Below are 55,609 nucleotides of genomic sequence, written 5' to 3'. Positions count from 1 at the left end.
ATCATCCCTTGCAACCTGTGCGGTTCCCAGGAAAACCTGCAACGCCAGGTGGTCAAGGAGATGCTGCAGGAGTGGGAGCGCAAGACCCCGGGCCGCACCGAGAGCATTTTCCGCGGTTTGCAGAACGTTGTTCCGTCGCAACTGGCGGACCGCAACCTGTTCGACTTCACCAACCTGCGCATCGACGAAAGCGCCACGCCGCGATTCGTCAACGTGGTGAACCTCTGACGAGTTCAGCGGCTCCTATTCACGGCGCTCGTGGCCAGGCCTGGAGCGCCGTTTTTATTTCCGACCCCAGGAGAGGGCATGCGCGATTACAAGTGGCTGCACGAGTATTGTCTGAACCGCTTCGGTTCGGCGGCTGAACTGGAAGCCCACCTGCCTGTTCCCAAGACCCCGGCCCAACTGCGCAAGATCAGTGACGACCGCTACCTCTCGACCATTGCGTTGCGAGTATTTCGCGCCGGGCTCAAGCACAGCCTGGTGGACGCCAAGTGGCCGGCGTTCGAGGAAGTGTTTTTCAAGTTCGATCCGGAAAAAGTCGTGCTGATGAGCGCCGAGCACCTGGAGCGGCTCATGCAGGACGCGCGGATCATTCGCCACTTGGGCAAGCTCAAAAGCGTGCCGCGCAACGCGCAACTGATACTGGACGTGGCCCATGAAAAAGGCAGCTTCGGCGCGCTGATCGCCGACTGGCCGGTGACCGACATCGTCGGCCTGTGGACCTACCTGAAAAAACACGGTCATCAACTGGGCGGTCTGTCGGCCCCGCGTTTCCTGCGGATGATGGGCAAGGACACCTTCGTGCCCGGTTATGACGTGGTGGCCGCGCTCAATGCGCAGGACATCATCGACAAAGTCCCCACCAGCCTGCGGGATCTGGCGACGGTGCAAAAGGCCTTCAATCAGTGGCATGAAGAGAGTGGTGGACGGCCGATGAGCCAGATTTCGATGATGCTGGCGTATACCGTCAATCATTGAGACCGCATCGCGAGCAGGCTCGCTCCCACATGAGATTTGTGGCGTTCACAGATCCAGTGTGGGAGCGAGCCTGCTCGCGATAGCCCTCTATCAGGCGACGGAAATCTCGCCTTCTCCCGCCAACCGCCGGTTCAACTGAAACCGCCAGCGCACATACAGCAGGGCTGAGCAGAACACCGCCACGCTCGCCGTCATTTCCAGCAAACCGAACATCTGTCGGTTCGGGTCATAGGCTGCCAGTGCGCCCTTGATGAAGTACAGGTTCACCACAAAGCACATCCACGAATGCCCGCGGGGGCTGCCGCTGATCATGCCTGGCGCCAGTATCAGCAGCGGCACCAGCTCGATCAGCAGAATCACCCAGGGGCGCGCGCCGTGCAGGTCGGCGATCAGCAGGTAATACACACAGAGCAACCCCACCAGGCCGAAAAAGCACAGCAGGCTCAAGACCCGGGCGATGCGTACCCGCGGTTCCAGCCACTGGATGGGCGGCAGGATTTTTGGCTTCTTAGCCACGGCCGTTCTCCAGCAGTAGTGCGGTTTTCGCCAGGCGTAAACCCAGTGCCCGGCACAGCGCGACTTCATGTTCGTTCAAGCCGCTTTTACCGTCTGCCCCGGCGTGATGGCTCGGGCCGTAAGGCGTGCCTCCGCCCTCGGTTTCGATCAAGGCCGACTCACTGTAGGGCAGGCCGGTGATCAGCATGCCGTGGTGCAACAGCGGCAGCATCATCGACAGCAAGGTGGTTTCCTGGCCGCCATGCAGGCTCGCGGTGGACGTGAACACACCCGCCGGTTTGCCCACCAGGGCGCCGGTCAGCCACAGGTTGCTGGTGCCATCGAGAAAGTATTTCAGCGGCGCGGCCATGTTGCCGAAACGGGTCGGGCTGCCCAGGGCCAGGCCGGCGCAGTTCTTCAGGTCATCAAGGCTGGCGTACAGCGGGCCTTGCTCGGGAATGTCTGGCGATACCGCTTCGCACTCGGCGGAAATCGCCGGCACCGTGCGCAACCGGGCTTCCAGCCCGGCCTGCTCGATACCGCGGGCGATCTGCCGGGCCATTTCGTTGGTGGAGCCACTGCGGCTGTAATACAACACCAGAATGTACGGCGTGCTCACGGCAGGATCTCCAGGATCTTCTCCGGCGGGCGCCCGATCACGGCCTTGTCAGCGGTTTCCAGAATCGGTCGTTCCATGAGTTTGGGGTGGGCGGCGATGGCCGCGATCAATTGGGACTGGCTCAGGTTTTCATCAGCCAGGCTCAGGGTCTTGTATTCGTCTTCGCCAGTGCGCAGCAGTTGCCGGGCGGTGATGCCGAGCTTGCCCAGCAAACGCTCCAACTGCGCTGCGTCGAGCGGGGTTTCCAGGTAGCGGACCACGACGGGCGTCAGGCCACGGGCCTCCAACAGTTCCAGCGCGCCGCGGGATTTGGAGCAGCGCGGGTTGTGATAAAGCGTCAGATCGGTCATGAGTGGGTCGCATCTTGCGTAAGGTGGCGGCTATTCTACTGTGTCGCGAGGTACCAGGCACCTCAGACAGGCGCGTTTGAAAACGGCGGGCCGCGCCGACGTTCACATTCAATACAAGGATTGGCACATGGCAAGGCGATTGACGACGGCACTGACATTCATGGGTATTTTGTTGCTCGCCGGCTGCGGGAATGACTACGGAGTTGACCAGAACGGTCAAGCCATCGCCGCGCAACGTCTGGACAAACAGTGGGTGGTGCTCAATTACTGGGCCGAGTGGTGCGCGCCGTGCCGCACCGAAATTCCAGAGTTCAATGCCCTGGCCGAACAACTCAAGGGACGCAATATCGGTGTATTCGGCGTCAATTTCGACCAGGTTCAGGGCGAGGAACTCAAGAGCGCCAGCGAGAAGATGGGCATCCGTTTCACCGTGCTGGCCCGTGACCCGGCCGACTTTTTTGATATCCCGCGCAGCGAAGGGTTGCCGGTGACTTACATCATCGACAACCAGGGCAAGGTGCGCGAGCAGATGCTGGGGGAACAGACGGCGGCGGGGGTGATGGCCAAGCTTGAGGCGTTGCAGGCGTTCAAATAACACCGCTTTGTGGCAAGGAGCAAGGAGCAAGGTGGCTTTTGTGGCGAGGGAGCTTGCTCCCGCTGGGCTGCGAAGCAGCCCCAAAAGTCACCTGCCACCCGCGCAATGTCAGATAGAACAGAGGGGGCCGCTGCGCAGCCCAGCGGGAGCAAGCTCCCTCGCCACGGGAGCAATCTATGTCCGTGTTTTAACGGGTCTCAACCTTCCTCCAACCACCACCGCAGCGGTTTGCCCTGGGCCGGCCAGAAGCGCATCTGTTCGGTGGGCGACACGTCCCAGCGTTCAACCTTTTCCAGCGCCTGCAAGAAGCGCACTTCCTGCTCCATCAGCGCCGGGGCGCAGAGTTTGCGGGTGCTGCCGATCTTGCCGAAGCTCAAACGGTGGCCTTCCAGGGTATAGGGCGCGAACCAGTGGTTACAGCCGCCGTTGCCGTAGGCCCGACCGTCGTCCCCGAGGGTGATGGTCAGGTTGCTGTAGTCCATCAATGGCCGTTCGCCAATCCATTCCAGGATGTAGCTGCGGTCCTGCTGCAGTTGCACGGGCTCGGCGGCGCAACCCATCAGGCCGGCGCCGATCAGCGCGGCCAGGGCCAAACGTTTCATCAGGCGGCTTCCTGGCATGTCGGGCACAGGTGTTTTTCACCAACCGTGGTCCAGCCCAGCTCGGCAATGCGCGCGGTAGCGGCCGGTTTCTGCGCCTTGACGCCGAGTTTGGCGTCGACGGCAAACTCAAAGCTCAGTTGCTTGGCGCAGCGGTCGCAGTTGACCTGCCAGGTGTGGATCGCCAGCTCGCCGAACACCGGGCCGGTGGTCATGGCGGTCCATTGACCCATGGGCTTGAGCAAGTGCCGAACGGTGTCCACGGTCAGGCGCATGGACAAGTCCTTGCTGCCTTTGAGGGTGACGAGCAGCACGTCGTTGGCCTGGATCGAACCGCCGTTGCCGGTGACCTGATAGCGGCCCGGCGCCAGGGCGCGGACTTCGGTCAGGGTGTGTTGCGGGTTCATCAGGGTGTAGCGGAAATCGTGTTCGGCCATGGGTCCTCCAGATAGGCGCGATATGCTAGCACGGGCTATGGGGTGGGATGATCCTGATACCGGTCAGGCGACGAAATCCCCCTGTGGGAGCGAGCCTGCTCGCGATAGCGGGGCATCAGTCGACGCCATGCTGACGGGTCCACCGCTATCGCGAGCAGGCTCGCTCCCACAAGGGTGTATGTGTTGACTGAGTGCTCAGCTGTCTATCAGGTTTTGTGCAGTGCCTGCGGCCCAGGCGCCGATGTTGTCCAGGGTTGTCGCGGCGATGGCGGCCAACGCTTCATGGGTCAGAAAGGCCTGATGCGCGGTGACCACCACGTTGGGGAAAGTCAGCAACCGGGCCAGCACATCATCCTGCAGGGGCAGGTCGGAGCGGTCCTCGAAGAACAGTTGCGCTTCTTCCTCATAGACATCCAGCCCCAAATAGCCCAACTGACCGCTTTTCAACGCCTCGATCAAGGCGGGTGTGTCCACCAGGCCGCCGCGTCCGGTGTTGATCAGCATCGCGCCGCGTTGCATGGCGGCCAACGAGTCGGCGTTGATCAAGTGTCGGCTCTGGTCGTTGAGCGGGCAATGCAGGCTGATGATCTGCGCTTGCGCCAGCAGATCGTCCAGGGGCAGGTAATGGGCGCCCAGGGCTTGGACCTGCGGGTTGGGGGCCGGATCGTAGGCCAATAACCGGCAGCCGAAGCCGGCCATGATCTGCGCGAACGTCGCGCCGATCTGCCCGGTGCCGATCACGCCGACCGTCTTGCCCACCAGGTCGAAACCGGTCAGTCCATGGAGGCTGAAATTGCCGTCCCGGGTGCGGTTGTAAGCGCGATGCAAGCAGCGATTGAGGGCCATGATCAGCGCCACGGCATGTTCGGCCACGGCATGGGGCGAATAAGCCGGCACCCGGACGATACTCAACCCCAGCCGTTTGGCGGCGGCCAGGTCGACATGGTTGTAGCCGGCCGAGCGCAGGGCGATCAGCCGGGTGCCACCATTCGCCAGTCGCTCCAGCACCGGGGCGCTCAGGTCATCGTTGATGAAGGCGCACACCACTTCATGGTGTTCGGCCAAGGCCACGGTGTCGAGGTTCAGGCGTGCTGGCTGAAACTGCAGTTCAAGGCCAGCGGGTGCCGGGGCTTTACTGAAACTGTCGCGGTCGTAGGTCTGGCTGCTGAAAAGAATTGCGCGCATGGCGGCCTCCTGGCGCTGAGTAGGTGAACGCGGTACGCGCTGCCGAGGACAACGATCTTTTGATCTTGATCTTGATCTTTCGCTCGCGACTCAATTGTCTGGGACAAGATCGCAGCCTCGTTGCACTCGACAGCTCCTACGGTCGGGGTAGGAGCATGGATTTTCCTTGATCCTGGGTTTTGGGCTATTGCCCTGGATCAAGCGCTGATGCGTGCCTCGTTGGCCAAGCGGTCAATGGCGTGCTCCAGTTCCTGCAGGGCGGCCTCGGCCTTGGGGTCCTGTTGCTTGAGCAGGGTCTCGCTGCGCTGGCAGGCGGCGCGCAATTGCGGCACGCCGCAGTAGCGAGTGGCGCCATGCAGACGGTGGACACGTTCGATCAAGGCATTGTGATCATTGGCCTCGCTTGCCTGGCGAATCGCTTCGCGGTCGGCTTCCAGGGAAGCCAGCAGCATCGCCAGCATGTCCGCCGCCAGATCGGCTTTACCAGCGGCCAGGCGCAGGCCTTCTTCGTGATCGAGCACCAACAGTTCGCTGCCGCCCTGAGCGTCGGCGCTCCGGTCCGGCGCCTGGTTGCGCAGGGCCAGGCCGGTCCACTTGAGCACCACCTGGGCCAGTTGTCGTTCGCTGATGGGCTTGGTCAGGTAGTCATCCATACCGCTTTGCAACAAGGCACGTTTTTCGTTGGCCATGGCGTGGGCCGTGAGGGCGACGATCGGCAGCGGCGTACAATGACGCTCGCTTTCCCATTGGCGGATCGCCTCGGTGCTCTGGCGACCGTCCATGCCGGGCATCTGGACGTCCATCAGTACCAGGTCGAAGGTTTCCTTTTGCACGGCCTTGATCGCCGCATAACCGCTTTCCACCGCCAGCACCTTGGCGCCCATGTCTTCGAGCAGTGTTTGCACCAGCAGCAGATTGGCCGGGTTATCGTCCACGCAAAGCACTTTGGGTGCGCGGCTGCTCACCGGTTCGTTGGGTTCGCTGCGGGGCGGGCGCGGGTTGACCAGGTCGGAAAGCGCGCGGCGCAATTTGCGGGTGCAGGCCGGCTTGGCCTGCAACTGGCTGTGAGGGTTGGGCACCGAGAGGTGGTACAGCGTCTGTTCAGTGGTGGGGCACAGCACAAGTACCTTGCAGCCCAGGTGCTCAAGATCCCATATGTGCTGGTTGAGGCGCTCCGGCGGCATGTCGTTGCTGGTGATGCCCAGCACGGCCAGGTCAATTGCCTGATCGGTCTGGTGGGCGACGGTCACGCCGTTGGTCAGATTCTCCAGGGTGTTGAATGGCGTCACTTGCAGGCCGCAGTCTTCGAGCTGGTGTTGCAGGGCCTGCCGGGCCAGCTCATGGTTTTCCAGTACCGCTACGCGCCGGCCCAGTAGCGGTGGGCCGGGCAGATCCTCGGCGTCGTCGCGGGTCTTGGGCAGGCGCAGGCTGATCCAGAACTCCGAGCCTTCGCCCGGCGTGCTGTCCACGCCGATCTCACCGCCCATCTGTTCCACCAGGCGCTTGGAAATCACCAGGCCCAACCCGGTGCCGCCCGGTTGCCGGGACAAAGAGTTATCGGCCTGGCTGAATGCCTGGAACAGGGCCCTCACGTCCTGGTTCGACAGACCGATGCCGGTGTCCTGAATGCTGATGCGCAGTTGCACGCTGTCCTCGTGCTCATCCTCCAGCATGGCGCGGGCGACGATGGTGCCTTCGCGGGTGAACTTGATGGCGTTGCTCACCAGGTTGGTCAGGATCTGCTTGAGGCGCAGCGGATCGCCCACCAGCGACAGGGGGGTATCCCTGTAGACCAGGCTCACCAGCTCCAGCTGTTTGGCGTGGGCCGCGGGGGCGAGGATGGTCAGGGTGTCCTGCAACAAGTCCCGCAGGTTGAACGGAATGTTATCGAGCACCAGCTTGCCGGCCTCGATCTTCGAGAAGTCGAGGATCTCGTTGATGATGCCCAGCAGGCTGTCGGCGGACTTTTCAATGGTGCCCAGGTAATCGAGCTGACGCGGGGTCAACTCGCTTTTTTGCAGCAGATGGGTGAAGCCGAGAATGCCGTTGAGCGGCGTACGGATTTCATGGCTCATGTTCGCCAGGAATTCGGACTTGATCCGGCTTGCTTCCAGGGCTTCCTTGCGGGCCAGGTCCAGTTCGATGTTCTGGATCTCGATGGTTTCCAGATTCTGGCGCACGTCTTCGGTGGCCTGGTCGATGCTGTGCTGCAATTCTTCCTGGGCGTTCTGCAAGGTGCTGGCCATGCGATTGATGCCCGACGCCAGCTCATCCAGTTCCTGGCTGCCCAGAGGTGGCAGACGGGTTTCCAGATGACCATCCTTGAGTTGCGCCACGGCGTGCTTGATCTGGCTCAGTGGCCGGTTGATCGTGCGACCCATGCGCAACGCCAGTAGTGCGGTCAGGCACAGGCCGGCGGCGATCAACAGCAGGCTGGCGAACAGGCTGCGATAACCGCGCAGCAACATACCGCTGTGGGACAACTCCAGCTCGACCCAACCCAACAGCCGATCGGCTTCTTCGGGGATCAGCTCGCCGGCCAGGTTGCGGTGCTTACCGAATACTGGCAGCAAGTAACGCGTGGCATCGTTGCCGGTGCGTTGCAACAACTGGGTGCTGTCGCCCTCCGGGGCGCGGTTGAGCATGGTCGGGCCGGCGTGGGCCAGCGATGTGCGATCAGGGGCCAGGAAGGTCACGGCGCGCACGTCCGTTTGCTCGAGGGACTGAGTAGCGATGCGTTCCAGCAGATCGCTGTCCTGATGGCTCATGGCCGGGGCGACCAGCGGCGCCAGCTGTTCGGCGATCATTTCGCCACGCTGCAGCAACTGGGCGTGCAAGTCCGATTGCTGCATCCAGGTGAAGTAACCGCCCAGGACCAGCGCCATCAGGCTGGTCGGCAACAGGGTCAGCAACAGCACGCGGCCTTTGATTCCCAGTTTCTTGAGCACACTTTTCTCCTGCATCCAGCGGTCTGTTTGAGCTTTGCGCGCATCCGGCACGCAATACCTGCGCAGTGTAGCGATTTGCGGGCGGGCGATCTTTGTAAATTTATGTCCCGCCGTGCATCGGTCCTGCCGGGGCTTTGCCACAGCGAGATCTGCAATCGCTTAATGGATATCCGCCGATAGCCCAGTGTCAGGGGAGGACGGCTGTGGATGCTTCGGCGCCTCCGCAGGAGAGTTGCTCATTGCTTTATTGAAAGTGATCAGGCGATCTGTGGTTGCTTTCCAGTCAGCGAGCCTGCTGTAGGCGTTGATGAACCAGCTTAGGTTTTCACTTAGGTTTCCAAAAGCCGAATTAATCTGCATCAAGTCGCCAAAGGTTATCTGGCCGGCAAAGAAACGTGGGGCGGCCAATAAACTGCTAAGAATCAAGGCCAGTTGGCCATACGTCTGTGTGAACAATGATAGGCGCATTTTTATTTTTATTATCTTGCGAAAGTTCGCCAAGCTACCTGCGAGTTTTTGACTGACGCTGTTTTTCCCAGGTTCGTGCTTCAGAAGGGAATGAGGTTTCTGAATTTCTCCCGAAGTCTAATTAAGAAGTAGCGTAGATCGGCTTCCAATCGTTGTTGGTTGTTGCTTAAGGAAATAAGTTTTAAGCCGATTTTTTGACTGATGAGAGTCCCGATAAAAGCATAAATAATAGCGGCTAGGAACATCTTGGCTGTGATCAGCCGGTTCGCGTTTTTCAATCAGACGAGGAAAGTTGAGGAGGGTGATTTCGTCGGGGCGGAGGGCGCTCCAGTCTCAACCCTTGGAACCTGTTTGATCCTCTTCTACTCCCGATGTAGGCCACGTGTCCGCTCGCCCACCCCAGTCGCCAGCCACACTTCGCTGACACTCAGCAAACGTGCTAAATGCTCCACCCGCAGCCGAGGTACACCCCGCACTCTCCAATTAGTCAGGCATTGAGGGCTGATACCTAGCACCTCGGCAAAAGTCGAGTGAGAGATGCCGTACTCTTCCAATAAGTTGCGTAAGCGTTGCCCGCAAGTCCGCCGCGTGCTGGGCTGTGGATTTTTTTGTTTCGCGTCGACCATCGTTATTGCTCAACACCTACTAATACGTTTAGCGGGGCGACTGTAAAGAACACGTAGCAAAGCCAGATAGCTTTAAACGCTTGGTCGTCGATATAAAAGGAAAGAACCCACAAACAGACAGGAAGAGTGCCTACAGACGATACTTACAACAGATATGCATGCATGATTTGAGCGCTCAGGCCTGTAGGAAAAGGGTTGTATGGAGTGCGGGATCGACTACATGGGCCTGAGCATCGTGCGCGCGGATCCGGTGGTGAGGAGACAAGCGCCCCCACCCAGTCGCGCCCTCGACTTCCGCCTCGCTTATTCCCATAAGCCATAACCACCACACTTTGCGTGATATGGCCTGGCAAGGTTTGCCGGTATGATAGGCGCCCCCGCAGTCCGGATTGCGAATACGCCATGACCGTGCAGTACCCCACTATCGCCGATTGCGTCGGCAACACTCCGCTGGTTCGTTTGCAGCGCCTCCCCGGCGTGACCAGCAATACGCTTTTGCTCAAGCTCGAAGGGAATAACCCGGCGGGTTCGGTCAAGGACCGACCGGCGCTGTCGATGCTCACCCGTGGCGAATTGCGTGGGCAGATCCGGCCCGGCGATACGCTGATCGAGGCGACATCCGGTAACACCGGCATCGCCCTGGCCATGGCGGCGGCGATCAAGGGCTACAAGATGATCCTGATCATGCCCGATAACTCCAGTGCCGAGCGCAAGGCCGCGATGACCGCCTATGGCGCCGAACTGATCCTGGTGAGCAAAGACGAAGGCATGGAAGGCGCACGGGACCTGGCCGAACGCATGCAAGCCGAGGGTCGCGGCAAGGTGCTCGACCAGTTCGCCAACGGTGATAATCCCGAAGCCCACTACACCACCACCGGTCCCGAGATCTGGCGCCAGACCGATGGCACCATCACCCATTTCGTCAGCTCGATGGGCACCACCGGCACCATCATGGGCACCTCGCGCTATTTGAAAGAACAGAACCCGAACGTGCAGATCATCGGCCTGCAACCGATGGAAGGCGCGGCCATCCCCGGTATCCGTCGCTGGCCCGAGGAATATCTGCCGAAGATCTACCAGGCCGACCGCGTGGACCGCATTATCGACATGGCCCAGAGCGAGGCCGAGGACATCACCCGTCGTCTGGCCCGTGAAGAGGGCATCTTTTGCGGCGTGTCTTCGGGCGGCGCCGTGGCGGGCATGCTGCGCTTGTCCAAGGAAGTGGAGAATGCGGTGATCGTCGCGATCATCTGTGACCGTGGCGACCGTTACCTGTCGACCGGCATTTTCGACGCGCCTAACTGATGGCCAAGCAAGAAAGAGGTCTGCGCTTCCAGCCCAGCGGCGGAAGCCGGGCTCCGCAGGTGCCCACCGGAAAGAAACAGCGCTTGACCATCGAACGCTTGGCCAACGATGGTCGGGGCATTGCCTTTCTGGACGGACGCACCTGGTTCGTGATCGGTGCCCTGGCCGGCGAAGAGGTCGAGGTGCGGGTGCTTGGGGCTCATGGCAAAGTGGTCGAGGCCCGCACTGAGCGAGTGTTCCTGTCCAGTGAGCTACGCCGTGCGGCGCCGTGCGTCCATGCCGGTCGTTGCGGCGGTTGCAGCGTCCAGCATTTGCCCCACAACGAACAGCTCGCCCTGAAACAGCGCATGCTCGCCGAGCAGTTGTCGCGGGTCGCCGGGGTGGAACCGGATGAATGGGCCGCGCCATTGAGCGGGCCGGAACTCGGTTACCGGCGTCGTGCCCGGGTGGCGGTGCGCTGGGACCAGAAGGCGAAAAAGCTTGAGGTCGGCTTTCGTGCTGTCGGCAGCCAGGACATCGTGGCCATCGGCGATTGCCCGGTACTGGTACAGCCCTTGCAACCGATCATGAAGCGCTTGCCGGACATGCTCCGTCGCCTGAGCAAACCCCAGGCGCTGGGGCATGTGGAATTGTTCGCTGGCTCGTCCATGGCGGTGTTGCTGCGGCACATGTCGCCACTGTCGGCACCAGACCTGACGATCCTCAAGGATTTCTGCGCCGCCCACCAAGCCCAGTTGTGGCTGCAAGGTGAAGGCGAGCCGCAGCCGGTCGAACCGGGACAGACGCTGGGTTATCGCCTTGAGGCCTGGGACCTGGAGCTGGCTTACCGGCCGGGGGATTTCATCCAGGTCAACGCCGGGGTCAACGAGGCGATGGTGGCCCAGGCGCTGGATTGGCTCGCCCCCCGAGCCGAGGAGCGGGTGCTGGACTTGTTCTGCGGTCTGGGCAACTTTGCCTTGCCCCTGGCCAAGGCTGTGCGCCAAGTGGTGGCGGTGGAAGGTGTACAGGCCATGGTGGACCGCGCGGCGGCCAACGCCGTCAGCAACAATTTGAATAACACTGCCTTTTTTCAGGCCGATTTATCCCAGCCGTTGTCGGGTGCCGAATGGGTCGGCGAAGGCTTTTCTGCGGTACTCTTGGACCCACCCCGCGACGGTGCTTTCGAGGTGGTGCGCAAACTGGCATCCCTGGGCGCCAGGCGGTTGGTATACGTATCGTGCAACCCGGCAACTTTGGCCCGGGACACGGTCGAATTGATCAAGCAGGGCTACCGGTTAAAACGTGCCGGGATTCTCGATATGTTTCCTCAGACGGCGCATGTCGAGGCCATGGCGTTATTTGAAGCGAGCCAGGATGGCTTGTCCGACTGACCCGTTCGTGCCAACCGCCATAGCCCTGGGCGGGGACACGGGCAACGAAGGTCAGCGTTGTTGACGCATTGAATCTGCGTCATAGGGAAGGTATGTAAAGATGGTACAGGTGAGAGCACACCAGCCGATCAACACCGACGGCAGTATCAATCTCGAGGCTTGGCTCGATCACGCGGTCAGTATCGACACGGCACTGGATCGCGAAGCCTTGAAAGAAGCCTGCGAGTTCGCTCGTGAGGCGGAACAGCAACACAACGCGGCGAAGAACCTCTGGTCCGAAGGCACCTCGAGTTTTCAGACGGGCCTTGAGATCGCCGAGATTCTCGCCGACCTCAAGCTCGATCAGGATTCCCTGGTGGCCGCGGTGCTGTACCGCGGCGTGCGCGAAGGGCAGATCCAATTGCCGGTGGTCAGCCAGCGCTTCGGTACCGTGGTCGCCAAGCTGATCGACGGTGTACTGCGCATGGCAGCTATCAGTGCCAGTCTCAGTCCGCGCCAGTCCATGGTCCTGGGCACCCAGGGCCAAGTGGAGAACCTGCGCAAGATGCTGGTGGCCATGGTCGACGACGTGCGCGTCGCACTGATCAAACTGGCCGAACGAACCTGCGCGATCCGTGCCGTGAAATCCGCCGACGACGAAAAGCGCAACCGCGTCGCCCGGGAAGTGTTCGACATCTACGCGCCCCTGGCCCACCGTCTTGGCATCGGCCATATCAAGTGGGAGCTGGAGGACCTGTCCTTCCGCTACCTGGAGCCCGACCAGTACAAACAGATCGCCAAGTTGCTGCATGAGCGGCGTCTGGATCGCGAGCGTTTCATCACGGATGTGATGACCCAGTTGAGGGAAGAATTGCAGGCCACCGGTGTGGAGGCCGACATCAGCGGCCGGGCCAAACACATCTATTCGATCTGGCGCAAAATGCAGCGCAAGGGGCTGGAATTCAGCCAGATCTACGACGTTCGCGCCGTTCGCGTACTGGTGCCGGAAATGCGCGACTGCTATACCGCGCTGGGTATCGTGCACACCTTGTGGCGGCACATTCCCAAGGAGTTCGACGACTACATCGCCAACCCGAAGGAAAACGGCTATCGCTCGCTGCACACGGCGGTGATCGGCCCGGAGGGCAAGGTGCTGGAAGTGCAGATTCGCACCCACGCCATGCACGAGGAAGCCGAGCTGGGGGTTTGCGCCCATTGGAAATACAAGGGCACGGACGTCAAGTCGGGCTCCAACCATTACGAAGAGAAAATCTCCTGGCTACGTCAGGTGCTCGAGTGGCATGAAGAACTGGGTGACATCGGCGGTCTGGCCGAACAATTGCGGGTCGATATCGAACCGGATCGGGTCTACATCTTCACCCCCGACGGCCACGCCATCGACCTGCCCAAGGGCGCCACGCCGCTGGACTTTGCCTATCGCGTCCACACCGAGATCGGTCACAACTGCCGTGGCGCCAAGATCAACGGGCGGATCGTGCCGCTCAACTACAGCCTGCAAACCGGTGAGCAGGTCGAGATCATCACCAGTAAACACGGCACACCGAGCCGCGACTGGCTGAACCCGAACCTGGGCTACATCACCACATCGCGAGCGCGGGCAAAAATCGTTCACTGGTTCAAGCTGCAGGCTCGCGACCAGAACGTTGCCGCCGGCAAGACCCTGCTCGAGCGCGAACTCAGTCGCCTGGGCCTGCCGCAGGTGGATTTCGACAAGCTGGCCGAAAAGGCCAACATGAAAACCGCCGAAGACATGTTCGCCGCCCTCGGTGCCGGCGACTTGCGCCTGGCGCAACTGGTCAACCTGGCCCAGCAACTGGTGGAGCCGGAGCGTGGCAACGAACAGTTGGAACTGATCCCGCGCAAGGCCACCGGCTACAAGCCAGGCAAGCGCGGCGATATCCAGATCCAGGGCGTGGGCAACCTGATGACCCAGATGGCCGGCTGCTGCCAGCCGTTGCCTGGGGATGCGATCGTCGGCTACATCACCCAAGGCCGTGGCGTGAGCATTCACCGCCAGGACTGTGCTTCGGTGCTGCAACTGGCCGGCCGTGAGCCGGAGCGGATCATCCAGGTCAGTTGGGGCCCGGTGCCGGTGCTCACCTATCCGGTGGACATTATCATCCGCGCCTACGACCGTTCCGGTCTGCTGCGTGACGTGTCCCAGGTGTTGCTGAACGAGCGGATCAACGTGTTGGCGGTCAACACCCGTTCGAACAAGGAAGACAACACGGCACTGATGTCCCTGACCATCGAGATTCCGGGATTGGACGCGCTGGGGCGGTTGCTGGGACGGATTTCCCAGTTGCCAAACATCATCGAGACCCGGCGTAATCGGACGCCGGGTTAAAGGTCAGGCGCAGTCCAAAAAATGTGGTGAGAGAGCCTTGTGGTGAGAGAGCCTGTGGGAGCAAGCTTTGCTCCCACAGGCTCTCTCACCACAGGCTTGCTTCTATTGGATTATTTCCCACAGGGTGATTTGTGATGAGATGGATTGATGTACAGCCTTGAAGACCTGCTCCACCTGATGAACCGCCTGCGCGACCCGCAGTACGGCTGCCCGTGGGATATCAAGCAGACCTACGCGACCATCGTCCCCCATACTCTGGAGGAAGCCTATGAAGTGGCCGATGCCATCGAGCGCGGCGACTTCGATCACTTACAGGGTGAGCTGGGTGACCTGTTGTTTCAGGTGGTGTATTACAGCCAGTTGGCCCGTGAGGAGAATCGCTTCGAATTCGCCGGTGTGGTCGACAGCATTACCCGCAAGCTGATCCGTCGACACCCCCATGTGTTCCCTACCGGTGATCTGTATGCGCCCATGGACTTGCCACGACTGAACGAAGAGCAGGTCAAGCAACGCTGGGAAGCAATCAAGGCCGAGGAACGGGCCGAGAAATCCGCTGCGCCCGAGCAGTTGTCACTGCTCGACGATGTGCCCGTGGCGCTACCAGCGCTGTCCCGTGCGGCGAAGCTGCAAAAGCGTGCGGGACAGGTCGGTTTTGACTGGCCAGGTCCCTTGCCGGTGCTCGACAAGGTCCGAGAGGAGCTGGACGAAGTGCTCGAGGCCATGGCTGACAATGAGCCGCTGGCCATCAGCGACGAGATTGGCGACCTGCTGTTCAGCGTGGTGAATCTGGCCCGGCATTTGAAGATCGACCCGGAAACGGCCCTGCGTGACGCCAATGGGAAATTCGAGCGACGTTTCCGATTTATCGAACAGGCATTGCGCGACACCCACCGTCCCATGGAAGATTGCACCCTCGAAGAGTTGGACGCCTTATGGGGCGAAGCCAAACGTCAGGAAAAGAATTTGCCCAGCTGTGGCTGAGGCCGTTGCCTAAGTGAGTAAGCACCATGAGCCTTTCCCTTCGCGACCAGTTGCTCAAAGCAGGGCTGGTCAACCAAAAGCAGGCCAAGCAGGTCGGCAAAGAGAAACAGAAACAGCAGCGCCTGGCCCACAAGGGCCAGATCGAACTGGATGACTCCCAGCAGCGTGCCGCCCAGGAGGCGATGGCCGAGAAGGTCAAGCGCGATCAGGAACTCAACCGTCAGCAGCAGGAAAAGGTCGAGCAGAAAGCCCGCGCCGCGCAGATCAAGCAATTGATCGAAGTCTCGCGTTTGCCGAAACTGACGACCGAGGACTATTACAACTTTGTCGACGACAAGAAGGTCAAGCGCATTTCGGCCAATACCTTGATGCGCAACAAGTTGAGCAGCGGCTCGCTGGCGATCGTCCATCATGCCGGCGGCTACGAAGTGATCCCGCGCGAAGCGGCCCTGAAAATCCAGGAGCGCGACCCTAAGCGCATCGTGCAGCTCAATACCCAGACCGAAGAAGTGGATGCTGATGATCCGTATGCGGCGTATCAAATCCCTGATGATTTGATGTGGTAAGTCGGACACCCAGCTAAGCACAAAACCTGGAGCATCTGCAGAGGTCTTCAGGAAAACTGTGGGAGCTGTGGGAGCAAGCTTTGCTCCCACAGGCCCATGAGGTTTCTATCGTTCAGGATTCTGCCATCTCAAGCGAGCGCTGCCTTTCCTGGCATTCCAGCTCGACCTTGTAGCTATTGGCGTCCGTCTCGGAGTGGAACATTCCCACCAGCAAATCCTGTTGATGCACATCCCAGATGCGGATGCCGGCGGCAATACCTTCATGGGACATGTGAGCGTCATCGCGTTCAGTTACTTTCACAGTCATCTTGCAAGCTCCAATCTCTGTTATCTGCAGCAAGGCGTGTGCAGGACTTTGTTATAGATTTTGGTAGCCGGCTAAGTAAATGCTTGGTCCGTTAAGAAAATTTCATGAAAAACTCAATCATCCTGCAGGGCAGGCAATGCGCGGCATTCGGTCGCAGGTGGTTTTCATGAAGAAGGTTTCATGTTTTTGGGGGGGAAATGTCGGGGCAGTCACCTTGTGGGAGCGAGCCTGCTCGCGATAGCGGTGTATCAGTCAATACCGATGCCGGCTGACCTACCGCTATCGCGAGCAGGCTCGCTTCCACCGATTCATCTTCCACAGGTTAACTTTGTGCGGGTGCAGTTTTAGTGTTCAGGAAATTCGCGCATAAAAAAGCCCCGCATTTGGCGGGGCTTTTCTTGATATCGGCGTCGATCAGCTGCCTTTGACAGCCTTGCCGTTAACCGTACCGTCCTGGAGCATGATGTTGTACTCCTTGCCGTCGGTCTCGACCTGTTGCAAGCGCACCAGCAGGTAATCCCAGTCCTTGGCGAACCAGAGCACAGTGATGCGTTTGCTTTTTGTCGGGTCGCGTACGCGCTCGACCTTGATCGCTTCGATCTGGCCGGCCTTGGTGTCGACTGTCTCCGAGCCCAGGACGCGGAAGTCATAAGTGTCGACTTCGCCATCATCGACAACCTGATAGCTCATGCTTTTCTTGCCGGCCGCTACGTCGTGTTGCAGGGCTAACTGATAAGTGGATTTATCGACCATGCCACGGTTGAGTGGCAGTTTGACCGGATCGCCGCGATCGGTGCCGGTGACCATCTTGGTGTTCCAGTCGAAGTCCAGGTCGGCTTTCTTGGACTTGCCCAAGCCGCCACGCTCAAAGTGGTAGGACTGTGGCAGCAGGGTGTCCTTGTCCAGGGTCAGCGTGCTTTCTTCCGTCAGGCTGGCGATCATCATCGAAGCCTTGAAGCTCAGCTTCCAGGTGCCGTTGGCTTCTTTGGTCAGGCTACGCTCGGCGGTGCCGCTCATGGGCAGCTGTTTCCAGTCGGCGGTGTAGCTGGCGGAGAACGGTTGAAGGTCTGCGGCCTGTGCCAGGGGCAGGGCAAGCAGAGCGCAAGCGAAGAGCAGGGCGCGACGCATAAAATCTCCTAGTATCGAATCAAATGGCCGCTGGCGGCGAGCAACTGGCCGTCCAGTGAGGCACCGCGATCGTCGAGGGTCAGCCGGCCTTCGGCAAACCAACGCACGGCCATCGGGTAGATCTGGTGTTCCCGGGCGTGAACCCGTTGGGCCAGGCTTTGCGGCGTGTCGTGCAACTCTACCGGTATTACTGCCTGTACGACCAGTGGTCCGCCATCGAGTTCCTCGGTGACGAAGTGCACCGAGCAGCCATGCTCCGTGTCTCCGGCCTCCAGCGCGCGCTGGTGAGTGTGTAACCCTTTGTATTTGGGCAGCAGCGATGGATGGATATTGAACAGGCGGCCCTGGTAGTGACGCACGAAGCCGGCGCTGAGGATGCGCATGAAGCCGGCCAGTACCACCAGGTGCGGATTGAACATGTCAATCTGTTCGATCAGCGCGGCGTCGAAGGCTTCGCGGCCATCGAACGCTTTGTGATCCAGGACGCGGGTGTCGATACCCGCATCCCTGGCGCGTTGCAGGCCGTACGCATCGGCGCGGTTGGAAATCACCGCGCGGATACGGACCGGGCTATCACCGGTCCGCGTGCTGTCGATCAGGGCCTGCAAGTTGCTGCCGGTGCCGGACAACAGCACCACGACATCACAGGTTGCAGGCATCTGCTCTTGCATCAGTGAGCCTTAAGGTTCTTCAGCTCGACCTGGGCAGCGCCTTCGGCTGCGGTGCTGATCTGGCCGATGACCCAAGGTTGCTCGCCGGCTTCACGCAGTACATTCAGAGCCGTTTCAACGTGCTCCTGGGCTACGCAGATGACCATGCCTACGCCGCAGTTCAGCACGCGGTGCATTTCGGTTTCATCGACGTTGCCTTTTTCTTGCAGCCAGTCGAACACCGCCGGGCGGGTCCAGCTCGCCACGTCAACCACTGCCTGGGCGCCTTTTGGCAGTACGCGCGGGATGTTGTCCAGCAGGCCGCCGCCAGTGATGTGGGCCATGGCCTTGACGGCGCCAGTGTCTTTGATCAGCTTGAGCAGCGGCTTGACGTAGATGCGGGTCGGGGCCATCAGCAGGTCGGCCAGTGGCTTGCCGTCGAGCTGGGTGTTTTCGATGTCGGCGCCCGAGACTTCGATGATCTTGCGGATCAGCGAATAACCGTTGGAGTGCGGGCCGGACGATGGCAGGGCGAGCAGGGCATCGCCAGCGGCGACTTTCGAACCGTCGATGATTTCGGCTTTTTCCACGACGCCGACGCAGAAGCCGGCCAGGTCGTAGTCTTCGCCTTCGTACATGCCTGGCATTTCAGCGGTTTCGCCGCCGACCAGGGAGCAGCCGGACAGCTCGCAGCCGGCGCCAATGCCGGTTACCACCTGGGCGGCGGTGTCGACGTTCAGTTTGCCGGTGGCGTAGTAGTCGAGGAAGAACAGCGGCTCGGCGCCGCAAACCACCAGGTCGTTCACGCACATGGCCACCAGGTCGATGCCGATGCTGTCGTGCTTGTTCAGGTTCAGGGCCAGGCGCAGCTTGGTGCCGACGCCGTCAGTGCCCGAAACCAGCACCGGTTGCTTGTAGCCGGCCGGGATCTCGCAGAGGGCGCCGAAACCGCCCAGGCCGCCCATGACTTCCGGGCGCGCAGTGCGCTTGGCGACGCTCTTGATGCGTTCGACCAATGCTTCACCGGCGTCGATGTCTACACCGGCGTCCTTGTAGCTCAGGGAGGGTTGCTTGCTCATGATCCAGGCCTTTAGGGGGGATTTCTGGGTAACGACCGACCGCCGGGGCCATTGAATAACCGTTGTACGAATTATTCCGGGTGCCCAGCCATTGCCGGTCTGCGAAGGCGCGCGATTTTATCAGGCTTGAGGGGCAGCGGCCATCCTCGCGCCGACGGGCAGGGACATATCCTTGGAAAAAAACCGATATTTCTTCTGTTGGTGCTGCGTGATGCGTCTGTATAAGGTGTAGCGGTAACCGGCTATGGTTATGACAGTGCGAAACTTCCAGCGGGCGTGTGAATGTTTTGCCAGGTGCTGTGGTCACAGCCATGCTCAATTTTCTTCACACGGCCTGTTCCAGCCGTTATGTCCGGGAATCTTCCATGCGCTTTTTCAAACTCTTGTCTGTAGGCTGCCTGTCGTTGATCAGCGTGGCGAGCCATGCCGAAAACCTCAACAGCCTCTATCAGGTGCTCGAGCCGGTCAGCAGCCAGGCCCCGCAAGAGCGTGACCAGGCGACTCTGCGCGCCCTCGACACGCTGGTGCTGCGCCTGACCGGCGACGCCAAGGCCGCCCAGAGTCCCGGTCTGGCGGCGATCCGCAAGGACCCCCAGCAGATCATTCTTCAATATGGCTACGACGCCGGGCCGCCGGAAAGCCTCAAGGTGGATTTCGATCCGGCGAGCACCGACCGGGCCTTGCGTTCGGCGGGGTTGTCGCTGTGGGGCGCGAATCGGCCAGCGATCCTGGGCTGGTGGCTGAACGATTCGGCCGAAGGTTCCAACCTGGTGGGCGATGGCCAGGGCAGTGCCGCGCCACTGCGCCGCGCCGCCCAGCACCGTGGCCTGCCGCTGCACCTGCCCCTGGCGGACTTGAGCGAGCAGATCGTTGCTACCGCGCCAAACCTGGAAGGCAGTGATCCGGCTCCGTTGCGCGAGGCGTCGCAGCGTTATGGCGCTGACGCCTTGTTGGCGGTCCATGCCAAGGAAGAGGGCGGCCAATGGCAGGCGACCTGGCGCTTGTGGCAGGGTGACCAGCGCGAGCAGGGCAATGCCCAGGGCGCCGACCCTGCCGCCCTGGCTGATGCGGTGATGCTGGCGGTGAGTCAACGCCTGGCGCCGCGTTTCGTCACCAAGCCGGGCGTGGCCACCGAGCAACTGCTGGAAGTACAGGGCATGAACCTGGAACGTTATGCGGCACTTGGGCGTTTGCTCGAACCGTTCGGTGGGCAGTTGCAGCGTGTTGAAGGGGACCGGATCATTTATCGGGTCAACGGCAGCGCCGAGCAGTTGAAGGCGCAATTGGCCCTGGCGAAACTCCAGGAAATTCCTGCCGGCGAAGCCGTGGCGCCGGTTCCGGTTCCGGTGCCTGCGGCCCAGCCAGCCGCCGATGGCTCGGTCCCGGCCGCCGCGCCACCGCCTGAGCCGACGGCCAACCTGCGGTTTCGCTGGTAGTTTTTCTTTCTTATATAGCTAGGAGTGGTTCATGGGCGATACGCGGCGTTGGTTCTGGTTGGGTGGGATCGCCCTGCTGTCTGTGTTCATCTATTTGCTGCATCCGATCCTCACGCCGTTCCTGGTTGCGTTGCTCCTGGCCTATCTGTTCGACCCACTGGTAGACCGCCTGGAAAAACTCGGCCTGTCCAGGACCTGGGGCGTGGTGTCGGTGTTTGCGTTGATCACCTTGATTGTCATCGCCCTGATGCTGGTGCTGATACCGATGCTGGCCAAGCAACTGATGCGCCTGTACGAGCTGGTGCCGCAGATGCTCGACTGGTTGCAGCACACCGCCGTGCCGTGGGTGCAGTCAAGGTTGGGGTTGGCCGAAGGTTTCTGGAAGTTCGACAAGGTCAAGGCAGCCATCAGCGAGCACATGGGCCAGACCTCTGACATCGTCGGTGTGGTGTTGAGCCAGGCCACGGCCTCGGGACTGGCGTTGATCGGTTGGCTGGCGAACCTGGTATTGATTCCGGTGGTGGCTTTCTATCTGCTGCGCGACTGGGACTTGATGATGGCGAAGATTCGCAGCCTGCTGCCGCGCCATCGTGAAGAACGCATCATGACCCTGACCGGCGAATGCCATGAAGTGTTGGGGGCGTTTGTGCGTGGGCAATTGTTGGTGATGGTAGCGCTGGGCTTCATCTATGCGGCGGGATTGATGCTGGTGGGCCTGGAACTGGGGCTGTTGATCGGCTTGATCGCCGGGCTTGCGGCCATCGTGCCCTACATGGGCTTTGTCATCGGTATCGGCGCGGCATTGATTGCCGGCCTGTTCCAGTTCGGCGGTGATCTGTACCCGATGGTCGGCATCGTGGCGGTGTTCATGGTCGGGCAGGCGCTGGAAGGCATGGTGCTGACACCGTTGCTGGTGGGCGATCGTATCGGCTTGCATCCAGTGGCGGTGATCTTTGCGATCCTGGCCGGCGGTGAGTTGTTCGGTTTTACCGGGGTCTTGCTGGCGCTGCCGGTGGCGGCGGTGATCATGGTGCTGGTGCGCCATATGCACGATCTGTACAAGGATTCAGACATCTACAGTGGCGTCGAAGACCCCGAGCTATAGCGCGAAGGGCGGGCGCGGCGGTTGTCCCAGCGTCAGGGAAACCGTCGCTCCATCGTTCTGTCGCTGCAAACCTTTGATTTTGCTCGTGGTCCGGCGCATTGTGCGGTCCGCGTCACGGGTATAAACTTTGCGCACTTTACACAGAGGCCACTAACGGTTCTTTTGGAACTGTTCAGTCAGCATGAAACCGATTCAGCTGCCCCTAGGTGTGCGTCTGCGTGACGACGCCACCTTTATCAACTACTACCCAGGCGCCAATGCCGCTGCACTCGGCTATGTCGAGCGGCTTTGCGAAGCCGACGCCGGCTGGACCGAGAGCCTGATTTATCTGTGGGGCAAGGACGGGGTGGGGCGTACGCATCTGTTGCAGGCCGCTTGCCTGCGGTTCGAGCAATTGGGCGAGCCGGCGGTGTATCTGCCATTGGCCGAGTTGCTGGATCGCGGCGTTGAGATCCTCGACAACCTTGAACAGTACGAACTGGTCTGCCTGGATGATCTTCAGGCGGTGGCCGGCAAGGCTGATTGGGAAGAAGCGCTGTTTCATCTGTTCAACCGGTTACGCGACAGCGGCCGGCGTTTGCTGATTGCAGCATCGACGTCGCCGCGCGAGCTGCCGGTGAAGCTGGCCGATCTCAAGTCCCGTCTCACCCTGGCGCTGATTTTCCAGATGCGCCCGCTCTCCGATGAAGACAAACTCCGTGCATTGCAGTTGCGCGCTTCCCGGCGTGGCCTGCACCTGACCGATGAGGTCGGGCACTTCATCCTTACCCGCGGCACCCGCAGCATGAGCGCGCTGTTCGAATTGCTCGAGCGCCTCGACCAGGCGTCGCTTCAGGCTCAGCGCAAGCTGACCATCCCTTTTTTGAAAGAAACCCTGGGCTGGTAGAAGTCCCGGCAATAGTGGCTTATAGCCTTTTTCTGCGACGGTACAGCCCGCGTCCCTTCTGGGCAGCAGGCTGCATGAGGACTGGAAACGGTTTCGGCGCTTAGATGTAAACCTAAAACCGAGAAGTCACATTTGCATCGATTGAATTTGCAAATGAGCTTGATAGTGGGCATAGTCTCGCCATCTTTACAACCTCAGCCACGGTCGTGCCCATGCTAAGTCGCTTCGCACCCCTGGTGCCTCTCGCACTCGTTACCCTGTTGTTCGGTTGCGCTGCCCACTCTCCAGTGTCCCAGCAAGCGCAACAACCACAGGTCCAAAACTCCGTTACCGCCCAGTCTTCCTCTGTTGCACTTCAAGAAGAAATGGCCACCGACAAAGAGCTGGCAGACTTCGCCGGCAGCAAGCCTTATCAGCTTCCAGTGCTGGCTGACAGCATCCTGGAGCGAGGCATGTCCTTGATCGGTACCCGCTATCGTTTTGGCGGTTCCTCTGAAGCCGGCTTCGATTGCAGCGGTTTCATCGGGTATCTGTTTCGTGAAGAGGCTGGCATGAACCTGCCGCGCTCCACTCGCGATATGATCAACGTGAAGGCTCCGCTGGTTGCTCGCAATGAACTTGAACCGGGCGACCTGCTGTTCTTCGCCACCAACGGTCGTCGAGGTCGTGTCAGTCACGCCGGTATCTACCTGGGGGACAACCAGTTCATCCATTCCAGCAGTCGCCGCAGCGGTGGTGTGCGAATCGATAACCTGGGCGACAGCTACTGGAGCAAGACCTTCATCGAAGCCAAGCGCGCCCTCGCCATGGCACCGACCGTGGTCACGGCTCGCAAGTAAGCGCACAGTTTGTAAGGCAAACTTAAAGTCTTACTTGAAGTTTGCCTCATAGCCGCTAGAATCCATGATCATTGATTGATGGCAATCCGCCTGCGTATTCCGCAGGCGGCTTTGTTTTCATGCCCACGGCAGAAAAGCCGCATCCAGATCAGGATTGTTCTGCATATGTCGACGTCGGCCCGCCTCGCTCTCATGTTCTTTGCCGCGCTGCTCAGCGCTTGCGCCAGCCGTACTCCGCCACCTGCGCCAGTGCGGGCTCCGGTGGCATTCACTCCCGCGCAAAGCTTTTCCCCGGTTGCCGAAGACGTGCTGTTCCGGGCGCTGGGGTTGGTGGGAACGCCCTACCGCTGGGGCGGTAATACGCCGGATTCAGGCTTTGATTGCAGTGGCCTGATTGGCTATGTGTATCGCGATGCGGCCGGTATCTCCCTGCCGCGTTCCACCCGCGAGATGATTGGCATGCGCGCCCAGAGTGTCGGTAAGGACGCGTTGCAGACCGGTGATTTGATTTTCTTCGCCACTAACGGCGGCTCTCAGGTCAGCCATGCCGGGATCTATGTCGGGGAAGGGCGCTTCGTCCACGCGCCAGCGACCGGTGGTACGGTCAAGCTCGACAGCCTGTCCAAGGCTTATTGGCAGAAAGCCTACCTCAGTGCCAAGCGTGTACTGCAACCGGCGCATCTGGCACGTAATCCCTGACCCGGGGTACTCAGCTCAGCGCCAATGTGTGGTGAGGGTCGTGTGGGAGCAAAGCTTGCTCCCACACAGTGGAGATAAATCCCCTTGCCGCCGGTGTGATTGGCCTTATTTAGCCGAAACCCGCCAAATCTTGTTCCCCACATCATCAGCCACCAACAGCCCGCCCTGCTTGTCGATTACCACGCCCACTGGCCGGCCCTGGGCTTTTTCATCGGCATTCAGGAAGCCGGTCAGCACATCCACCGGTTGCCCCACCGGTTTGCCGGCGTTGAACGGTACGAAAATCACTTTATAGCCGCTGTGGGGCTTACGGTTCCATGAGCCGTGCTGGCCGATGAAAGCGCCTTCAGTAAACGGCGCGGGCAAGGTGCTGCCTTCGGCGAACGCCAGGCCCAGTGACGCGGTATGGGGGCCGACGGCGTAATCCGGGGCGATGGCCTTGGCTACCAGTTCCGGCTTTTGTGGCTCGACCCGCTTATCGACGTTCTGCCCGTAATAGCTGTAGGGCCAGCCATAGAAGCCGCCGTCCTTGACTGAGGTGATGTAGTCCGGGACCAGGTCGCTGCCGATCTCATCACGCTCATTCACTGCGGTCCATAGCGCACCACTGCGCGGCTCCCAGGCCAGACCGTTGGGGTTGCGCAAGCCCGAGGCGAAAATGCGGTGATTGCCGCTGGCGCGGTCCACTTCCCAGATGGCCGCGCGGCCTTCTTCGGCCTCCATGCCGTTTTCCCCGACATTGCTGTTGGAGCCGGTAGTGACGTACAGCTTGCTGCCGTCTTGGCTGGCGATCACGTTTTTGGTCCAGTGGTGGTTGAGCGTGCCACCCGGCAGGTCGACGACCTTGGTCGGCTGCGCCTTGATTTGCGTATCGCCCTCGTTATAGGGGAAACGAATCAGTCGGTCGGTGTCGGCCACGTACAGATCATTGCCCACCAGCGTCATGCCGAACGGCGAGTTGAGGTTCTCCAGAAAAACCGTACGGGTTTCGGCGATGCCGTCATGGTTGGCATCGCGTAACAGGGTAATGCGATTGGGGCTGGGCACCCCCGCACCGGCGCGGCCCATGACTTTCTCCATGACCCAGCCACGGATGCCCTTGGAATCGTCCGGCTTGGGCGGGGCATTTGTTTCCGCCACCAGCACGTCACCGTTGGGTAGCACGTAGAGCCAGCGTGGATGGTCCAGCCCTTCGGCGAATGCGCCCACTTGCAGTCCCTGGGCCGGGATGGGCTTGGCGCCATCCGGCCAGCCGACAGCTTCAGCAATGTTGACGGTGGGGATCAGGGTTTTGTTCGGTTCCGGCAGTTTTGGCGAGGGGCCAGTGCCGTCGGAAACCTGCAGCGTGGAGGACTCCCCGCAAGCAACAAGCCCTGCGGCCAATGCGACGATCAGAAGGTGTGGTGGCTTGAGCATGCGGGCTTCCCTATGAGTGCATGGTAGTTACTCATAGAGAAGCTTAGACCCGCGATGGTTCAACCGGTCAGCCGTGGGCCTGCTTGAACAGCACGGCGATGCCCGGATGATAATGCCCGGCCTCATTGCGCAACTTGCGATAGGCATAGGGGAAGTACCAGGCCACTGCGCAGGTATTTTCCTTCTGCAGTTCGTCGATCATGTCCTGCAACTCTTCCGGCGTGGCGCTCTGCTGGGCTTTTTGCGGTGCTACAAACAGGCAGCCTAATCTCAGGTCACTGGAATAACTGATACGTTTGGCGTCGCTGGTAACGTCGAGCAGCGGCTGGTTGAGGTTGAGACTCTTGACCTTCGGCCAGCGTTGAGTGGCCTGGATGAAGGCGCGCTCCTCGGTGCCGGCGATGAGCAGATCGGCGCTGACGTTGCGCTCGCCTTCTTCATTCTGTTTGCGGGTGGGGGTGTTTTGCAGCGTGACCATCTCGGCCATCCAGGCTGCGGCCGACAGCAAGCCAAGATTGGCTTTTTCATCGAACCAGTAAGGTGTGTCGTTATCGCCGCGCACGGCGTTGTAACGGTCGATACAGTCAAACCAGCGTTCCAGCACCGGGCGCAGGAATTCCAGTTTTGGATTGCTGATGATCATGCCTTGCATGCTTTTGCCCTCTTGTTCTTGTGATATCGGGTCGTGATGCCTATTTGATATCACTTGCCGCAGCATGGCACAAGATTGGCGTCATTTTATTGATCAGGGCCAATATCCGCTGTTGAACCTGTGGCGGCTTTAATTGACGCTCCACCCCCAACCCTCTAACCTTCGCGGCTTGTTTCAGGTGCTCTGTGACCGGGCGATCGTTGGGTCGACAGAGTGAAACAGGGAAGCCGGTGAGTGCATACGAACCCGGCGCTGCCCCCGCAACGGTAAATGAGTCAACGCTGTGCTAAAGCCACTGTGTCTGTATGACATGGGAAGGCGCGCAGCCCGGCATCACGCCGCTCATGAGCCCGGAGACCGGCCTGATTCATCCAACGGCATCACGGTGGGCGATGCCAGGCTTGTTGCCGTCTTTTTTGTGCCCGCCCGCCGTTATCCAATCCCAACGGAGAGCTCCCATGACCGACACCCCCGATCGCGACGAACGCCACCTGGCGCGCATGTTGCGCAAGAAAGCCGTGATCGACGAGCGCATCGCCAATTCGCCGAATGAATGTGGCCTGCTGCTGGTGCTGACCGGCAACGGCAAGGGCAAGAGCAGCTCGGCATTTGGCATGCTGGCCCGGTCCATGGGCCACGGCATGCAATGCGGCGTGGTGCAGTTCATCAAGGGGCGCAACAGCACCGGTGAAGAGCTGTTTTTTCGTCGCTTTCCGGAGCAGGTGCGCTTTCATGTCATGGGCGAAGGTTTCACTTGGGAAACCCAGGATCGCCAGCGCGACATCGCCGCCGCCGAAGCGGCCTGGGCAGTCTCGCGTCAGTTGTTGAGCGACCCGTCCATTGGCCTGGTGGTACTCGATGAACTCAACATCGCGCTCAAGCACGGCTACCTTGATCTGGACCAGGTGTTGAGCGACTTGCAGGCCCGTCCGCCGATGCAGCATGTGGTCGTGACCGGTCGCGGCGCCAAGCTGCAAATGATCGAACTGGCCGACACCGTCACTGAAATGGGCATGATCAAGCACGCGTTCCAGGCGGGTATCAAGGCGCAGAAAGGCGTTGAACTGTGAGTGACGTTTCCATTGCGAGTCGTCACTGCCCGGCGGTGCTGATCGCCGCCCCAGCGTCAGGGCAAGGCAAAACCACCGTCACCGCCGCTCTGGCCCGCTTGCATCGCAATCAGGGGCGCAGGGTGCGGGTCTTCAAGTGCGGGCCTGATTTCCTCGACCCGATGATCCTGGAGCGGGCCAGTGGCGCGCCGGTCTACCAACTGGACATGTGGATGGTCGGCGAGCAGGAGAGTCGTCGATTGTTGTGGGAAGCCGCCGCCGAAGCCGACTTGATCCTGATCGAAGGGGTGATGGGGTTGTTCGATGGCACGCCATCGAGCGCCGATCTGGCACGGCATTTCGGCGTGCCGGTGCTGGCGGTGATCGATGGCACGGCCATGGCCCAGACCTTCGGCGCCCTGGCCCTGGGGCTGGCGCGGTATCAGCCGGACTTGCCCTTCGCTGGAGTGCTGGCCAATCGGGTCGGCACCTTGCGTCATGCGCAGTTGCTCGAAGGCAGCCTGACCGAAGGCCTGCGCTGGTACGGCGCCCTGTCACGGGAAACCGGCATCGAGCTGCCAAGCCGTCACCTTGGGTTGGTCCAGGCCAGTGAATTGAATGATCTGGACCTGCGCCTCGACGCCGCCGCCGCTGCCCTGGCTGGCAGTTGTGAAGTGGCGTTGCCGCCAGCGGTGGAGTTCGCCGCGCCAGCGGTGATTGCCGCGCAGCCTTGGCTGGAAGGTGTGCGCATCGCCGTGGCCCGGGACGAAGCATTCGCCTTCACCTATGGCGCGAGCCTCGATTTGTTGCGCGCCATGGGCGCGCAACTGAGCTTCTTTTCACCTATTCATGACACCCAACTGCCGGAAGCGGACAGTCTGTATCTGCCCGGAGGCTATCCGGAACTGCACCATGTGGCGCTGGCGCAAAACGCGCCGATGCTGGCGGCGATCCGGGCGCACCATCAAGCAGGCAAGCCCTTGCTGGCTGAATGCGGCGGCATGCTTTATCTGTTGGACTCGTTGACGGATGTGGATGGCACCCGTGCCGAACTGCTTGGGTTGCTGGCCGGTGATGCGCAGATGCAAAAGCGTCTGGCGGCCCTGGCGCTGCAATCGGTGGAGTTGCCGGAGGGCACTTTGCGCGGGCATACCTATCATCATTCCCTGACCAGCACCGGTCTGGAACCGATTGCCCGAGGCCATAGCCCCAATGGCGGGCGAGGGGCAGAGGCGGTTTTCCGGCAGGGCCGGATGACGGCTTCCTATGTGCATTTTTATTTTCCGTCGAATCCGAGGGCGATTGCCGCGCTGTTTGCGCCTGATCTTGAGGCCGTTATCGCGAGCAGGCTCGCTCCCACATTTGATCACCTGACCCCTGTGGGAGCGAGCCTGCTCGAGAAGCAGTCATGACAGACAACGCCTTTCCCCAGGCCGAACGCGACGCCATCTACCGGGCCATCGCCGAGCGCCGCGATATGCGCCACTTCACCGGCGGCACCGTTGAGCCAGCATTGCTGCGCCGCCTGCTGGAAGCCGCCCATCAAGCCCCCAGTGTGGGTCTGATGCAGCCGTGGCGGTTCATTCGCATCAGCGACCGCGCCTTGCGTGGGCAAATCCGTCAACTGGTGGAGCAGGAGCGCATCCGCACCGCCGAGGCCCTGGGCGAGCGCAGCGATGAATTCATGAAGCTCAAGGTTGAAGGCCTCAACGACTGCGCCGAAGTGCTGGTGGCGGCGTTGATGGATGATCGCGAGCGCTATGTCTTCGGTCGACGAACCCTGCCGGAAATGGACCTGGCCTCGCTGTCCTGCGCGATCCAGAATCTGTGGCTGGCCTCTCGCGCCGAAGGATTGGGGATGGGCTGGGTTTCTCTGTTCGAGCCCCAGGCCCTGGCCGAGCTGTTGGGCCTGCCCGCTGGTGCCAAGCCGCTGGCAATCTTGTGCCTGGGACCGGTCGAGGGTTTTTACCCGGCACCGATGCTCGCCCTGGAAGGCTGGGCTCAGCCGCGTGCGCTGGATGAATTGCTCTACGAAAACCATTGGGGAGTGAGCCCATGAGTGTGGCGTTGCTCAGTGCCGCCGCAGTGGCGCTGGATGCGCTGTTGGGCGAACCCCGACGCTGGCATCCGCTGGTGGCCTTTGGTCGCTTTGCCGATCGTATCGAGCAGCGCTTCAACTCCGGCGGGCGTGGCTGGCGCAGCCATGGCGTGACGGCGTGGATCATCGCCGTGGTGCCGTTGACCCTGCTCGCGACGGCGCTGTCCTGGGCGCCGTTGGTGGGTTGGCTGGTGGACATCCTGGCGCTGTACCTCGCCCTTGGCCTGCGCAGTCTCGGGGAACATGTCGAGCCGGTGGCCCGGGCTCTGCGCGGTGGGGATCTGGACGAAGCGCGTCGGCGGGTCGGCTACCTGGTCAGTCGCGAAACCGCCGAACTGGATGAGACTGCCGTCGCCCGTGCCGCCACGGAGTCGGTGCTGGAGAACGGCAGCGACGCGGTGTTCGCCGCGCTGTTCTGGTTCGCCGTCGCGGGCGCGCCCGGTGTGGTGTTGTACCGCCTGAGCAATACCCTCGACGCGATGTGGGGCTATCGTAACGAACGCTTTGAGCGCTTCGGCTGGGCGGCGGCCAAGATCGATGATGGGCTCAACTATATTCCGGCGCGCCTGGTGGCGCTGACTTACGCCGTGCTTGGAAAAACCCGCCTGGCGCTCAAGTGTTGGCGCACCCAGGGCCCGACTTGGGACAGTCCCAATGCCGGGCCCGTGATGGCCGCCGGCGCCGGTGCCCTGGGGGTCGAGCTGGGTGGCGCGGCGGTGTATCACGGCCAATTGCACCAGCGTCCGCCCCTGGGCGAGGGCGAGCCGGCGAGCGCCGACGCCATTGATCGCGGCTGGCAACTGGTCCAGCGCGGCGTATGGTTGTGGTTGCTGATTCTCTGCCTGGGAGCTGAGTTTTATGCTTGAGCACGGTGGACGGTTGCGCAACGCGGCCCTGCAATATGGTATTGCCGAGGCCCAATGGCTCGACTTGTCCAGTGGTCTGGCGCCCTGGCCGTTCGACGTGCCGGTGATTGCACCGCGGGCCTGGGCACGCCTACCCGAGACCGATGACGGATTGGAACAGGCCGCCTGCGATTATTACGGCGCCATGCATGTGCTGCCGGTGGCAGGTTCGCAGATGGCCATCCAACTGTTGCCGCGCCTGCGCCGTGCCGGCAAGGTCGGCGTCCTTTCGCCTTGCTACGCCGAACACGCCGAAGCCTGGCGTCGCAGTGGTTACATTGTGCGCGAAGTGCTGGAGCCGGAAGTGGACTTCTTCCTCGACAGTCTCGACGTGCTGGTGGTGGTCAACCCGAACAATCCCACGGGCTTGCAGTTGAGCCCCGAGCGCCTGATGGACTGGCATGCCCGGCTGGCGCAGCGCGGTGGTTGGCTGGTGGTGGATGAAGCGTTCATGGATGTCACGCCGCAACTGAGTCTGGCCGCTCATACCCATCAGGTCGGGCTGATTGTGTTGCGTTCGTTTGGCAAATTTTTTGGCCTGGCCGGGGTTCGCCTGGGGTTTGTATTGGCCGAGCGCCGCTTGCTCAAGTTGCTCGCCGAACAAGTCGGGCCATGGGCCATCAGCGGGCCGACCCGAGTGGTGGGTCAGGCGTGCCTGTTGGACACCGACGCCCACGCCCGCCAGCGCCAACGCTGCGAAGACATCAGCCAGCGCCTGGCGCTGACGCTCGAACGCCATGGCTTCGCACCTCAGGGCGGCTGCGGGTTATTTCAATGGCTGGTCACTGAACACGCCCAGGCACTTTACGATTTCATGGCCCACGAGGGCATTCTCCTGCGGTTGTTTACCCATAACAGCAGCCTGCGTTTTGGGCTGCCGGCCGATGACGGTGAATTCCTGCGCCTCGAACAGGCTTTCGAGGCCTACGCCAAGGACATCCAATGACCACTGTAATGGTGCAGGGCACCACGTCCGATGCCGGCAAAAGCACCCTGGTTACGGCCCTGTGCCGCTGGGTCAGGCGTCAGGGTGTGAGCGTGGTGCCGTTCAAGCCACAGAACATGGCGCTCAACAGCGCGGTAACGGCCGACGGCGGCGAAATCGGTCGTGCCCAGGCCGTGCAGGCCCAGGCGGCCGGTCTAGAACCGCATACCGACATGAACCCGGTGCTACTCAAGCCCAACAGCGACACCGGCGCCCAGGTCATTATCCATGGCCGCGCCGTCACCACCATGAATGCCGTGGCCTATCACGATTACAAAACCATCGCGATGCAAGCGGTGCTGGCTTCCCACGCACGCCTGAGCGCGGCGTATCCGGTGGTGATGGTGGAGGGCGCGGGGTCGCCGGCGGAGATCAATCTGCGCGCCGGTGACATTGCCAACATGGGCTTTGCCGAGGCGGTGGACTGCCCGGTGCTGCTGATTGCCGATATCAATCGCGGCGGGGTGTTCGCCCATCTGGTGGGGACCCTGGAGCTGCTTTCGCCCAGCGAGCAAGCGCGGGTCAAGGGCTTCATCATCAACCGTTTTCGCGGCGACATCGCCTTGCTGCAACCGGGCCTGGATTGGCTTGAGGCCCGCACCGGCAAACCGGTGGTTGGCGTGTTGCCGTACGTGATGGACCTGCACCTGGAGGCCGAGGACGGCCTCGATCAACGGCAGGCCGACAAGGCCGAACAGGTGCTCAAAGTGGTGGTGCCAGTATTGCCGCGTATCAGCAACCACACCGATTTCGATCCGCTGCGCCTGCACCCACAGGTCGATCTGCAATTCATTGGCCCAGGCCAACCCATTCCAGCGGCTGACTTGATCATCCTGCCGGGTTCAAAGAGCGTGCGCAGCGACCTGGCTTATTTGCGCGTCAATGGTTGGGAGACGGCCATCCATCGTCACCTGCGTTATGGGGGCAAGCTGCTGGGCATCTGCGGCGGTTTGCAGATGCTCGGCCAAAAGGTCCACGACCCGTTGGGGCTGGAAGGGGAGGCGGGTTCCGGCGCCGGGCTGGGCCTGCTGGCCTTCGAAACGACTCTGGAGCACGAGAAGCAGTTGCGCAATGTGCGCGGGCGATTGGCCCTGGAAGAGGCCGAGGTCAGCGGGTATGAGATCCATGCCGGTGTGACCACGGGCCCGGCATTGGAAAACCCGGCGGTGCGGTTGGATGACGGTCGTTGTGATGGTGCCCAGAGCCTGGATGGACAGATTTTCGGCACTTATCTGCATGGGCTGTTCGAGTCGCCGGCGGCCAGCAGCGCCTTGTTGCGTTGGGCCGGGTTGCAGAATGTGCAAGCGGTGGACTACCACGGGTTGCGCGAACGGGACATCGAGCGGTTGGCGGATCTGGTGGAGCGGCATTTGGATACCGGGCTGTTGCGTGAGCTTTGTGGAATTTGAGATGCCCGTAATGGCCCCTTCGCGAGCAAGCCCGCTCCCACAGGGGATTTGCGTACACAGCAGATTTAGTGTGGGCTCTGTGGGATTTAGGGCGGCTGGGCTGGCCTCATCGCGAGCAGGCTCGCTCCCACATTGGATCTCTGATGGCCACAGAATTCATGCACACCATCACTTCCCCTGTGGGAGCGAGCCTGCTCGCGATGGGGTCAGCAGCTACAACGCCATACAAGATATAGCCCTTGCTCCCCCATTGGATTTGTGGGGATACACAAGTCCCCTGTGGGAGCGGGCTTGCTCGCGAAGAGGCCAGTCGCTACACCGCCAAATAAAAGGTAACAACCCATGCTGCAACTGATCCTCGGTGGCGCCCGCTCCGGTAAGAGCCGCCTGGCCGAAAAGCTCGCCACCGACACCCGATTGCCGGTCACTTATATCGCCACCAGCCAACCCCTGGATGGCGAGATGAACGAACGTGTCGCCCAACACCGCGCTCGCCGTCCGGCCGAATGGGCGCTGGTGGAAGAGCCGTTGGCCCTGGCGCGGGTGCTGCGCGATAACGCAGGTTCAGGGCAATGCCTGTTGGTGGATTGCCTGACGTTGTGGCTGACCAATCTGCTGATGCTCGACAACCCCGAGCAGCTGAACGCCGAGCGTGACGCCCTGCTGGAGTGCATTGGCGCACTGCCGGGCGAAATCATTTTTGTCAGCAACGAGACCGGGATGGGTGTCGTGCCGCTGGGCGAGTTGACTCGCCGTTATGTCGATGAAGCCGGTTGGCTGCATCAAGCTTTGGCCGAACGTTGCCAGCGCGTCGTGCTGACCGTTGCCGGCCTGCCCCTGACTCTCAAAGGTACTGCGTTATGAATCACCGCTGGTGGCTGGACCCGTGCAAGCCCCTTGACACCCAGGCCCTGGAACAGGCCGCGGCCCGTCAGCAACAGCTGACCAAACCGGCCGGTTCCCTGGGGCGGCTCGAAGCAGTGGCGGTGCAACTGGCGGGTTTGCAAGGGCAGGTCAAACCAAGTCTGGACCAGCTCTGGATCGCGGTTTTCGCTGGTGATCATGGTGTGGTGGCCGAAGGCGTATCAGCCTATCCCCAGGAAGTCACCGGGCAGATGTTGCTCAACTTTGTCAGCGGCGGCGCGGCCATCAGTGTATTGGCGCGGCAACTGGGAGCGTCGCTGGAAGTGGTGGATCTGGGCACCGTGACCACCTCCCTCGATCTGCCGGGTGTGCGGCATCTGAACGTCGGGCCGGGTACCGCGAATTTCGTGCAGGGGCCGGCGATGACCGTGACCCAAGGCGATCAGGCGTTGCTGGCCGGACGGGACAGTGTGCTGCGCGCTGTCGCCGCCGGAACGCAGCTGTTCATCGGCGGCGAAATGGGCATCGGCAACACCACGGCGGCCAGTGCCCTGGCCTGTGCCTTGCTTGACTGCCCGGTGACCCACCTGGTCGGGCCGGGTACCGGGCTGGACGCCGCGGGTGTCAGCCGCAAGGCCCAAGTCATCGAGCGCGCCCTGGCGTTGCACGGCGCGCAGCGCAACGATCCACTGCAAACACTGTTCAACCTTGGCGGGTTTGAAATCGCAGCGCTGGCTGGCGCGTATCTGGCCTGCGCCCAGCAGGGCGTTGCGGTGCTGGTGGATGGTTTCATCTGCAGCGTCGCGGCGCTGGTGGCGGTGCGTCTTAATCCTGAATGCAGGCAATGGCTGTTATTCGGCCATCGCGGTGCCGAGCCGGGGCATCGACACGTTCTGGAAACCCTCGGCGCTGAGCCGCTCCTTGACCTGGGACTGCGCCTGGGCGAAGGCAGCGGTGCGGCGTTGGCGGTGCCGCTGTTGCGCCTGGCGTGTGATCTCCACGGGCAGATGGCGACGTTTGCCGAAGCGGCCGTGGCGGATCGTCCAACATGACTTTGCGCCTGGATCTGCTGCGCCACGGCGAGACCGAGCTGGGCGGCGGGCTGCGTGGCAGCCTTGACGATGCCTTGACGGACAGGGGCTGGGAGCAGATGCACGCGGCGGTCGCGGCGGGCGGTCCCTGGGATCGGCTGGTGAGTTCACCGTTGCAGCGTTGCGCCCGTTTCACTGAGCAACTCGGCGCCCAGCTCGGCCTGCCGGTGCACCTGGACAAGGATCTGCAGGAACTGCATTTCGGCGCTTGGGAAGGCTGCAGCGCGGCGGCGTTGATGGACACCGACGCTCAAGGACTGGGCCGATTCTGGGCTGATCCCTATGCCTTCACACCACCGGATGGCGAGCCGGTGCTTGAGTTTTCAAAGCGAGTCCTGGCGGCGGTTGAACGCCTGAGGACCGCGTATGCTGGGCAGCGCGTGTTGCTGGTCAGCCATGGCGGGGTGATGCGATTGCTGCTGGCGCGGGCCCGTGGTCTGCCTCGGGAGCAGTTGCTCAATGTCGAAGTGGCTCATGGCGCGCGGTTTTCTCTTCGCGTGTCGCCTGGTTCGGTCTTGAAGGAAGAGGGCTGAAGATGCTGGCGTTCCGGATCGCCTTGCAGTTCCTGAGCAGCCTGCCGGTTCGCTTGCCAGGCATGCCTGAACCAGCGCAGTTGGGGCGTTCGTTGCTGTTCTATCCGTTGGTAGGGCTGTTGTTCGGTGGCTTGTTGTGGGGTGTTGATGCCGTGTTGCTTGGCGCGCCGCTGCTGCTTCATGGAGCCCTGTTATTGACCGCCTGGGTGCTGCTTAGCGGCGGCCTGCACCTGGATGGCCTGGCCGACAGCGCGGATGCCTGGCTCGGTGGTTTTGGCGATCGTGAGCGCACGCTGCTGATCATGAAAGACCCTCGCAGCGGGCCGATCGCGGTGATTACGTTGGTGTTGGTGCTGTTGCTCAAATTCGCCGCATTGCTGGCGCTGATCGAGCAGCGACAGACCCTGGCATTGATCATCGTGCCGGTTCTGGGGCGCAGCGCATTGCTGGGGTTGTTACTGACCACGCCCTATGTGCGCGCTGGCGGGTTAGGGCAGGCGCTCGCCGATCATCTGCCGCGCCGCACGGGCTGGCAGGTATTGCTGGCCTGTGCGGTGGGGGCCATGCTGGTGGCGGGCTGGGCCGGGGTTTCGGCGCTGGTTATCGCCCTGGCGGTATTTGTCGGGTTGCGCCAGATGATGTTGCGCAGACTGGGGGGCTGTACCGGGGATACGGCAGGCGCCTTGCTGGAGCTGCTTGAAATGGTGGTGTTGGTTGGGCTGGTATTGATCTGGAATTGAACGCTACCTTTGTGACGAGGGCATTCAGCTTGAATTTTCCTGAATTAAAATTTGCATTCATTTAATCGCGGGTATATACACGCACTATGCTTGCCTCCCAATGTTTGTGCATCAACCTGCGTCGTGCCGCTCGTGGCGTCAGCAGGTATTACGACGGCGCCCTCGATGGCTTCGGGATCAACGTCGCCCAGTATTCTTTGTTGAGTAACCTGGCGCGCCTGGACCAACCGAGTATCTCTTCCCTGGCCGAGGCCATGGGCCTGGACCGCAGCACCCTGGGGCGCAACCTGCGGGTTCTGGAAGGTGAGGGGCTGGTGGCGCTGGCCGAGGGAGAAGACTTGCGCAATCGTATCGTCGAACTCACTGAAGCCGGGCATGCCCGGCTGGCGGCGGCGTTGCCGGCCTGGGAAGCGGCGCAACAACGATTGATCGATAAGCTGGGCGCCGAAAAGCGCGCAACGTTGCTGGCCTTGCTGGATGAACTGGCGTGAAGCCGGTTCGTTCGATGATAAGCGGGTATATACCCGTGACCGGAGAATAAAAATGACATCGATGTGGCGTACCTGTGGTTGGGTTCTGGTGGGCGGCGCGCTGATCCTGGCGTTGTCCCTGGGTGTACGGCATGGCTTCGGGCTGTTTCTGGCGCCCATGAGTGCCGAGTTTGGCTGGGGCCGCGAGGTGTTTGCCTTCGCCATTGCCTTGCAGAACTTGATCTGGGGCCTGGCGCAACCTTTTACCGGGGCGCTGGCCGACCGCTTCGGTGCCGCGAAAGTCGTGCTCATCGGCGGTGTACTGTACGCCCTCGGCCTGGTCTTCATGGGCATGGCCGACTCACCATGGTCGCTCTCACTGAGCGCGGGTCTGTTGATTGGTATCGGCCTGTCCGGCACATCGTTTTCGGTGATCCTCGGCGTGGTCGGGCGTGCTGTACCGCCGGAAAAACGCAGCATGGGCATGGGGATCGCCAGCGCCGCCGGCTCCTTCGGCCAGTTCGCCATGTTGCCGGGCACACTGGGTCTGATTGGCTGGCTCGGCTGGTCTGCCGCGCTGTTGGCGCTAGGGCTGCTGGTGGCGCTGATCGTGCCGCTGGTGAGCATGCTCAAGGACACGCCAGCGCCGCTGACCGGTCATGAGCAAACCTTGTCCGAAGCACTGCGCGAGGCGTGCAGCCACTCCGGTTTCTGGTTGCTGGCGGTTGGCTTTTTTGTCTGTGGGTTCCAAGTGGTATTCATAGGCGTGCATTTGCCGGCCTACCTGGTGGACCAGCACCTGGCGGCCAGCGTCGGCACGACCGTGCTGGCCCTGGTCGGGCTGTTCAATATCTTCGGCACCTACACCGCAGGCTGGTTGGGCGGTCGGATGTCCAAGCCGCGCCTGCTGACCGGGTTGTACCTGTTGCGGGCGGTGGTGATCGGCTTGTTCCTATGGTTGCCGGTGACGACTACCACGGCTTACCTGTTCGGGATGGCGATGGGCTTTTTGTGGCTGTCGACGGTGCCTTTGACCAACGGCACGGTAGCGACGTTGTTTGGCGTACGAAATCTCTCGATGTTGGGTGGGATCGTGTTCCTGTTCCACCAGTTAGGTTCGTTCTTGGGGGGCTGGCTGGGTGGGGTGGTGTACGACCGCACCGGCAGTTATGACTTGATCTGGCAGGTGTCGATCCTGCTCAGTCTGCTGGCGGCGGCGTTGAACTGGCCGGTGCGTGAGCGTCCGGTGGCGCGGCTGCAAGTTCAGGCAGGTGCGGTATGAGCCGCGTAGGCCCCTGGTTGATTGCTGCCGGTGCCGGCCTGCTGCTGGTGATTGCCTGGTGGGGCTGGCATCAGGGTGGGTTGGCGTTGATGCAACTGGGTATGGGCGCCTGCTGAGCGGTGGACGGCGCCGGGCATGGGGGAGTAACGTCGTGGTCTGACGTGCTTTCAAGGAGATTGCGACATGCTGATGCGCAGGCTTGCTGTACCCGCTCTGCTGCTGGCTTTGACCGGGCACGCATGGGCCGCGGACTGTCCACCCATGCTGGAGGGCTCGCTGCCCAAGTTGCGGGCCAAGGAAAACATCGATCTGTGCCAGCGTTTCGCTGGCCAGCCGCTGGTGGTGGTCAACACTGCCAGCTTCTGCGGTTTCGCCCCGCAGTTCAAGGGGCTGGAGGCCCTTAACCAGCGCTATAAAGGCGAAGGTTTGCAAGTGCTGGGGGTACCGTCCAATGACTTCAAACAGGAATCCAAGGACGGCGAAGAGACGGCCAAGGTCTGCTACGTCAATTACGGCGTGACCTTCACCATGACCGAGCCTCAACCGGTACGCGGCGCGGACGCCATCCCGTTGTTCCGGCACCTGGCCGAACAGTCCGGCGCCCCGAAATGGAATTTCTATAAGTATGTCGTGGACCGTCAGGGCAAGGTCGTCGCCAGTTTTTCCAGTCGGACCAAACCCGACGATCCCGAACTCATCAAGGCGGTAGAAGCGGCCATCGCATCCAGCCCCTGATCGCCGGTCACGAAAAAGCCCCGCCTCTTTGCAGAGAGCGGGGCTTTTTTTCGCTTCAGATGGCGAGGGGGTCAGGCCCGCCGTGAATCATCAGAAGCGGTAGGTTGCACCGACGCCGAAGCCGTTGGCGCTGTTTTCGTATTCAGCGTTGTAGGATTGGCCCAGAACGTTGCTGTGATTGACGTTGACTTTCTCTTCCTTGAGGTAGGAATACGCCACGTCGATGGTCAGGTCTTCGGTCGGACTCCAACCGGCACCCAGGCTGAAGATAGTCCGGTCGCCGGTAGGGATGCGTGGCGAGCGGTCGATGTTGTTGGTAGGCGACTGGTCGAAGGTCAGGCCAGTACGCAGCACCCACTGCTTGTTCAACTGGTAGGACGTACCGATGGCGTAGGCCCAGGTGTCGTGCCAGTTCTGTTCCTCGGTAATGGTGCCGAGGAACGCAGGGGCCAACGCGCCACCGTTTGCCGGCGTGACGCCTTGGTTATCCACGGTGATTTCTTTCAGGCGGCTCCAGCGAGTCCAGGTGCTACCGGCATAAAGGGTCCAGGCATCGTTGAGTTGCTGGGTGACCGAAAAGTCCACCGATTCTGGCGTCGTGATGTCCAGAGAAGCGTCATAACGCGCGCCATTCAGGAATCCGGCGGGAGTACCGGCCCCTGGGCTCACCTTGGTGTGGCCGTCAAGCTTGTACTTGACCTTGGAATGGTAGGTCAGGCCCACGCGAGTGGTGTCGGTCGCCTGGACCAGCACGCCGATGTTATAGCCATAGCCAATGTCGTCGCCCTTGATCTTCACGTCGCCGTCGTTAGGCGAAAGCGGCGTGGTCAGGGTCGATTCCAGCGAACCGGAAATATGGTTGATGGTCGGGCCGAAACCGATCGACACCTTGTCGTTGAAGGCGTAACTGACGGTTGGCTGGAAAGCGACGACTTTCACTTCGCTCTTGCTGCCGAAGTTACGGCCCTGGAAGCTGCTTTCGTAATCGGTGATCAGGCCGAACGGTGCGTATACACCCAGGCCGAAAGCCCATTGATCATCGATAGGCTTGACGTAGTAGCCCATCGGAACGGCAGTGAACGGCACCATATCGCCCTTGTTGGTACCGGATTGGCTACCGCTGGCGTCGTTGATGTCAGTGGACGCGTCGATAGCGGCCATACCGCCTGTTACTTGCTGGCGCTTGAGGCGCGACATGCCGGCCGGGTTGCCAAACACAGTGCTTGCATCATCGGCAGAGGAAGAACGCCCAGCGAAACCGGTGCCCATGCCACTGATGCTTTGTTCGTTCAAGGCAAAGCCACTGGCGAAAATCTGCGTGGATGCCAAGGTAACGGCAAGGCCAAGGGTGGTTTTGAGCATCATTTTTTTCATTGTTAGAACTCCAGGTGATCACCGGGGCGAAAATTACCAACATTTTCGTGTAAGCGCTATAGGCTGTATGGCTTGATTTAGAGCGGTTTTGTAGGACAATCAGACCGGATTCGCGACCGTTGTAGGAATTTTCCAGATTTCACCTTAGCAGGCGACCTGATTCAGAGGCGAAACACAACTTTGCCAGGCGCCGGTGAAATCACGCAGGCGCCCTTGAGGGTGAAATGTCTGGCGCCAGATCCGGGCCATGCCCAACAGATCATCGGCTTCGGGAAGCGCAAGGTTCTGTTCCTCTACCAAAAGCCAGGCAATGGCGGTGGCGTAGCGTAGGTTGACAGTCAATTCCAGGTGCGGGCCGCTGAGAAAGGCGTGCTGGCTGGCCAGGCCCCGAACCAGGCTGGCTCGTTCCGGATCCAGCGCCAGGTAATGGTCCCAGAGCGCCCGGTGGCGAGGTTCGGGAATGCGATATAGGCCATGCCCGCGACGGTCATGCAGGGCTGATCCCAAGGCGGACTGGCTGGCGGCAATCCCCAGCAACAAGGATTCCGCCGTTGCACTGTGGCGCTCCAGGTACAGGAGCGTCGGGCGGATCACATATCGACACAGTTCGCTGGCAGCGATACCCATAAAACCCTCGGATAAAACCCTCGGAGCGGGAAATGAGCGGAGCCTGAAAGGTGTGGGCTTGGCAGCAGTGGTTCGGTTCAGGCTCCGCCGAAAGCGGATCATGCCGCTTGACTTGAAGTGTAGTGTCATATTCCAGCTGTAAAGGACTGTTTTTAAAACATCTTCGCCGAACGGTTATAACCGTTATATCCCCCGGTGCTTAAGCCGTTGCGCTTTATCGAGAAATTTTGGGCAATAAAAAGCCCCGCTTTTTGGGCGGGGCCTTGGGGTTTCAGCCTTTGCGGCGTATCAGGCAACCAGTGCCTGACGGGTACGCTCGATCACGGCCTGCAGCGGCTCTGCGCTGGAGTACTGATCGGGGTACAGGCGTTCGCTGTGACGGGCGATGCCATGCTCGTTGACCAGGGTGAAGCTGAAGCAGCCTTTGCGAGCGGCCATGATCAGGCAGTTCATTGGGGCAAAAGCGTTGGTTAGGGTGCGGATGGCATCCTGTGTATGGATTTGAGTAGACATGTTATGGGTGTTCCTACAAATGACACGGTTAAGAACCGTGCAACGTTAAAACGTTCCAGTAACGTCGACCACCATTGGTCGAACGAAGAACCCGACTGGAACAAAGCAGCCAGTTTGAGCGCTATATAAAGTGCGCGCTTGGGCTGGCAGGTAGGTACTTAGGAGGGCAGGCAACACATCAAGGGCAAAGGTTCTGGGCCCGGGGTGAAGATCCTGATCAATTTTGCAGGCTGGTTCGGTCAGAGTAACGAGTCTGGCAACAGCCTTTGCAATCGATCAAAGGCAGTGTTGACGCAAGAATTACCTGGAAACCATCGAGGGGGTCGGTCTCTTTTTGTCGGTGAGGCTTCTCTTGAAGAAGGCTGACCGTGGAGATGTATTCGACCCGGAATTGACTTTCAGCTTGGTACTAACGCCGCGAATAGTAACGGATCGAGTGGTCGAAGGGAAGGACGATGGGCAAAAAAGATTCTGCCTGGCCGCGACGTGATCGTTTGTTTGCCCTAGGGGGCAGGAGGTGGTCGGCTATAGCACAGGAACCGAGCAATGGATTTGCGACCAGCCAGCGGACAACGGCCCGCATGTCGTCGGGTTATCCCCAGGTTTTACCGCACAAATGAGCCAAAACAGCGCAGCGATATAACCGGTTGACGTGTTACTTGTGCACACTCGACCCGGTGGTTGTCACCGTATTGTCATGTGGGAACAATTTGGGGTGGGTGCCTGTATCCAAAATTTAAGTCAATGAAAAACATCGCTTTTTTTTACTGGTGAAAAAATCGTCAGTTTGAGCGCAGGCCCCGTTCCATAGGGCTTACGGCGACTTCAAGGGGGGTTGTCCACTGAGTTATCCACAGCTTCTGTGGATTGTCCCAAGCGCTTGCTCTAGGACGGGCGTGCCGGTTTTTTTCGACTTTACCCGTGCGAAAAAAGGAGTAGAGTGGCGCGCCTTCCTGATCTGTCCCACAGTGCTTTATGAAGTTTCGCTCAGTATCAAATCCTGTTACCTCCACACCCTCTGGTGTTACCCCACCCAAACGCATTTCGATGCGCGTGGCCGAATGGCTGCTCGACAGCCCGCGCCTTGGGGAAAACACCAGTGTCAAACACTTGGCCGGCCGTTTACTCAAGCAACCGGCCCGGGAAGGCGTGGTCGCTGCACAAAGTCGCCTCGGCCAGTTGATGTGCCGTGAATGCGGGAACGCGCGGGACCGTCGTATCGGCCAGGATCTGCTGCGCCAGGCTGCCAGGGCCGGGGATCATCGTGCTCGCCAGGCGCTGGGTGAAATCGAAGACTGAGCTGGGCAACCCCTGGCCGCTTGGTTAACCTGCGGGCTTTATTTCATCGGCGGGAATTGTCATGGCTATGGATTTGACCAGCCTGTTGTTTGGCCTGGCGGGTGCGGCAGTGCCGTTGCTCGCCCTGGCCTGGCACCTGCAACGCCAGGCCAGCGCCGCGCAGACCGAACTCGCATTACTGGAAGAGCGCCTGGCCACTGCCCACATGGCTCACGACGGCTTGAATGCCCAGCTCGATGCGTGCCGCGATGAAATCAGCGACCTGGGCCAAGCCAACGCCGCCCGGCAAGCTGAGCTTGCTGCCGCTTGTCGCGAAGTCGAGTTGCTGCAGATCGAACGCGACAATGCCCGAGACGCCGCCCACGCCTGGAATCTGGAGCGCGCCGGAAAAGAATCGGAACTGCGGCGTCTTGATGCCCAGGCGGCTTCGTTACATGCCGAACTGCGTGAGCAACAGGAAAGTCATCAGCAGCGGCTGGACGACCTGCAAGGCTCGCGAGACGAGTTGCGGGCACAGTTCGCCGAACTTGCAGGAAAAATCTTCGATGAGCGTGAGCAGCGCTTCGCTGAAACCAGCCAGCAGCGGTTGGGACAGTTGCTCGACCCGCTGAAGGAGCGCATCCAGTCCTTTGAAAAGCGTGTTGAAGAAAGCTATCAAGCTGAGGCGCGGGAACGTTTCTCCCTGGGCAAGGAGTTGGAGCGGCTGCAACAGCTGAACCTGCGCCTGAGCGATGAGGCGACCAACCTGACCCGCGCCCTCAAAGGCCAGAAGACCCAGGGTAACTGGGGCGAACTGATTCTGGAACGGGTGCTCGAGCACGCCGGCCTGGAGAAGGGCCGCGAATATCAGACCCAGGTCAGCCTCAAGGGCCCGGACGGCGAACGGTTCCAGCCGGACGTGCTGATTTACCTGCCCGGCGACAAGCAGGTGGTGGTGGATTCCAAGGTCAGTCTCACGGCCTATCAGCAATACGTGGCCGCCGAGGACGACAGCATTGGCCAACTCGCTCTCAAGCAACACGTGGTGTCTTTGCGGGCCCACGTCAAAGGTCTGGCCGGCAAGGATTACAAGCGCCTGGATGGTTTGCACAGCCTGGATTTCGTGTTGTTGTTCGTACCGATCGAAGCCGCATTTTCTGCCGCGCTTCAAGCCGAACCGAACCTGTTCCAGGAAGCCTTCGACCGCAACATCGTGATCGTCAGCCCGACGACACTGCTGGCAACGTTGCGGGTGATCGACAGTTTGTGGAAACAGGAACGTCAGAGTCAGAACGCTCGGGAAATCGCCGAACGAGCTGGGTGGCTGTATGACAAGTTCGTGCTGTTCATCCAGGACCTGGACGAAATTGGCAGCCGTTTACAACAACTGGATAAAGCCTACAGTGCTGCGCGCAACAAACTGACAGAAGGACGCGGCAACCTGATCAGCCGCAGCGAACAACTCAAATTGCTCGGCGCCCGGGCCAGCAAAAGCCTGCCAGCCGAATTGCTCGAACGGGCAATGACGGGTGTCGATGGGCTGCCGGAACTGCCTGAAGAAACCGAAAAGCCCCAGGTTTGATGCGCCCCCCGGCTAGATGTAGAAGCCTGGGTTTAATGCCGGGCAGTGTACGCCTGACTGCGGAAATCGATCCTGGCTACAACGGCAAATGCCGACTCAACAACGCCCTCAACGCGGCCGGCTTCACCGGTTTGGCCAAGTAATCCAGACCTGCCGCATGCACCTGCGCCACCGTCTCGGGGCGGCCATCGGCGCTGATCACCACGCCAGGTATCGGTTCACCCATACGGGTGCGTAACCAGGCCATCAGCTCGGTGCCGGTCTCTCCATCGTCCAGGTGGAAATCCACCAGGGCCAGTTGTGGTCGGCCTCCCTCGCTGAGCAAACGCTCGCACTCCTGGCGGTTACGCGCCGTCCACACCTGGCAGCCCCAGCGAGTCAGCAGGCTGTTCATGCCGATCAGAATGCTGTCTTCGTTGTCGATACACAGTACCTGGGCGCCCTTTGGCAAATGACCGTTGGGTTCGGCAACGGGCTTGGGCAAGGCAGTCTGCGCCTGGGCCAGCGGTACGCTGACGCTGAATACGCTGCCGCGCCCAGGCCAGGAACGTACCCGCAAGGTGTGACCCAGCACGCGACACAGCCCGTCGGCGATCGCCAGGCCCAGACCGAGGCCTTTTTCGGCACGGGTCTGATGGCTGTCGAGGCGTTTGAATTCTTCGAAAATGACCTGCAGTTTGTCTTCGGCGATGCCCGGGCCGCGATCCCACACCTCCAGGCACAATTCGCCATTGCGACGGCGTACGCCCAGCAGCACCGGTCCCTTGGCATAGCGGAAGGCATTGGTGAGGAAGTTCTGCAACACACGTCGCAGCAGCTTGATGTCGCTGTCGACCCGCAGTCGCGAGCCCCGCACCCGGAATTTAAGGCCTTGTTCCTGGGCCAGTACCTTGAACTCGGCGCCGAGGGTGTCGAACAGCTCATTGAGGGCGAATGGATTGCGGTCAGGGTTGATCTTGCCGTTCTCCAGGCGGGAAATGTCCAGCAGGTCGGTGATCAGGTCTTCGGCCGAGCGCAACGAACTGTCCAGATGGTGCACCAGTTGCCGGGCCTCGTTCGGCAACCCGTCGTGCTGATGGGACAATGCCGCGGAGAACAGGCGCGCGGCGTTGAGCGGCTGCATCAGGTCATGACTGACTGCTGCCAGGAACCGTGTCTTGGATTGGTAGGCCGACTCGGCGGTGCCTTTGGCTTCGGTCAGGGCCATGTTCAGTTGCGACAGTTCCCGGGTGCGCTCTGCCACCCGTTGTTCCAATCCTTCATTGGCTTCAGTCAGGGCCTGTTCGGCTTCGCGGAAAGCGGTAATGTCGGTAAAACTCATGACGAAACCACCGCCGGGCATGGGGTTGCCGATGAGCTCGATCACCCGGCCATTGGGGAACAGTCGTTCAGAGGTGTGGGCACGGCCCTGGCGCATCCAGTGCAAGCGTCGAGCGACATGAACCTCCGCTTCGCCCGGGCCGCAAAGGCCGCGCTCGGCGTTGTAGCGGATGATGTCGGCGATGGGCCGGCCGACACTGATCAAACCGTCTGGGTAGTTGAACAGCTCCAGGTAGCGACGGTTCCAGGCCACCAGCCTGAGGGACTGATCGACCACGCTGATGCCTTGGGTGATATTTTCGATGGCGCCTTGTAGCAGTGCGCGATTGAACTGCAGCACTTCCGAGGCCTCATCCGCGATTCGGACCACATCCTCCAGCTGCATTTCCCGACCTTCAATCGCGGCTTTTACTACAGCGCGCGTCGATGAAGCTCCCAGTACACCCGCCAGGAGCCGTTCGGTGTGGGCGATCCATTCACTGTCGGCATTCTGGTTCGGGTTGAAGCCTTTGCCCTGGCGGTAGGCAAAGCGAATGAAACTCTGGCGCGCCCGTTCTTCGCCAACGAAGCGCGCGGCCAATTGCAGCAGGTCTTCGATGTGCACCGCCAGCATCGAGCGGGGGTTGGGGCGGGCGCTGATTTCCTGACCGATGAAGCGTCCGGCCTGCCAGTGTTCCGACACGCGGGTGCGCGACAGCACGGAGATCCAGGCAAACAGGGTGAAGTTACCGGCCAGGGATAACACGACCCCTTGGGTCAGCGGTGAAATCGGCAGGTTCAAGGGGTTGCCATGCAGCCAGGCAAGCCCCGGGAAACTGTTCAGCGACCAGCCCAGGCTGTGGGCCGCGATCGGCAACACCAAGGTGTAGAACCACAGGAAAATCCCCATGGCGAGGCCGGCGAACACGCCGCGGCGGTTGGCCTGTTTCCAGTACAGCGCGCCAAGCATGGCGGGCGCCAGTTGAGTTACGGCGGCGAAGGCGATCTGGCCGATGGTCGCCAGGCTCGCTGTCGACCCCAGCAGGCGGTAGCTGACATAGGCCAGCAGCAGGATCACCACAATGCTCACCCGGCGAACCGACAGCATCCACTGGCGAAACACTTCGAAGGGCCGCTCGGCGTTGTTGCGGCGCAACAGCCAGGGCAGCAGCATGTCGTTGGACACCATGGTGGAGAGCGCGACACTCGCCACGATGACCATACCGGTGGCCGCCGAGGCGCCGCCAATGAACGCAAGCACCGCCAGCGCCGGGTGGGCCTGGGCCAAAGGCAGGCTGATGACGAATGAATCCGGCAGCACCGAGTCGGGCAACATCATCTGCCCGGCGAGGGCGATGGGCACCACGAACAACGCGGCCAGGGCCAGGTAGGCGGGGAACACCCACTTGGCCAGGCGCAGATCCTGGGGCTCGATGTTCTCGACCACGGTCACGTGAAACTGCCGCGGCAAGCAGATGATCGCCATCATCGCCACCCCGGTCTGCACCACCATGGACGGCCAGTTGATGGTTTCTTTCCAGTATTGCTCCAGCCGCGGCGCAAGCATCGCCTGGTTGAACAGATCGTCGAAACCGTCGTAAAGGCCATACGTGACAAAGGCGCCAACGGCAAGGAAGGCGAACAGCTTGACCAGCGACTCAAAGGCAATGGCCAATACCATGCCGCGGTGGTGCTCGGTGGCGTCCAGGTTGCGGGTACCGAACACGATGGTGAACAGTGCGAGGATCAGCGAGACGATCAGCGCCGTGTCCTGGGCGCGGGTGCCCGTGGTGTCGGCCCCGGCGCCGATGAGCAGGTTCACCCCGAGCACGATGCCCTTGAGTTGCAAGGCAATGTACGGCAACACACCCACCAGGCAGATCAGGGCAACCACAATCGCCAGGGACTGGGATTTGCCATAGCGCGCGGCGATGAAGTCAGCGATGGAGGTGATGTTTTCCTGCTTGCTGATCATCACCATTTTCTGCAGGACCCACGGTGCCAGTACCAGCAACAGGATCGGCCCGAGGTAAATCGGCAGGAATGACCAGAGTTGTTCGGCGGCCTGGCCCACCGCGCCAAAAAATGTCCAGCTGGTGCAGTACACCGCCAGCGACAGGCTGTAGACCCACGCCCGCACCCGAGGGGGCAGCGGCGTGCTGCGCCGGTCGCCGTAGAAGGCGATGGCGAACAGGATGGCCATATAGGCCAGGGCAACAACGGCGATCAGCCCGCTGGACAACGACATGGAAGCTCCTGAACGAAAGACCCCGGGGGCAGGCCCGGCGGGACAGTCTCGCATGCCCGCTCAGGTTCGTCAGTGTCGACCAAGGTCGAGGCGTGTCGAGGTGTCGCGGGTTGCGCTCAGCATTGGGTCATGGAGTGTTCTGGATGGCCGCCATCGCGAGCAGGCTCGCTCCCACATTTGAGCGGTTGTGAACACAAAATTCATGTTCGCCGCAGATCCAGTGTGGGAGCGAGCCTGCTCGCGATGACGGTATTACTGGGCCAATGCGATATCTACCAGGCGATACAACTCCTCAACCGCCAGCGGCGCGGTGGCAAAGAGAATGCGAAACACCGTCGGCGCGACCACCACATTTATCAGACGCTCGACCCCCGGGTTTGGCTCGTCGGGATAGCGATCCAGGATGGTCTGCAACTGGCCGCTGATGATTCCCACACAATAGCCCGGCGTGGCGCAGGCCTGGATGTCGCGCATCATGTTGCGCCCGGGTTCAGAGCTCATTTCGTCCAGGTACTGTTCGGCCCAGGCGCGAAGATCCCCGCGCAGGCTGCCGGTGTCGACCGGTTCGCTGTCCGGGCGCATGCGGGCGATTGCAACGTCGCCCAGCAATGCCGGCAGGTCACCCCAGCGGCGGTAAATGGTGGACGGGGTTACGCCTGCGCGGGCAGCGATTTGCGGCACGGTCAGGGTGGCGCGGTCCTGCTCCTGGAGCAGGCTGCGAACCGCCGAATGAATCGACTCTTGTACCCGTGCGCTTCTGCCGCCGGGACGTAAACCTTCTTTAATAGCCATGGATCGGACCTTAACACAAAGAATTTGCTTTAAGCGCACGTCGATAGCACACTCTGCAAAAGCAAAAAATTAGCTTTTGTGGATCACCTTGTGGAGTGTGCCCATGTCCCGTCCAGCTTCGACCCGTGCCAGCCTGATATTCCTGGCGATCACCCTGCTCGGTTTCCTCGCTGCGTCCAGCGCGCCAACCCCGCTGTATCACCTCTATCAGGAACAACTGCAATTTTCCCCCGGGATCTTGACGCTGATTTTCGGTGTATACGCGTTCAGTCTGTTAGCAGCCTTGTTGACCGTAGGTTCGCTGTCGGATTATCTGGGGCGCAAACCGGTGATTTTCGTAGCGCTGTTGCTCAACATGCTGGCGATGCTGCTGTTTATCAACGCCGACAGTATCGCCTGGTTGATCGGTGCACGGTTGATTCAGGGCTTCGCCACGGGCATGGCCACCAGCGTGCTTGGCGCTGCCTTGCTGGACTTTGATCGTCGGCAAGGTCCGCTGATCACCAGCGTCGCGCCCTTGCTGGGCATGGCTTGTGGGGCGTTCGGCTGTGGCATGTTGGCCGAGTTCGCGCCGTTGCCCCTGCAACTGACGTACTGGATTCTGCTGGGATTGTTCCTGATCCAGGCCATTTACCTCTGGTTTCTGGCGGAGAGCGTCAGCCCGCAACCGGGTGCCTGGCGATCCTTGCGCCCGACCTTACATGTGCCGATCCAGGCACGGTGCGCCTTGTGGCTGATACTGCCGTTGAACCTGGTGGCCTGGGCGGTGGGCGGTTTTTACTTGTCACTGGCGCCGTCATTGGTGCGGGCCGCAACCGGAACCACCTCCAACTTGATTGGCGGCGCGCTGGTGGCGGTGCTGACGCTCACCGGAGCGTTGAGCATCTACGCGCTGCGCAACCAGGTGGCCGACAAAATGCTGCGCCTGGCCGCCAGTCTGTTGATGGTCGGTCTGGCGCTGGTATTGATCGCGGTGCACGGTGCCAGCTTGCCGTTGTTCTTCGTTGGCACGCTGGTCACCGGCAGCGGTTTCGGCGCAGGCTTTCTGGGGGCATTGCGCAGCATTATGCCGTTGGCCTTGCCCCATGAGCGGGCCGGGTTGATGTCGGCGTTTTATGTCCTCAGTTATTTGGCCTTCAGCCTGCCGTCGCTGCTGGCGGGGAGCCTGACCCGGGTGTTCGGGCTGATCCCGACCACCGATGGCTATGGCGCGGTCTTGATTGTGCTGTCGACCGTTGCCTTGCTGGGGCTGTCGCGGCAAGCGCGGCCATCGCCTGGTTTGGGTTAACCTTGGCTTCTCAACTTGTTTTGGCGCGATCTCTTTTGAAAATTATCCGCAGCAAATCCTTTACCGGTGACCGCGCCTGGGCGGCGCTGGATATCGCCAATATGAACGGCATCACCACGCGTTTGCACTGGACTGATCAGCCTTACAAATGGCACATCAATGACGGTCAGGAAGTCTTCGTGGTCCTCGATGGGCAAGTGCAGATGAGTTATCGGGAAGAGGGGGTCGAGAAAGACGCCTTGCTGGGCGCGGGGGATATTTTCTACGCATCGGTGGGCACCGAGCACGTAGCCAAGCCATTGGGGGAGGCGAGAGTTCTGGTGATTGAGACCGAGGGCAGCGTCTGATAAATATTACTGAAATCGATAATATATAGAGATATTACCCGTTATATAGATATTCGATTTGAATCTAGCATGGCGCTATCTCATCCGAGAGCAGGAGTTCGCCATGCCATGCTGTGCTGCAACAAACCGTTTGCGCCCACTCAGTCATTTGCCCAGGCCATTGGAAGCCATTCGCCAGTTCACGCCTAACTGGTTTGCTGTCGTCATGGGCACTGGAGTAGTGGCCCTGGCGTTGGCGCAATGGCCGGGGGATGTCCCAGGCCTGCGCGTCCTGGCCGAAGGGTTGTGGTTGTTCAACATCCTGTTGTTTGTGTTGTTCACCGGACTGTACACCGCCCGTTGGGTGCTGTTCTTCGACGAGGCCCGGCGGATTTTCGGTCATTCAACGGTTTCGATGTTTTTCGGCACCATTCCCATGGGGCTGGCGACCCTCATCAATGGCTTGTTGGTATTCGGTTTGCCGCGTTGGGGCGAGGGCGTGGTGCCGTTGGCTGAAACGTTGTGGTGGATCGACGTGGCGATGTCCCTGGCCTGCGGCGTGCTGATTCCGTTTTTGATGTTCACCCGCCAGGAACACCGGATCGACCAGATGACCGCCGTGTGGTTATTGCCAGTGGTGGCGGCTGAAGTTGCCGCCGCCAGTGGCGGGTTGTTGGCGCCGCACTTGGCAGACGCTCATTCGCAACTGGTCATGCTGGTCACCAGCTATATCCTCTGGGCATTTTCCCTACCCATAGCGTTCAGCATTCTGACGATTCTGCTGCTGCGCATGGCCTTGCACAAACTACCCCATGAAAACATGGCCGCCTCGAGCTGGCTGGCCCTCGGCCCGATCGGTACCGGTGCCTTGGGCATGTTGTTGCTGGGAGGCGATGCGCCGCTGATTTTTGCCGCCAATGGCCTGCCGGGCTTGGGCGACGTCGCCGCCGGCTTGGGGCTGGTGGCCGGTATCACCCTGTGGGGGTTCGGGTTCTGGTGGATGCTGATGGCGCTGCTGATCACCGCACGGTATTTGCGCACAGGCATCCCGTTCAACCTCGGTTGGTGGGGCTTTACCTTCCCATTGGGCGTGTATGCGCTGGCGACGCTGAAGTTGGCGAGCTTGCCGAGCCTGGGTTTTTTCACCGTGTTCGGTTGTGTGCTGGTGGCGATGCTGGCGGTTATGTGGCTGATCGTCGGCCGGCGCACGGTGCTCGGCGCCTGGCACGGCGAGCTGTTCGTGTCGCCGTGCATTGCGGGGCTGGCGAAATAATCGTTAAAGACAGGTAATGTGTTGCCTGGATCGAAGAACCTCATTCCAATAAGCGACCACGCCACTCAGGAACATGGAAGATGAGTCACCCCTCGCAGTTCACCTTGCTCCGCACGCGGCGTTTCCTGCCGTTTTTCATCACGCAGTCCCTTGGCGCGTTCAACGACAACGTGTTCAAGCAATCGCTGATCCTGGCGATTCTCTATCGGCTGACCATCGAGGGTGACCGTTCGATCTGGGTCAACCTGTGTGCGCTGCTGTTTATCTTGCCGTTCTTCTTGTTCTCGGCGCTGGCGGGGCAGTTCGGGGAAAAATTCGCCAAGGATGCGCTGATTCGTCTGATCAAACTCGGCGAAATCGCCATCATGGCGATTGGTGCGGTGGGTTTCCTCTTCGATCACTTGTGGCTGATGCTGGCGGCGCTGTTCGCCATGGGCACCCAGTCGGCGCTGTTCGGGCCGGTGAAATATTCGATCCTGCCGCAAGCGCTGCATGAGGACGAACTGGTCGGCGGCAATGGCCTGGTGGAGATGGGCACGTTCCTGGCGATCCTCATCGGCACCATCGGTGCCGGAATCATGATGTCCTCGGCGCATTACGCACCGGTGGTGGCGACCTCGATTGTCGTTATCGCCGTGCTCGGTTACCTGGCGAGTCGCGGCATTCCGCGCGCGGCGGCGGCCTCGCCGCAGATGCGTTTGAACTGGAACATTTTCAGCCAGTCCTGGGCCACGCTTAAACTGGGCCTGGGACAAACGCCGGCGGTGTCCCGCTCCATTGTCGGCAACTCGTGGTTCTGGTTTGTCGGAGCGATTTATCTGACGCAGATCCCGGCCTACGCCAAGGACTGGATGCACGGTGATGAAACCGTGGTGACCTTGATCCTGACGGTGTTCTCGGTGGGGATCGCATTAGGTTCGATGCTGTGCGAGAAGTTGTCTGGGCGCAAAGTCGAGATCGGACTGGTGCCGTTCGGCTCGTTTGGCCTGACCGTGTTCGGGCTGCTGTTGTGGTGGCATTCCGGTGGAATTCCCGGCAGCGCCGAGGGTTACGGCTGGCTCGAAGTGCTCGGTTTCGGCCACGCCTGGCTGGTGCTGATCGACATCCTCGGGCTCGGTGTCTTTGGTGGTTTCTACATCGTGCCGCTGTACGCACTGATCCAGTCGCGCACCGCCGAGAATGAGCGGGCGCGGGTCATCGCCGCCAACAACATTCTCAACGCGTTGTTCATGGTGGTCTCGGCGATTGTCTCCATTGTCCTGCTGGGCCTGCTGGAACTGTCGATTCCGCAGCTGTTCCTGGTGGTGTCGCTGCTGAACATTGGCGTGAACACCTACATCTTCAAAATCGTCCCCGAGTTCAGCATGCGCTTCATGATCTGGCTTCTGAGCCATTCCATGTACCGCGTGGAGCATCGAAACCTGGATGCGATTCCCGATGAAGGTGCCGCGCTGCTGGTCTGCAACCACGTATCTTTCGTCGACGCCTTGCTGATTGGCGGCGCGGTGCGCCGGCCGATTCGTTTCGTGATGTACTACAAGATCTACAACCTGCCGGTGCTCAATTTCATCTTTCGCACCGCCGGGACGGTTCCGATTGCCGGGCGCCAGGAAGACATTCATACCTACGAAAGCGCCTTTACGCGCATCGCACAATACCTGCAGAACGGCGAGTTGGTGTGCATCTTCCCCGAAGGAAAGTTGACGGCCGATGGTGAGATCAATGAGTTCAAGGGCGGGCTGACGCGCATTCTTCAGGAAACACCCGTGCCGGTGATTCCCCTGGCGTTGCAGGGACTGTGGGGCAGCTTCTTCAGTCGCGACCCGAACAAGGGGCTGTTTCGCCGGTTGTGGTCGCGGGTGACGTTGGTGGCGGGTCCGGCGGTTGCCGTTGAGGCAGCGGAGCCAGCGAAGTTGCAAGCGTTGGTGGGGGATTTGCGCGGGGCTGTCAGATAACGGGAGACACCTTGTGAAAGTAAGGTATGTGGGAGCAAAACTTGCTCGCGATAGCGTCCTTGAGACCGCCTCGCGGGCAAGCCTTGCTCCCACAGGTCTAGCCCCTGCAAGCCTCTGTGTCTACAGATCTTGCTCCTGCAGGTGAACTCAGGCGCTGACCTTAAGCCCGATCAACCCGGCAACGATCAACGCCACACTGGCCAGCCGAACCAGCGCCATGGACTCACCAAACAGAATGATCCCGGCAATCACCGTGCCCACGGCACCGACGCCGGTCCAGATGGCATAGGCCGTGCCCAGGGGCAATTCCTTCATCGCAAGGCCCAGCAGGCCAAGGCTGATAGCCATGGCCGCAACGGTCAATACGGTAGGGAGCGGGCGGCTGAAGCCGTCGGTGTACTTCAGGCCGACAGCCCAACCGACTTCGAACAGGCCGGCAAAAAACAGAATGATCCAGGACATCACACACCTCCATCGATGGATGGGGTCGTCCCCGGATTTAGGTCGATCGAGTGGCGGGGTCGTCCCCGCGATGGGCATATAGATTGCCCATTATTGACCACTCGATCAAGTCTGCTTTTCAGTCCGCCGCTTGGCGGGCGAGCAGCTCACGGTCCTGTTTTTCGCTCATGCGCCGGAAATACGTCGAGAGCAGTGCCCCGGAAATATTGTGCCAGACGCTGAACAGCGCGCTGGGCACCGCCGCCAGCGGCGAGAAATGCGCACTGGCCAGGGCTGCGCCCAGACCGGAGTTTTGCATGCCCACCTCCAGCGACAAGGTCTTGCGCTGGGCCAGTGGCAACCCGAACAGGCGACCGGTGAAGTAACCCAGCAGGTAACCGAAGCTGTTATGCAGCATCACGATTGCCATGATCAACAGGCCGGACTCGGCGATCTTCGCCTGGCTGGCCGCCACTACCGCCGCAACAATGATCACGATGCTCACTACTGAGATCAGCGGCAGCACTTCGACCGCGTGACGAACCCGCTCCCCCAACAGGCGTTGAGCAACGATGCCCAGCACGATAGGCAGCAGTACGATCTGCAGGATCGACCAGAAAAGCGCCGAGAACGACACCGGCAACCAGGCGGAAGCCAGTAGCCAGATCAGCGCCGGGGTCAGCAAAGGCGCGAGCAGGGTGGTGATGGCCGAAAGTGACACGGCCAAAGCCAGGTCACCGCGGGCCAACCAGGTCATGACGTTGGAGGAAGTGCCGCTCGGGCAGCAACCCACCAGAATCACCCCGACGGCAATCTCCGGCGGCAGGCTGAATGCCTGGCAAAGTAACCAGGCCACGCCGGGCATGATTACAAATTGTGCAATCACTCCCAGGACTACCCGCCCTGGATGACGGCCTACTTCGGCAAAGTCTTCCAGCTTGAGCGCCAGGCCCATGCCGAACATCACCAGTCCCAGCAAGGGGACGATGGCGACTTTCAGATCGACGAACCACTGCGGCAGCAAGAATGCCAGCACGGCAAAAAACAGCACCCAGTAAGCGAAGGTATTGCCGACAAAACGACTCAATGCAGCCAGTGCGCGCATGACCTGATCCTTATTATTAAGTAGCAGCACAAAAACAATGTGGGAGCGAGCCTGCTCGCGATAGCGGAGTATCAGTCAACTTATCGGTAACTGTCACTCTGCTATCGCGAGCAGGCTCGCTCCCACAAGGGTAATCATTTGGCTGTTAGATCCCCTGAGGCATCTCTTCACCACCCAATGCTTCTACCAGCGCCGGCAGGAATTCGCCAAACGTCAACATCATCAGCGTGAAGCTGGCGTCCAGTTGGCCGAGGGCCTCGTCGCCGCCGTCTTGTTCCGCCTGGTCCTGCAACAAGTCTTCGAACTTCAGACGCTTGACCACCATTTTGTCGTCGAGCACGAAAGACAGCTTGTCCTGCCAGGCCAGCGACAGTTGGGTCACCACTTTGCCGGTGTTCAAGTGCAGCTGGATTTCGTCGCTGGTCAGGTCCTGGCGCTTGCAGCGCACGATGCCGCCATCTTCGTGAGTGTCGCGCAGCTCGCATTCATCCAGCACGAAGAAATCGTCGGCGGCTTTCTGGGTCTTGACCCAGTCGGTCATGATGGCGGTGGGTGCCGTCTTCACTGTCAGTGGGCGCACCGGCAGCGAGCCGAGGACTTCACGCAGGGTAGAGAGCAGGTCTTCGGCGCGTTTCGGGCTGGCGGAGTTGACCAGGATCAGTCCCTGTTTCGGTGCTATGGCGGCGAAGGTGGACGAGCGACGAATGAACGCGCGAGGCAGAAACGCCTGGATGATTTCATCCTTGAGCTGGTCCCGTTCCTTTTTATAGACCTTGCGCATTTGTTCGGCTTCGATCTCTTCGACCTTTTCCTTCAGGGCATCGCGTACGACGCTGCCTGGCAAGATGCGTTCTTCCTTGCGCGCGGCGATCAGCAGGAAATCCTGGCTGATGTGCACCAGAGGTGCGTCTTCGCCTTTGCCGAACGGCGCGACGAAACCGTAAGTGGTCAACTCCTGGCTTGCACATGGACGCGCCAGTTTGCTGGCCAGTGCAGTTTCCAACGCCTCGGCATCAAAAGGCAGATCTTGGGTCAGGCGATAGATAAGCAGGTTTTTGAACCACATGGGGTGAGTCTCTCCTTTATACAAAGGGAGGCATTATTCTCTTCGCGGGGCCATAGGCCAACCCTTCGCTAAGCCTTTGGAAGGCCTGAAAAAATTAAAGTAAAAAGTGCTTGCCAGCTTTGAGGACGCTCCGTAGAATGCGCGCCACACCGAAAGCGAAGGGTGATTAGCTCAGCTGGGAGAGCGTCTGCCTTACAAGCAGAATGTCGGCG

At 60.8% G+C, this 55,609-nt stretch carries 56 protein-coding genes and 1 riboswitch (1 of these 57 cut by a window edge); of the genes, 32 read left to right on the top strand and 24 right to left on the bottom strand.

What is annotated here, in order from left to right:
* On the top strand, window positions 1-228 hold the final stretch of the coding sequence (ttcA, locus tag MA884_RS14435; RefSeq protein WP_256231158.1) for a tRNA 2-thiocytidine(32) synthetase TtcA. Its footprint begins 597 nt before the window's first position; the window shows 228 of its 825 coding nt (coding positions 598-825); the start codon falls outside the window, past its left edge; its stop codon occupies window positions 226-228.
* Window positions 229-306: 78 nt separating this feature from the next.
* Window positions 307-981, top strand: coding sequence for a DNA-3-methyladenine glycosylase I (locus MA884_RS14430; RefSeq protein ID WP_256231157.1), 675 nt, complete (start codon window positions 307-309; stop codon window positions 979-981).
* A 90-nt stretch (window positions 982-1,071) separates the two neighbouring features.
* On the opposite strand, the gene MA884_RS14425 is transcribed toward MA884_RS14430, so the two are convergent.
* The 3 genes from MA884_RS14425 to arsC are packed head-to-tail and all read right to left on the bottom strand — an operon-like array spanning window position 1,072 to window position 2,445.
* Window positions 1,072-1,497, bottom strand: coding sequence for a DUF2069 domain-containing protein (locus MA884_RS14425; protein WP_256231156.1), 426 nt, complete (start codon window positions 1,495-1,497; stop codon window positions 1,072-1,074).
* A complete protein-coding gene (wrbA, locus tag MA884_RS14420; protein WP_047228739.1) occupies window positions 1,490-2,095 on the bottom strand; it encodes an NAD(P)H:quinone oxidoreductase in 606 nt (201 codons plus the stop codon). Before wrbA ends, MA884_RS14425 begins: the two co-directional genes overlap by 8 nt.
* Entirely contained in the window at window positions 2,092-2,445 is a 354-nt protein-coding gene (arsC, locus tag MA884_RS14415) for an arsenate reductase (glutaredoxin) (protein WP_256231155.1), read from the bottom strand. Before arsC ends, wrbA begins: the two co-directional genes overlap by 4 nt.
* Window positions 2,446-2,572: 127 nt before the next feature.
* On the opposite strand from arsC, the gene MA884_RS14410 reads away from it, so the two are divergent.
* Window positions 2,573-3,040, top strand: coding sequence for a TlpA disulfide reductase family protein (locus MA884_RS14410; protein WP_256231154.1), 468 nt, complete (start codon window positions 2,573-2,575; stop codon window positions 3,038-3,040).
* Between the two features lie 197 nt (window positions 3,041-3,237).
* Here MA884_RS14410 and MA884_RS14405 read toward each other — a convergent pair whose 3' ends face one another.
* From MA884_RS14405 to MA884_RS28035, 7 genes are all read right to left on the bottom strand, one after another.
* Window positions 3,238-3,642 (bottom strand): META domain-containing protein, encoded by a 405-nt coding sequence (locus MA884_RS14405; protein WP_256231153.1) that lies wholly within the window; start codon window positions 3,640-3,642, stop codon window positions 3,238-3,240.
* On the bottom strand, window positions 3,642-4,076 hold the full coding sequence (locus tag MA884_RS14400) for a hypothetical protein (protein WP_047228735.1): 435 nt from the start codon (window positions 4,074-4,076) through the stop codon (window positions 3,642-3,644). Before MA884_RS14400 ends, MA884_RS14405 begins: the two co-directional genes overlap by 1 nt.
* 195 nt (window positions 4,077-4,271) lie before the next feature.
* Entirely contained in the window at window positions 4,272-5,261 is a 990-nt protein-coding gene (locus MA884_RS14395) for a 2-hydroxyacid dehydrogenase (protein ID WP_256231152.1), read from the bottom strand.
* Window positions 5,262-5,458: 197 nt separating this feature from the next.
* Window positions 5,459-8,209, bottom strand: a complete 2,751-nt coding sequence (locus MA884_RS14390; RefSeq protein ID WP_256231151.1) for a response regulator — start codon at window positions 8,207-8,209, stop codon at window positions 5,459-5,461.
* A 159-nt stretch (window positions 8,210-8,368) separates the two neighbouring features.
* On the bottom strand, window positions 8,369-8,710 hold the full coding sequence (locus tag MA884_RS14385) for an SbmA/BacA-like family transporter (protein WP_256231150.1): 342 nt from the start codon (window positions 8,708-8,710) through the stop codon (window positions 8,369-8,371).
* Between the two features lie 47 nt (window positions 8,711-8,757).
* Window positions 8,758-8,922 (bottom strand): SbmA/BacA-like family transporter, encoded by a 165-nt coding sequence (locus tag MA884_RS28040; RefSeq protein ID WP_371134779.1) that lies wholly within the window; start codon window positions 8,920-8,922, stop codon window positions 8,758-8,760.
* Window positions 8,923-9,039: 117 nt separating this feature from the next.
* Window positions 9,040-9,303, bottom strand: a complete 264-nt coding sequence (locus MA884_RS28035) for a helix-turn-helix transcriptional regulator (protein WP_371134778.1) — start codon at window positions 9,301-9,303, stop codon at window positions 9,040-9,042.
* A gap of 402 nt (window positions 9,304-9,705) precedes the next feature.
* Here MA884_RS28035 and cysM point away from each other — a divergent pair, with 402 nt between their 5' ends.
* The 5 genes from cysM to MA884_RS14360 all read left to right on the top strand — a co-directional run bounded on the left by cysM (window position 9,706) and on the right by MA884_RS14360 (window position 15,872).
* The gene (cysM, locus tag MA884_RS14380) at window positions 9,706-10,608 is read left to right on the top strand and encodes a cysteine synthase CysM (RefSeq protein WP_256231149.1); all 903 of its coding nucleotides are present in this window, start codon (window positions 9,706-9,708) and stop codon (window positions 10,606-10,608) included.
* The gene (gene rlmD / locus MA884_RS14375) at window positions 10,608-11,978 is read left to right on the top strand and encodes a 23S rRNA (uracil(1939)-C(5))-methyltransferase RlmD (RefSeq protein WP_256231148.1); all 1,371 of its coding nucleotides are present in this window, start codon (window positions 10,608-10,610) and stop codon (window positions 11,976-11,978) included. The genes cysM and rlmD overlap by 1 nt, the downstream gene beginning before the upstream one ends.
* A 100-nt stretch (window positions 11,979-12,078) precedes the next feature.
* The gene (gene relA, locus MA884_RS14370; protein WP_047228731.1) at window positions 12,079-14,325 is read left to right on the top strand and encodes a GTP diphosphokinase; all 2,247 of its coding nucleotides are present in this window, start codon (window positions 12,079-12,081) and stop codon (window positions 14,323-14,325) included.
* 147 nt (window positions 14,326-14,472) lie between these two features.
* Window positions 14,473-15,306: a nucleoside triphosphate pyrophosphohydrolase gene (mazG, locus tag MA884_RS14365; RefSeq protein ID WP_256231147.1), complete on the top strand. Its 834-nt coding sequence runs from the start codon at window positions 14,473-14,475 to the stop codon at window positions 15,304-15,306.
* A gap of 26 nt (window positions 15,307-15,332) precedes the next feature.
* Entirely contained in the window at window positions 15,333-15,872 is a 540-nt protein-coding gene (locus MA884_RS14360) for a DUF2058 domain-containing protein (RefSeq protein WP_256231146.1), read from the top strand.
* 112 nt (window positions 15,873-15,984) lie between these two features.
* On the opposite strand, the gene MA884_RS14355 is transcribed toward MA884_RS14360, so the two are convergent.
* The 4 genes from MA884_RS14355 to purM all read right to left on the bottom strand — a co-directional run bounded on the left by MA884_RS14355 (window position 15,985) and on the right by purM (window position 19,036).
* Window positions 15,985-16,179, bottom strand: a complete 195-nt coding sequence (locus MA884_RS14355) for a hypothetical protein (RefSeq protein WP_256231145.1) — start codon at window positions 16,177-16,179, stop codon at window positions 15,985-15,987.
* A 414-nt stretch (window positions 16,180-16,593) separates the two neighbouring features.
* Window positions 16,594-17,307: a DUF3108 domain-containing protein gene (locus MA884_RS14350; protein ID WP_256231144.1), complete on the bottom strand. Its 714-nt coding sequence runs from the start codon at window positions 17,305-17,307 to the stop codon at window positions 16,594-16,596.
* 8 nt (window positions 17,308-17,315) lie between these two features.
* The gene (gene purN / locus MA884_RS14345; protein ID WP_256231143.1) at window positions 17,316-17,966 is read right to left on the bottom strand and encodes a phosphoribosylglycinamide formyltransferase; all 651 of its coding nucleotides are present in this window, start codon (window positions 17,964-17,966) and stop codon (window positions 17,316-17,318) included.
* An 11-nt stretch (window positions 17,967-17,977) separates the two neighbouring features.
* On the bottom strand, window positions 17,978-19,036 hold the full coding sequence (gene purM, locus MA884_RS14340; protein WP_256231142.1) for a phosphoribosylformylglycinamidine cyclo-ligase: 1,059 nt from the start codon (window positions 19,034-19,036) through the stop codon (window positions 17,978-17,980).
* A 365-nt stretch (window positions 19,037-19,401) separates the two neighbouring features.
* On the opposite strand from purM, the gene MA884_RS14335 reads away from it, so the two are divergent.
* The 5 genes from MA884_RS14335 (at window position 19,402) to MA884_RS14315 (ending at window position 24,001) form a co-directional block, all read left to right on the top strand.
* Window positions 19,402-20,472 (top strand): DUF2066 domain-containing protein, encoded by a 1,071-nt coding sequence (locus MA884_RS14335; protein ID WP_256231141.1) that lies wholly within the window; start codon window positions 19,402-19,404, stop codon window positions 20,470-20,472.
* A 31-nt stretch (window positions 20,473-20,503) separates the two neighbouring features.
* On the top strand, window positions 20,504-21,577 hold the full coding sequence (locus MA884_RS14330) for an AI-2E family transporter (RefSeq protein WP_256231140.1): 1,074 nt from the start codon (window positions 20,504-20,506) through the stop codon (window positions 21,575-21,577).
* A 181-nt stretch (window positions 21,578-21,758) separates the two neighbouring features.
* Window positions 21,759-22,463: a DnaA regulatory inactivator Hda gene (gene hda, locus MA884_RS14325; RefSeq protein WP_003178999.1), complete on the top strand. Its 705-nt coding sequence runs from the start codon at window positions 21,759-21,761 to the stop codon at window positions 22,461-22,463.
* A gap of 212 nt (window positions 22,464-22,675) precedes the next feature.
* On the top strand, window positions 22,676-23,302 hold the full coding sequence (locus MA884_RS14320) for a C40 family peptidase (protein ID WP_256231139.1): 627 nt from the start codon (window positions 22,676-22,678) through the stop codon (window positions 23,300-23,302).
* A gap of 165 nt (window positions 23,303-23,467) precedes the next feature.
* Window positions 23,468-24,001, top strand: a complete 534-nt coding sequence (locus tag MA884_RS14315) for a C40 family peptidase (RefSeq protein WP_256231138.1) — start codon at window positions 23,468-23,470, stop codon at window positions 23,999-24,001.
* A 105-nt stretch (window positions 24,002-24,106) separates the two neighbouring features.
* Here MA884_RS14315 and MA884_RS14310 read toward each other — a convergent pair whose 3' ends face one another.
* Window positions 24,107-25,417, bottom strand: coding sequence for a sorbosone dehydrogenase family protein (locus MA884_RS14310; protein WP_256231137.1), 1,311 nt, complete (start codon window positions 25,415-25,417; stop codon window positions 24,107-24,109).
* A 67-nt stretch (window positions 25,418-25,484) separates the two neighbouring features.
* On the bottom strand, window positions 25,485-26,069 hold the full coding sequence (locus MA884_RS14305) for a hypothetical protein (RefSeq protein ID WP_256231136.1): 585 nt from the start codon (window positions 26,067-26,069) through the stop codon (window positions 25,485-25,487).
* A 159-nt stretch (window positions 26,070-26,228) separates the two neighbouring features.
* Window positions 26,229-26,450, top strand: a riboswitch (cobalamin riboswitch).
* Between the two features lie 77 nt (window positions 26,451-26,527).
* Between MA884_RS14305 and cobO the strand changes: the two genes are divergently transcribed.
* From cobO to MA884_RS14240, 13 genes are all read left to right on the top strand, one after another.
* Entirely contained in the window at window positions 26,528-27,139 is a 612-nt protein-coding gene (gene cobO / locus MA884_RS14300) for a cob(I)yrinic acid a,c-diamide adenosyltransferase (RefSeq protein ID WP_256231135.1), read from the top strand.
* A complete protein-coding gene (locus tag MA884_RS14295; protein WP_256231134.1) occupies window positions 27,136-28,530 on the top strand; it encodes a cobyrinate a,c-diamide synthase in 1,395 nt (464 codons plus the stop codon). Before cobO ends, MA884_RS14295 begins: the two co-directional genes overlap by 4 nt.
* Window positions 28,527-29,177, top strand: a complete 651-nt coding sequence (bluB, locus tag MA884_RS14290) for a 5,6-dimethylbenzimidazole synthase (protein WP_256231133.1) — start codon at window positions 28,527-28,529, stop codon at window positions 29,175-29,177. The genes MA884_RS14295 and bluB overlap by 4 nt, the downstream gene beginning before the upstream one ends.
* On the top strand, window positions 29,174-30,082 hold the full coding sequence (gene cbiB / locus MA884_RS14285; protein WP_256231132.1) for an adenosylcobinamide-phosphate synthase CbiB: 909 nt from the start codon (window positions 29,174-29,176) through the stop codon (window positions 30,080-30,082). The genes bluB and cbiB overlap by 4 nt, the downstream gene beginning before the upstream one ends.
* Complete coding sequence (gene cobD, locus MA884_RS14280; protein ID WP_256231131.1) at window positions 30,075-31,067, top strand: threonine-phosphate decarboxylase CobD; 993 nt, start codon at window positions 30,075-30,077, stop codon at window positions 31,065-31,067. Before cbiB ends, cobD begins: the two co-directional genes overlap by 8 nt.
* Window positions 31,064-32,515, top strand: coding sequence for a cobyric acid synthase (locus MA884_RS14275; RefSeq protein ID WP_256231130.1), 1,452 nt, complete (start codon window positions 31,064-31,066; stop codon window positions 32,513-32,515). Before cobD ends, MA884_RS14275 begins: the two co-directional genes overlap by 4 nt.
* Before the next feature lie 342 nt (window positions 32,516-32,857).
* On the top strand, window positions 32,858-33,379 hold the full coding sequence (gene cobU / locus MA884_RS14270) for a bifunctional adenosylcobinamide kinase/adenosylcobinamide-phosphate guanylyltransferase (protein ID WP_256231129.1): 522 nt from the start codon (window positions 32,858-32,860) through the stop codon (window positions 33,377-33,379).
* Window positions 33,376-34,431 carry a nicotinate-nucleotide--dimethylbenzimidazole phosphoribosyltransferase gene (gene cobT / locus MA884_RS14265; protein WP_256231128.1) on the top strand — a complete coding sequence of 352 codons (1,056 nt, stop codon included), beginning with the start codon at window positions 33,376-33,378 and terminating at the stop codon, window positions 34,429-34,431. Before cobU ends, cobT begins: the two co-directional genes overlap by 4 nt.
* Window positions 34,428-35,003: an alpha-ribazole phosphatase family protein gene (gene cobC, locus MA884_RS14260; RefSeq protein WP_256231127.1), complete on the top strand. Its 576-nt coding sequence runs from the start codon at window positions 34,428-34,430 to the stop codon at window positions 35,001-35,003. The genes cobT and cobC overlap by 4 nt, the downstream gene beginning before the upstream one ends.
* A 2-nt stretch (window positions 35,004-35,005) precedes the next feature.
* Window positions 35,006-35,743: an adenosylcobinamide-GDP ribazoletransferase gene (locus tag MA884_RS14255; protein WP_256231126.1), complete on the top strand. Its 738-nt coding sequence runs from the start codon at window positions 35,006-35,008 to the stop codon at window positions 35,741-35,743.
* 86 nt (window positions 35,744-35,829) lie between these two features.
* The gene (locus MA884_RS14250) at window positions 35,830-36,234 is read left to right on the top strand and encodes a MarR family winged helix-turn-helix transcriptional regulator (RefSeq protein ID WP_047228709.1); all 405 of its coding nucleotides are present in this window, start codon (window positions 35,830-35,832) and stop codon (window positions 36,232-36,234) included.
* Window positions 36,235-36,286: 52 nt separating this feature from the next.
* Window positions 36,287-37,495, top strand: a complete 1,209-nt coding sequence (locus MA884_RS14245) for an MFS transporter (RefSeq protein WP_256231125.1) — start codon at window positions 36,287-36,289, stop codon at window positions 37,493-37,495.
* 183 nt (window positions 37,496-37,678) lie between these two features.
* Entirely contained in the window at window positions 37,679-38,230 is a 552-nt protein-coding gene (locus MA884_RS14240; RefSeq protein ID WP_256231124.1) for a glutathione peroxidase, read from the top strand.
* 90 nt (window positions 38,231-38,320) lie between these two features.
* On the opposite strand, the gene MA884_RS14235 is transcribed toward MA884_RS14240, so the two are convergent.
* From MA884_RS14235 to MA884_RS14225, 3 genes are all read right to left on the bottom strand, one after another.
* On the bottom strand, window positions 38,321-39,604 hold the full coding sequence (locus tag MA884_RS14235) for an OmpP1/FadL family transporter (RefSeq protein ID WP_256231123.1): 1,284 nt from the start codon (window positions 39,602-39,604) through the stop codon (window positions 38,321-38,323).
* 144 nt (window positions 39,605-39,748) lie between these two features.
* Window positions 39,749-40,231 carry a hypothetical protein gene (locus tag MA884_RS14230; RefSeq protein ID WP_256231122.1) on the bottom strand — a complete coding sequence of 161 codons (483 nt, stop codon included), beginning with the start codon at window positions 40,229-40,231 and terminating at the stop codon, window positions 39,749-39,751.
* A 288-nt stretch (window positions 40,232-40,519) separates the two neighbouring features.
* Window positions 40,520-40,744 (bottom strand): hypothetical protein, encoded by a 225-nt coding sequence (locus MA884_RS14225; protein WP_007898912.1) that lies wholly within the window; start codon window positions 40,742-40,744, stop codon window positions 40,520-40,522.
* Window positions 40,745-41,719: 975 nt separating this feature from the next.
* Here MA884_RS14225 and MA884_RS14220 point away from each other — a divergent pair.
* Window positions 41,720-42,043, top strand: a complete 324-nt coding sequence (locus MA884_RS14220) for a sel1 repeat family protein (RefSeq protein WP_186656323.1) — start codon at window positions 41,720-41,722, stop codon at window positions 42,041-42,043.
* A 205-nt stretch (window positions 42,044-42,248) separates the two neighbouring features.
* Window positions 42,249-43,604 (top strand): DNA recombination protein RmuC, encoded by a 1,356-nt coding sequence (gene rmuC / locus MA884_RS14215; RefSeq protein WP_256231250.1) that lies wholly within the window; start codon window positions 42,249-42,251, stop codon window positions 43,602-43,604.
* A gap of 76 nt (window positions 43,605-43,680) precedes the next feature.
* Here the strand turns inward: rmuC and MA884_RS14210 are convergent, their stop codons facing one another.
* Both MA884_RS14210 and MA884_RS14205 read right to left on the bottom strand, forming a co-directional pair.
* A complete protein-coding gene (locus MA884_RS14210; protein ID WP_256231121.1) occupies window positions 43,681-47,151 on the bottom strand; it encodes a PAS domain-containing hybrid sensor histidine kinase/response regulator in 3,471 nt (1,156 codons plus the stop codon).
* Window positions 47,152-47,403: 252 nt separating this feature from the next.
* Window positions 47,404-47,943 (bottom strand): TetR/AcrR family transcriptional regulator, encoded by a 540-nt coding sequence (locus tag MA884_RS14205; protein WP_256231120.1) that lies wholly within the window; start codon window positions 47,941-47,943, stop codon window positions 47,404-47,406.
* Between the two features lie 103 nt (window positions 47,944-48,046).
* On the opposite strand from MA884_RS14205, the gene MA884_RS14200 reads away from it, so the two are divergent.
* The 4 genes from MA884_RS14200 (at window position 48,047) to MA884_RS14185 (ending at window position 52,785) form a co-directional block, all read left to right on the top strand.
* Window positions 48,047-49,231 (top strand): MFS transporter, encoded by a 1,185-nt coding sequence (locus MA884_RS14200; RefSeq protein WP_256231119.1) that lies wholly within the window; start codon window positions 48,047-48,049, stop codon window positions 49,229-49,231.
* 35 nt (window positions 49,232-49,266) lie between these two features.
* Window positions 49,267-49,578, top strand: a complete 312-nt coding sequence (locus tag MA884_RS14195) for a cupin domain-containing protein (protein ID WP_256231118.1) — start codon at window positions 49,267-49,269, stop codon at window positions 49,576-49,578.
* A gap of 103 nt (window positions 49,579-49,681) precedes the next feature.
* Window positions 49,682-50,830 carry a TDT family transporter gene (locus MA884_RS14190; RefSeq protein ID WP_256231117.1) on the top strand — a complete coding sequence of 383 codons (1,149 nt, stop codon included), beginning with the start codon at window positions 49,682-49,684 and terminating at the stop codon, window positions 50,828-50,830.
* A gap of 80 nt (window positions 50,831-50,910) precedes the next feature.
* Window positions 50,911-52,785: an MFS transporter gene (locus MA884_RS14185; RefSeq protein WP_256231116.1), complete on the top strand. Its 1,875-nt coding sequence runs from the start codon at window positions 50,911-50,913 to the stop codon at window positions 52,783-52,785.
* Window positions 52,786-52,932: 147 nt separating this feature from the next.
* On the opposite strand, the gene sugE is transcribed toward MA884_RS14185, so the two are convergent.
* The 3 genes from sugE to rdgC form a co-directional block, all read right to left on the bottom strand.
* Entirely contained in the window at window positions 52,933-53,247 is a 315-nt protein-coding gene (gene sugE / locus MA884_RS14180; protein ID WP_256231115.1) for a quaternary ammonium compound efflux SMR transporter SugE, read from the bottom strand.
* A 118-nt stretch (window positions 53,248-53,365) separates the two neighbouring features.
* A complete protein-coding gene (locus tag MA884_RS14175; RefSeq protein WP_256231114.1) occupies window positions 53,366-54,331 on the bottom strand; it encodes a bile acid:sodium symporter family protein in 966 nt (321 codons plus the stop codon).
* 145 nt (window positions 54,332-54,476) lie between these two features.
* A complete protein-coding gene (rdgC, locus tag MA884_RS14170; protein WP_047228694.1) occupies window positions 54,477-55,397 on the bottom strand; it encodes a recombination-associated protein RdgC in 921 nt (306 codons plus the stop codon).
* Window positions 55,398-55,609 lie beyond the last annotated feature (212 nt).

Origin of the sequence: Pseudomonas sp. Q11, from assembly GCF_024494355.1 — a bacterium.
GTDB classification, from domain to species: domain Bacteria; phylum Pseudomonadota; class Gammaproteobacteria; order Pseudomonadales; family Pseudomonadaceae; genus Aquipseudomonas; species Aquipseudomonas hefeiensis.
This window is presented reverse-complemented; position numbering and strand designations above follow the sequence as displayed.

Bases quoted from the DNA above. Each gene is read 5' to 3' on its own strand.
- MA884_RS14430 (WP_256231157.1), top strand. From the start codon at position 307: ATGCGCGATTACAAGTGGCTGCACGAGTATTGTCTGAACCGCTTCGGT.
- arsC (WP_256231155.1), bottom strand. From the start codon at position 2,445: ATGACCGATCTGACGCTTTATCACAACCCGCGCTGCTCCAAATCCCGC.
- MA884_RS14410 (WP_256231154.1), top strand. From the start codon at position 2,573: ATGGCAAGGCGATTGACGACGGCACTGACATTCATGGGTATTTTGTTG.
- MA884_RS14405 (WP_256231153.1), bottom strand. From the start codon at position 3,642: ATGAAACGTTTGGCCCTGGCCGCGCTGATCGGCGCCGGCCTGATGGGT.
- MA884_RS14400 (WP_047228735.1), bottom strand. From the start codon at position 4,076: ATGGCCGAACACGATTTCCGCTACACCCTGATGAACCCGCAACACACC.
- MA884_RS14395 (WP_256231152.1), bottom strand. From the start codon at position 5,261: ATGCGCGCAATTCTTTTCAGCAGCCAGACCTACGACCGCGACAGTTTC.
- MA884_RS28040 (WP_371134779.1), bottom strand. From the start codon at position 8,922: ATGTTCCTAGCCGCTATTATTTATGCTTTTATCGGGACTCTCATCAGT.
- MA884_RS28035 (WP_371134778.1), bottom strand. From the start codon at position 9,303: ATGGTCGACGCGAAACAAAAAAATCCACAGCCCAGCACGCGGCGGACT.
- cysM (WP_256231149.1), top strand. From the start codon at position 9,706: ATGACCGTGCAGTACCCCACTATCGCCGATTGCGTCGGCAACACTCCG.
- rlmD (WP_256231148.1), top strand. From the start codon at position 10,608: ATGGCCAAGCAAGAAAGAGGTCTGCGCTTCCAGCCCAGCGGCGGAAGC.
- relA (WP_047228731.1), top strand. From the start codon at position 12,079: ATGGTACAGGTGAGAGCACACCAGCCGATCAACACCGACGGCAGTATC.
- mazG (WP_256231147.1), top strand. From the start codon at position 14,473: ATGTACAGCCTTGAAGACCTGCTCCACCTGATGAACCGCCTGCGCGAC.
- MA884_RS14360 (WP_256231146.1), top strand. From the start codon at position 15,333: ATGAGCCTTTCCCTTCGCGACCAGTTGCTCAAAGCAGGGCTGGTCAAC.
- MA884_RS14355 (WP_256231145.1), bottom strand. From the start codon at position 16,179: ATGACTGTGAAAGTAACTGAACGCGATGACGCTCACATGTCCCATGAA.
- MA884_RS14350 (WP_256231144.1), bottom strand. From the start codon at position 17,307: ATGCGTCGCGCCCTGCTCTTCGCTTGCGCTCTGCTTGCCCTGCCCCTG.
- purN (WP_256231143.1), bottom strand. From the start codon at position 17,966: ATGCCTGCAACCTGTGATGTCGTGGTGCTGTTGTCCGGCACCGGCAGC.
- purM (WP_256231142.1), bottom strand. From the start codon at position 19,036: ATGAGCAAGCAACCCTCCCTGAGCTACAAGGACGCCGGTGTAGACATC.
- MA884_RS14335 (WP_256231141.1), top strand. From the start codon at position 19,402: ATGCGCTTTTTCAAACTCTTGTCTGTAGGCTGCCTGTCGTTGATCAGC.
- MA884_RS14330 (WP_256231140.1), top strand. From the start codon at position 20,504: ATGGGCGATACGCGGCGTTGGTTCTGGTTGGGTGGGATCGCCCTGCTG.
- hda (WP_003178999.1), top strand. From the start codon at position 21,759: ATGAAACCGATTCAGCTGCCCCTAGGTGTGCGTCTGCGTGACGACGCC.
- MA884_RS14320 (WP_256231139.1), top strand. From the start codon at position 22,676: ATGCTAAGTCGCTTCGCACCCCTGGTGCCTCTCGCACTCGTTACCCTG.
- MA884_RS14315 (WP_256231138.1), top strand. From the start codon at position 23,468: ATGTCGACGTCGGCCCGCCTCGCTCTCATGTTCTTTGCCGCGCTGCTC.
- MA884_RS14310 (WP_256231137.1), bottom strand. From the start codon at position 25,417: ATGCTCAAGCCACCACACCTTCTGATCGTCGCATTGGCCGCAGGGCTT.
- MA884_RS14305 (WP_256231136.1), bottom strand. From the start codon at position 26,069: ATGCAAGGCATGATCATCAGCAATCCAAAACTGGAATTCCTGCGCCCG.
- cobO (WP_256231135.1), top strand. From the start codon at position 26,528: ATGACCGACACCCCCGATCGCGACGAACGCCACCTGGCGCGCATGTTG.
- bluB (WP_256231133.1), top strand. From the start codon at position 28,527: ATGACAGACAACGCCTTTCCCCAGGCCGAACGCGACGCCATCTACCGG.
- cbiB (WP_256231132.1), top strand. From the start codon at position 29,174: ATGAGTGTGGCGTTGCTCAGTGCCGCCGCAGTGGCGCTGGATGCGCTG.
- cobD (WP_256231131.1), top strand. From the start codon at position 30,075: ATGCTTGAGCACGGTGGACGGTTGCGCAACGCGGCCCTGCAATATGGT.
- MA884_RS14275 (WP_256231130.1), top strand. From the start codon at position 31,064: ATGACCACTGTAATGGTGCAGGGCACCACGTCCGATGCCGGCAAAAGC.
- cobU (WP_256231129.1), top strand. From the start codon at position 32,858: ATGCTGCAACTGATCCTCGGTGGCGCCCGCTCCGGTAAGAGCCGCCTG.
- cobT (WP_256231128.1), top strand. From the start codon at position 33,376: ATGAATCACCGCTGGTGGCTGGACCCGTGCAAGCCCCTTGACACCCAG.
- cobC (WP_256231127.1), top strand. From the start codon at position 34,428: ATGACTTTGCGCCTGGATCTGCTGCGCCACGGCGAGACCGAGCTGGGC.
- MA884_RS14255 (WP_256231126.1), top strand. From the start codon at position 35,006: ATGCTGGCGTTCCGGATCGCCTTGCAGTTCCTGAGCAGCCTGCCGGTT.
- MA884_RS14250 (WP_047228709.1), top strand. From the start codon at position 35,830: ATGCTTGCCTCCCAATGTTTGTGCATCAACCTGCGTCGTGCCGCTCGT.
- MA884_RS14245 (WP_256231125.1), top strand. From the start codon at position 36,287: ATGACATCGATGTGGCGTACCTGTGGTTGGGTTCTGGTGGGCGGCGCG.
- MA884_RS14240 (WP_256231124.1), top strand. From the start codon at position 37,679: ATGCTGATGCGCAGGCTTGCTGTACCCGCTCTGCTGCTGGCTTTGACC.
- MA884_RS14235 (WP_256231123.1), bottom strand. From the start codon at position 39,604: ATGAAAAAAATGATGCTCAAAACCACCCTTGGCCTTGCCGTTACCTTG.
- MA884_RS14230 (WP_256231122.1), bottom strand. From the start codon at position 40,231: ATGGGTATCGCTGCCAGCGAACTGTGTCGATATGTGATCCGCCCGACG.
- MA884_RS14225 (WP_007898912.1), bottom strand. From the start codon at position 40,744: ATGTCTACTCAAATCCATACACAGGATGCCATCCGCACCCTAACCAAC.
- MA884_RS14220 (WP_186656323.1), top strand. From the start codon at position 41,720: ATGAAGTTTCGCTCAGTATCAAATCCTGTTACCTCCACACCCTCTGGT.
- rmuC (WP_256231250.1), top strand. From the start codon at position 42,249: ATGGCTCACGACGGCTTGAATGCCCAGCTCGATGCGTGCCGCGATGAA.
- MA884_RS14210 (WP_256231121.1), bottom strand. From the start codon at position 47,151: ATGTCGTTGTCCAGCGGGCTGATCGCCGTTGTTGCCCTGGCCTATATG.
- MA884_RS14205 (WP_256231120.1), bottom strand. From the start codon at position 47,943: ATGGCTATTAAAGAAGGTTTACGTCCCGGCGGCAGAAGCGCACGGGTA.
- MA884_RS14200 (WP_256231119.1), top strand. From the start codon at position 48,047: ATGTCCCGTCCAGCTTCGACCCGTGCCAGCCTGATATTCCTGGCGATC.
- MA884_RS14190 (WP_256231117.1), top strand. From the start codon at position 49,682: ATGCCATGCTGTGCTGCAACAAACCGTTTGCGCCCACTCAGTCATTTG.
- MA884_RS14185 (WP_256231116.1), top strand. From the start codon at position 50,911: ATGAGTCACCCCTCGCAGTTCACCTTGCTCCGCACGCGGCGTTTCCTG.
- sugE (WP_256231115.1), bottom strand. From the start codon at position 53,247: ATGTCCTGGATCATTCTGTTTTTTGCCGGCCTGTTCGAAGTCGGTTGG.
- MA884_RS14175 (WP_256231114.1), bottom strand. From the start codon at position 54,331: ATGCGCGCACTGGCTGCATTGAGTCGTTTTGTCGGCAATACCTTCGCT.
- rdgC (WP_047228694.1), bottom strand. From the start codon at position 55,397: ATGTGGTTCAAAAACCTGCTTATCTATCGCCTGACCCAAGATCTGCCT.